Here is a 57,054-nt window from a genome sequence, read left to right as displayed (position 1 = left end):
TGGCCGATGCCGACGGTGATCCAGCAGACCGGCGGCTTTATTGCCGCGCTATCGCTGCCGCTGGCGCTGTTGTGCGCCGGCGTCAGCCTCGACCTGCGGATGATTTTTCGCTCATCCAACGTGGCGGCGCTCTCCTCATTGGCCAAGCTGCTGCTGGTGCCGGGCATGCTGACGCTGGGCGGCTGGCTGGTCGGTTTTCGCGGCGTTACGCTCGGGGTGATTTTTTTGTTTTCCGCCACGCCGACGGCGGCGGGCAGCTATGCGATGACCCGGGCAATGGGCGGCAATCCGACGCTGGCGGCCAATATTATTGGTTTGACCACCGCCGGTTCGTTCTTTGTTATCGCCCTGGGCGTCTATTTCTTGCGCTCGCTCGGGGTTATTTAGTTATACGGGAGAGAAAAGATGGAAGTCACTTGTCCGCGCTGTCATGGCGTGATGAACTGGAAAAACGACCATTGTTTTCACTGCCCGGCCTGTCGGCAGGATTATCTGCGCGAAGCCGATTGCCCTGAATGCAACCACCCGCTTCAGGTGCTGAAAGCCTGCGGCGCGGTGGATTATTTTTGCCAGCAGGGGCATGGTTTGGTTTCGAAATCGCGGGTGGTATTTTCGTTGCACAAACGGTAGGGGGAGAAATTAAAAACCATAAGTTGTGACGATATGCGCTTTTATTTTCTAGGCTTTCTTTCTGCTTTTTCGCCACTGATAGGTTATTTTAGCAATCCTTTTACTTCGACAAAAATAGACGAAAATGTAAAATGATGGTGAATTTATCAGTTTAAAAACGGAATATAGTGAAAGGATAATAATAACAGGAATGACAAGATGTGCATCCAATCCTTTCTGAATGTAGAGGGTAATATTATAGATACAGTTTGCCACTCCCAGAAATAAAGAGATGATGTAAAGTTTCTTTAATACTTCCAATCCTATATTGTGACCCCTTGGGATATAATGGATCATCATAATAAGAGGTATAATATAGTAAATAATGAGTGTGACAACGGTGAAACCGAAACGAAGCCCATAATTATTTCTATCACTGATAAATAGCTCTGATAACGTTATTGTATTTATTACGGCAACGGGCAGTAATAAAAAGATAGACAGGACTATTGTCAATGGCGTTACAGGAGGGAGCGCGTTTTTTTCCTCAAGGAAGAAATTCTCTAATTTTTTCCCTGAACGTCTGTATAACGCAGGGTTCTTATCTCTAATCTCCTTCTCAACCTCCTTTCCATGACAGATTAATTCATTAAAATTTTCACCTAATTTTATTTTCATTACTTTAATACCGGAATAGATTGAATGACACTAACAGCATAATTAGAGCTTTTCAACAAATTGCTCGGATTTCTTATGGTGCCACTTAAAGCGCTCCCAGCAAAAGCAGCGGCTCCCGTTAATGCATCATTAAGTTGTTTTTTCAATATGTTTTGAATATCTGAGCTTGGGAATCTTTTAGGGAAAATCCCCATCTTTATCGCTGTTTTTATTTGCGCATCTGTCATTCTCGGGTTTTCTATTTTTATCAGTTCGAATGTCAAACGTGCTCTGTCCTGACGTGGAATCGATTTTAGCCATTCTCTGGCCTCTGTTGAAGATACTGCTCTCATTTTACGGTACATACTTACAGTTTGTTTGATTGCTGCACCAGCACTGATGAGCGAAACAACGTCCATAATAGTGGATATGGTAATGTACCAGCCTTCTGAATCGAGCCAGGTGACATTCTGTCCCGCATTAAAAGTAATATCATAAAGACGTATTAGCCCATTACCGCACTGCATTGCAGTTGCTATAGTACCAGCATAGCCAAGTGCAATAATACCTATGCTGGTTCCTCCAGTTAAAGGAACACTCGCTGCACCACTGAACATGCTAAAAACTGCTATGGACATAGCACCACACGATAACATAGTCGAACTGACTTCCGCCGCGATAGAGGGTGACTCAATGGCTTTGCTCAGGCTTTTCTCTACCGAATATTGGCTTAATTGAGGTATTTTAGTCACAATTACATGAGTGACAATACTTTCATTATTATTTGCATATCGCTTTGAAGGCCGCACCAGATAGCGCTGGTGGCCGTCGGCATAGATAATTCCAACCTGATAAAAATCGCGGGTGCAGTCGAGAGACTGTGCAAGGGCCTGAAAATCAAAATCAGCGCCTGACTGATTACCCGTCCAGCGGGAAAAGTCATAGCTCGTCAAGCCGCGTTCGGCGAGGGAAGGGGTCAACGGCATTTTTATGCTCCTTCATATTAAATAATGCCTGCAACTCAAATTATTTAAAGTATTTCGTTATAAAACAGCTAATTACTTTCTTGAGTGTTTAATCGGTAAACCATAGCGCGGCGGATGGAATCAAGGCAATAAGAAAATTCTTATGCTGATTTCAAGGCGTTATTTGCCTTCGCGCCATAGGGAGGTGAGTTCCGACGGCGCCAGCTCTTCCGGAATCAAAAATTCTTGTTCAATATGGTGGGTGTTTTCTGCGGGAGAAAAATAGATATGAATGCGGTAATAAAATTGATCGCCGCGTCCGGGGGAGTCCGGTTTTCCGGGTTCGCGCGCCAGCGGCAACGCGTTGCGGATAGCGGCGCAAATACGTTCCCGCTCAGACTCCGGCAGGTTGGCGAGGGCGAAACGCCGTAGCCCGGCCAGCTTGGGGATCCAGGCGATACCGCCTTCACGCGCCAGCTCTACCACTGCATCGTTATTAAGTTCAGGTAATGTCTTCATTTACAGGCTTCCCGGAGCGGATACCACCCCCACTTTTTCCCAGGATTGCTTGACGATATCGGCCACGGACTGGTCGAAACGCTGCTCGGCGTGCTTCACGGTGTAGCGTGAAAACACGTCGAAATCGGCGTTCTGCGGCAGGGATTTATCACTCAGGGCGTCATACCATATCCAGCCCGCTTTTTCCCAGGAGTAGCCGCCCAGCGCGGTTGCGGCCAGATAAAATGCGCGGTTCGGTATACCGGAGTTCAGGTGCACGCCGCCGTTGTCTTCGCGGGTGTTAATGTAATTGTCCATATGCGAGGGCTGCGGGTCCGTGCCCAGCAGCAGATCGTCATACGCGGTTCCCGGATTCGACATCGAGCGCAGGCCGGTGCCGTGGATCCCTTCGGCCAGCAGCTCGGCGCCAATCGTCCAGTCCGCCTGCTCTGCGGTTTGCCCAAGGTGGAACTGTTTCACCATTGAACCAAAAACGTCGGACAGCGATTCGTTCAGGGCGCCGGACTGTCTGAAATAGATGAGATCCGCCTCGTTTTCTATCACGCCGTGCGTCAGTTCGTGCGCCACGATATCAATGGCGATGGTGAAACGATTGAATATCTTGCCGTCACCGTCGCCAAAGACCATTTGTTGGCCGTTCCAGAACGCATTCTGATAATCCTGACCGTAATGTACCGTACCTGACAGCGTTAGCCCCTGGTTATCCAGAGAGTTGCGCTGGAACGTCCGCCAGAAGAAATCATAGGTAACGCCCAGGTAGTCATAGGCCTCATCGGCGGCGATATCGCCGTTGCCGTCTTGTCCTTCCGCACGCACCAGCTTGCCGGGCAGTTGCTGCTGGTTTTCCGCATCGTGAATTTCGCGGTGTACCTGACCGGGAGAAGCCAACGGGTGGGGTTGCGGCCTGGGGTGAGTGCTTACCATCAGAGACTGGACGTGCATCAACGTCTGTTGGGCGCAGTGGCGCTGGGCCTCTGAACCATTGGCGATAATGCGGTGCAGGATGTAGGGCGGGATGACGCTGTGAATCGGTCTGGACTTCATACCTCTATCTCCTTGAGAAAGGTGGTGTTCGGCAATTCAGACGTACAGCTACATCGCTAAGTATAGTCCGGAAGCCGATGCTATGTTCGGCGTTTTTTGGCTATTGATGCGGTTCTCTTTTCCGGCACCAGCGCGGTGACCTGGCTTTCGATCCAGCCATCCTGCAGGCGGGTTTTCAAGGTTTCGCCCGGCGCAGTTTGGGCCACCTTTTTCAACACCCGCCCGCCTGAGGTGGTGGTCACGTTATAGCCCCGCGCCAGCGTCGCCAGCGGGCTGACCCCTTCCAGGTGCGAACAGGCGGCTCCCAGCCTCTGCTTATACTGGCCGAGCTGGCGTTCAAGGGCGTGCTGCAGCTGATAATGCAACTGTTGCAGACGTTGCTGCGCGCGGTGGATTTTCGGCTGCGGCTGTTGCTGAGCCAGCCGTTGCTGGAGATGCTCGCTACGGCGCGACAGCCGTTTGAGCTGCAGCTGCATCCCCTCATCCAACCTCTGGCGCAGCCTGACCAATTGGGTCTGCTGGCGCGCCAGCCGTAGCTGCGGATGCTGCTGCTGCAAACGGTGGTGCAGGCGGGTAAATTCGCGGCTGCGCTGGGCGAGATAATAATCCATCGCCATTTCCAGCCGCTGGCGCTGGGACTGTATCTGACGCAGCAGTTCGAGCTGATTGCGGCTGACCAGTTCCGCCGCCGCTGACGGCGTGGGCGCGCGCAAATCGCCGACAAAATCGGCGATGGTGACATCGGTTTCATGACCGACCGCGCTGACGATGGGAATGCGGCTGGCAAAAATGGCCCGCGCCACCCGTTCGTCGTTAAAGCTCCATAAATCTTCCAGCGAACCGCCGCCGCGCCCGACAATCAACACGTCGCATTCGTCGCGCCGGTTGGCCTGTTCAATGGCGCGCACAATCTGTTGCGGCGCGTCGTTGCCTTGCACCGCGGTCGGGTAGACCACTACCGGCAGGGAAGGATCGCGCCGCTGCAATACCTTTAAAATATCGTGCAGGGCGGCGCCGCTGGCGGAGGTGATCACCCCGACCTGTCTGGCCGGGCTTGGCAATGCCTGTTTAAATTGCTGATCGAAAAGCCCTTCTGCGGCGAGCTTCTGTTTTAATTGTTCAAACTGCTGCTGCAACAGACCGTCACCCGCCGGCTGCATGCTTTCCGCCAGCAACTGATATTCGCCGCGCGGTTCGTACAGCGTAATCGCAGCGCGAATCAGCACCTGCTGACCGTTTTGCGGGCGAAAGGTGACACGGCGGTTGCTGTTGCGGAACATGGCGCAACGCACCTGCGCACGCTCGTCTTTCAGCGTAAAGTACCAGTGGCCGGATGACGGCTGAGAAAAGTTGGAGATTTCACCGGAAAGCCAGATTTGACCCATCTCCATTTCCAGCAGTTGTCGAACCGTCTGGTTCAGGCGGCTAACGGTAAAAATCGCGGCGGAGGGAAATTGAGACATTGTGAGCCAGATCAAATTTTAAAACAGTGACTTAATTGATCGATACTACCTGCCTGCAACAGGTAATCAAGCATTTTATCAAAAAAATGCTGGAGGCAACCGGTTACGCTCTGTATAATGCCACGGCAATATTTTATCCGTTCTTCACATCCACCTTGGTGAGATATTGCCCATGTTACGTATCGCTAAAGAAGCACTGACGTTTGACGACGTTCTCCTTGTTCCCGCCCATTCCACCGTTCTGCCGAACACGGCTGATTTAACCACTCAACTGACGAAAACCATTCGCCTGAATATTCCTATGCTGTCCGCCGCGATGGATACCGTAACGGAATCCAATCTGGCGATTGCCCTGGCTCAGGAGGGCGGTCTGGGATTTATTCACAAGAATATGTCCATTGAGCGTCAGGCTGAAGAAGTCAGCCGGGTCAAAAAATACGAAAGCGGCGTGGTGATCGATCCTAAGACCGTTACTCCGACGACGACGCTGCGTCAGGTAAAAGAGCTGACCGAACGTAACGGATTTGCCGGTTACCCGGTGGTCGCCGAAGGCAATGAGCTGGTCGGTATCATCACCGGCCGTGACGTTCGCTTTGTCACCGATTTGGATCTGCCGGTCAGCGCCGTGATGACCCCCAAACCGCGCCTGGTAACGGTAAAAGACGCCGAAGCCCGCGAAGTCGTTCTGCAAAGAATGCATGAAAAACGCGTTGAGAAAGCGCTGGTGGTGGACGACCAGTTTCATCTGCTCGGCATGATCACCGTAAAAGATTTCCAGAAAGCGGAACGTAAACCCAACGCCTGCAAAGATGAGCACGGCCGTCTGCGCGTAGGGGCGGCCGTCGGCGCCGGTGACGGCAACGAAGAACGTATCGACGCGCTGGTTGCGGCGGGCGTTGATGTTTTGTTGATTGACTCTTCACACGGCCATTCCGAAGGGGTGTTGCAGCGTATCCGCGATGCCCGCGCCAAATATCCCAACCTGCCGATTATCGGCGGCAACGTGGCGACGGCCGCGGGCGCAAAAGCGCTGGCGGACGCCGGCGTCAGCGCGGTTAAAGTGGGTATCGGCCCCGGCTCTATTTGTACCACCCGTATCGTCACCGGCGTGGGCGTCCCGCAGATCACCGCAATCTCCGACGCGGTCGAAGCGCTGGAAGGCACCGGTATTCCGGTGATTGCCGACGGCGGCATCCGCTTCTCCGGCGATATCGCCAAAGCGATCGCCGCAGGGGCCGCCTGTGTGATGGTGGGCTCGATGCTGGCCGGTACCGAAGAGTCTCCCGGCGAGATCGAACTGTATCAGGGGCGCTCTTTCAAATCCTACCGCGGAATGGGGTCGCTGGGAGCGATGTCCAAAGGCTCTTCCGACCGCTACTTCCAGAGCGACAATGCGGCGGACAAACTGGTGCCGGAAGGTATCGAAGGGCGCGTGGCTTACAAAGGCCGTCTGAAAGAGATCGTCCATCAACAAATGGGGGGGCTGCGCTCCTGTATGGGCCTGACCGGATGCGGCACGATCGATGCGCTGCGTACCCAGGCCGAATTTGTGCGCATCAGCGGCGCCGGTATTCAGGAAAGCCACGTCCACGACGTTACCATTACCAAGGAATCGCCGAATTACCGCATGGGTTCATAAGGTGATTTGCAGGCTGATTTAAAGCGTTAAACCCGGTACTATTCGCCGGGTTTAATCATTATTGCTTCAATTCGTATTTTGGAACACGCCTCTTATGACAGAAAACATTCATCAACACCGCATTCTTATTCTGGATTTCGGCTCGCAATACACGCAGCTGGTTGCTCGACGCATTCGTGAATTGGGCGTTTATTGCGAACTGTGGGCATGGGATGTCACAGAAGCGCAGATCCGCGAATTTAACCCCAACGGGATTATCCTTTCCGGCGGTCCGGAAAGCACCACCGAATTTGATAGCCCGCGGGCGCCTGAGTATGTTTTCCAGGCCGGCGTGCCGGTGTTGGGCGTCTGCTACGGTATGCAGACGATGGCGATGCAGTTGGGCGGTCGCGTTGAAGGTTCCAACGAACGTGAGTTCGGCTATGCCCAGGTTGAAGTGAAAACCGACAGCGCGCTGGTGCGGGACATTCAGGATGAGATAAGCGCGGAGGGCGCGCCGCTGCTGGATGTATGGATGAGCCACGGGGATAAAGTGACGTCCATCCCCGCTGATTTTGTCACGATAGCCAGCACCGATACCTGTCCGTTCGCCATTATGGCCAACGAAGAAAAGCATTTTTACGGCGTACAGTTCCACCCGGAAGTAACGCACACCCGTCAGGGGCAGCGTCTGCTGGAACGTTTTGTGCGCGATATCTGTCAGTGCGAGGCGCTTTGGACGCCCGCCAAAATTATTGACGATGCGGTGGCGCGTATTCGCCAGCAGGTGGGGGACGATCATGTCATCCTCGGCCTGTCCGGCGGGGTCGACTCCTCGGTCACGGCGATGCTGCTGCACCGCGCCATTGGCAAACGCCTCACCTGCGTATTCGTGGATAACGGCCTGCTGCGTCTGAATGAAGCCGATCAGGTACTGGAGATGTTTGGCGACCATTTCGGCCTGAATATTGTGCATGTACCGGCAGAGGAGCGTTTCCTGAGCGCGCTGGCCGGGATTGACGACCCGGAAGTGAAGCGTAAAACCATCGGTCGCGTATTTGTCGAGGTGTTTGACGAAGAAGCCTGCAAGCAGGATCTGGTCAAATGGCTGGCGCAGGGCACCATCTACCCGGACGTTATCGAATCCGCCGCGTCGGCAACCGGCAAGGCGCATGTCATCAAATCGCACCACAACGTCGGCGGACTGCCGAAAGAGATGAAACTGGGCCTGGTGGAACCGCTGAAAGAGCTGTTCAAGGATGAAGTGCGCAAAATCGGCCTGGAACTGGGTCTGCCGTACAACATGCTGTTCCGCCATCCGTTCCCGGGGCCGGGGCTGGGCGTGCGCGTGCTGGGCGAAGTGAAAAAAGAGTACTGCGACCTGCTGCGCCGCGCGGACGCGATCTTTATTGAAGAACTGCACAAGGCCGAACTGTACGACAAAGTGAGCCAGGCCTTTACCGTCTTCCTGCCGGTGCGCTCTGTCGGCGTAATGGGCGATGGCCGTAAGTACGATTGGGTCGTTTCGTTGCGCGCGGTGGAAACCATCGACTTTATGACCGCCCACTGGGCGCACCTGCCGTACGAATTCCTCGGCCGCGTCTCCAACCGCATCATCAACGAAGTGGACGGCATCTCCCGCGTGGTTTATGACGTTTCCGGCAAGCCGCCGGCGACGATTGAGTGGGAGTGATTTAACGTCTGGCAACAGCCTGCACGTAAAAGCAGTAAAATACCTCTAAGCCCGTGTTACAGCGGGCTTTTTTGTTTTTGTGTCTGGCACTTTCTAGCAGCTGTTAGCAACGGGAAGCACGGTTTTTTCAATGGAATTTTTGATGGTACTCTCTGTTTTCGAATTGGATTTTGTAGTGAATGGCGTCCAGCCAGACGAAGGGATAAACCGGCTCCAGCAGGCGCTGTTGCCACTGTTTGAGTTCGAATGACCTTGTCCGTCACGGCGCTGATGGTGGCGGGGGGATTACCGGTTACTGTAATTCCCGCTCAAGCAACTGGACAATAAACTGATTTTTCGACACTGCATGGGAAGTTGTCGCCGCCGTCAGGCGGGCTTCCAGCCATCCCGGGTAGCGCAACGTGAATGACTTTAGCTTGTCCTCCTCCCTGAACGGCTGAATGCCCTCTTCTTGGCAGGTTTCAATGTACTCGGCGAGCGAAATTTTCCCTTCCTTCTCCAGCCCTTCGATACTGTTCGATATAAAATCACAATAGCCGGTGACGTCCAGGAACTTACCGCGAAAGGCTTTAATTTCTGCTTCGTAGGTCACAGAAGCAGGGTGGCCGTCGATCGTCATAATGTTGTTGCTTTTAATCATGTTCGACTCCTATTACATTCTCGAACCAATCACGCAGGCCGTTGACTGCGCCCTTATCCATCACGTTACCCGGATGGGGGTGGTGGGTCTGATATACGGACCCCATCAGCACAAACTTGCGTCTGGAGCCGTTCCCGTTCTTCACCTTTCCACCGAGCGCATTAATCAGGCTCACAACGTCATCCCATTTAATGCCGGGTTTTGGCGGTGTGGTCAGCACATCAGCCAGTGTTTTCCGGTGCTTTGAACTCAGTTCCTTAACCTTTATCATCATGCATCCCGCTGACGTCGCTTTATGACGTCATATTGTAGGTTGATTGTTGAGCGACGTCAATATTTGACGTCATAGGGCAGCGGGAACACTTGAACAATATTTGCGCCAAGGCATGGCAGGTGACTCTTGACTGTATCTCTATTGAGATACAAGGTGAGTGAAAAGTCACTCTAGGAGAAATCACGATGGCTGCTCAAACATCCATGCTACACATTCGTGTAGACGAAAAGCTGAAGGCTGATGCGGCCGAAACGCTCGCCAACGTCGGTTTGTCCATTTCGGATGCCGTGCGGATCTTTCTAACCCGCGTTACCAAGGAAGGCGGATTGCCGGTGGGGCTGACCGCTGACCCGGAAGCGCATGACGAATGGTTCCGCGCCAAGGTGCGCGAAGCTCTGGCCGACCCCCGACCGGGTGCGTCACATCAGCAGGTAATGGACGAGGCGCAAGCCCTGATCGACAGGAAACGTCGTGCCCGAGCTTGAATGGTCGCAACCAGCTCGCGCTGATTTGCTGGCGATTGTCGATTACATCTCGGATGACAATCCTGATGCCGCGCAACGGCTGAAAGACGATATCGAGTCTAAAGCGGCGAAGCTCGCAGAGCATCCGAGGCTCTATCGGCCTGGTCGGGTTGAGGGGACGCGGGAACAGGTGGTCCGGGCAAACTATATCCTCGTGTACATGGGACCCCTTTACTGTTTGCATTCTGCGCGTGCTGCACGCAGCGCAGAAGTGGCCGCCGGTCGAGTAGAAAGCATGGTCATCGAGACTTTGAGTAGGTGTAGTTGGGAGCAGTGTTGCAATTGCAGAGCAAGACCGATCGCGTCGCCGGAAACGCGGCCTAAGTTTTGATGGGGCTGCATCAAACGACGAACCACACATTACCCATCCCGCAGCGCCGCCATCGCCGTCTCCACCAGACCCAGCAGCGTTTCGCGCGCTGTGCCGTCCTGGGCCTGTAGCGAAATCCCCTGGATGATGGTGGAAAAATAGGTGGCCAGGCGCGCGGTGTCGGTCTGCGTTGGCAGTTCGCCGTCGGCGATTCCTCGCTCCAGTCGCTGGCGGATCAGGCGTTCGGTGCTGCGCCGCAGTTCTCGCATATGGTCGCGCAGGGGGGCGTTTTGTTCCTGGCAGTTGAATAGGCCCAGGCTGACCATGCAGCCGCCGGAGGACGGGCTGGCCAGCGCCACCTCCAGGCTGGCGAGCAGCATGCTCTTGATAGCTGCGCGTACGTCTGGCGTCTCGGCCAGCACCTTCATACTGCCGGCGCCTACCGTGGAGAGATAGAGATCGAGCGCTTCCCGGTACAGGGCTTCCTTGGAGCCGAAGGCGGCGTAGAAGCTGGGCGGGTTGATGCCCATGGCGCTCATCAGCTCGGCGAGCTGGGGGGCTTCGAAGCCTTTGGCCCAGAAGATTTCCATGGCGCGCTCAAGCGCGGCATCACGGTCGAAGCTGCGGGGGCGTCCGCGGGCCATACGGTCTCCTTTCTGTATTTTTGATTACATAATTATTGACGCTGTTCGCGTTCATGATAATACTGTAATTCAACTTACACAAATGGAGCAAGCCGATGTCCGATCATACCGACGCCCGTATCGAGACCGTTCGCGACTACTTCCGCAAGGTCGATGCCAAGGATCCTGCGCTGCTGGATCTGTTCACCGAGGATGTCGAGTTTTTCTTCCCCAAGTTCGGCGCGGCGCGCGGCAAGGCGGCGCTGCAACGCTTTGCCGAACGCATCGCCAGGGACGCGGCGCAGCTGACCCATGACATCGACGGGCTGGTCTTCACCGTGGACGGCGATCGCATCGCCGTGGAAGGACGCGAATGGGGCGTGACCGCGGACGGCCGGTCGTGGCCCGATGGAGAAATCTCGCAGGGGCGCTTCGCCAACGTGTTCGAGTTCGACGGGGCGCTAATCAAGCGGACCTTTATCTACGTTGATCCGGATATGACCAACGAGGATCGCAGGCGAGTGGCCTTGTATCGCGGCGAGCAGGCGCCCGCCGCCACGCCGCGTGAGATCGCCGCGCGCTACTTCGAGCGGGTGGCGAAGTTCTGGGCCACGCCCGACGATCCGCAGGCATTGGCGGCAATCCTCGAACTGTTCGCCGACGAGGTGGACTGGGATATCCCCGGCAACCTGGAGGCGGTGCCCTGGATCGGCCCGCGCCGCGACAGCGAGGCGGTGGGGGCGTTCTACCCTGAACTGGCCGCGCGCATTACGCCGGAGCGCTTCGAGCTGCAACGGATTCTGGCCGACGACGATACGGCGGCGGCGCTGGGCGAACTGGCCTCCCGGGTCACCGCCACCGGCCGGCTTATCGAGTCGCCGTTTGCCATCGTGCTGACGGTCCGCGATGGCAGGATTGTGCGCTACCGTATGCTGGAGGATAGCCACGCCGTGGCGGCGGCGGTAACGGGACGCAGTTAGAGCATTTCAATAGGTTGAATCGTGCCGGTGCTGCTAGGCGCCGGCGCGCAGAGCGGCTCACTCATTGTTTATCTCGTCCATATCCTTTAGCGCTTGCTCTACAAATAAATAGGCAATCCCCATGACCTGCTGTTGCCGGGATAATTGCCCGAAACCGATATTGGTCGCATTGGTTCTGACTGCGTCAGTGTGATCAAACGGATTAAAACCGGTCTGTTCCTGAATAATGCTCAACCAGGTCTCGCCAAATCCGCAGCTGCGCCCATACAGGTATATCCGGTTGATATTCAGCGTATTAAGAAAGTTATACAGGCTCAGCCCTATGGCTCGCGCGGAATTATTGACCAACGGCTTCAGATCTTCATCTCCCTGATGGTAGCGGGCAATCAGCGATTCCGTGGTCGGCGTTTTAAGTACGCCATCTTGCAGGTGGTTGTGGGAATGGCTCTTTAGCATCATGCGCGCTTTTTTCTTTAGCGCCGAGAGCGAGGCGACAGTCTCCAGACAACCATAGCGGCCGCAGGCGCAGGCGGCGCCGTCGGGATCGATAATGGTGTGGCCGATCTGACCGCTGCCGTACAGGCTGCCCCGATAGATTTGCCGATTAATCACAAAAGACGAGCCGATGCCGTAATCCACGTTAATCACGCAAAAGTCCTGATGATTGGCGTCGTTTTGCCACTTCTCGGCCAACGCCAGCATGATGCAGTCATTGTCTATCAGCAGTTCGGTGTTCAGCCGTTCCTCCAGCAGGTATTTAATTTCAATCGGCGTATCCCACGGCGCCTGCGGCATATTTTGCGACACGCCGGTGACCGGGTTGACCTGGCCGTGAATCGACAGCGCCAGGCGCAGCGGGAGCTGGCGGTGCAGATGATGATATTCCCGACACAGTTTCTCGATCTCTGCCAGCAGCGCTTCGGGGGTGGTCGCCTTGATGGCGGTGCGGCGTAAAGGCGATTGGGCGGTGATAAGTCCATCCACCAGTACGCTTTCGATCATATAGGGAGAAACATTGAGGCAAAGAATGTATCCGGCCGGCGGACGTATCTGATAGCTTCCGCCGTTCAACCCACGGGCGTGCAGGTTTTCCTGGCGATGAGATATCCGGTTTTCCGCTTCCAGCTCGGCCAGAATTTTGCTGATTGCTGGAATGGAGAGTCTGGAGAGTCGGGCCAGCGTTGATTTACTAGCTATTTTTTGCCGATACAGAATCTCCAGCAGGATGGTTTTATTGTAATGACGTATCCGATGATTATTCAGCCCGTAACAAGACACTACACTAAACTCCGTTAACTATATTGCGTGACCATTGTGCGCAATTCCCCCAATTCTGTCCATTAAACTGCCACTAACACAAATTTTAGTGTGGGCGGTTAAATTTAAGGGGATCTATGAATCAGGTTAAGGTGTGGCAAGAAACCGTTGATATTCCAACCTATGACGTCGGCCCTCAGGACGAGAATCCGATGTTTTTGGAGCATCGCGTTTATCAGGGTTCATCCGGCGCGGTTTACCCTTATGGCGTGATCGATACCATTACGGGTGAAAAGCAGTTGCGTCGCTATCAGGCGATCTATTTAGAAAACGACTATATCCGCATTATGCTGCTGCCGGAACTGGGCGGCCGAATCCAGCGGGCTTACGATAAGGTTAAACAACGGGATTTTATTTACTACAACGAGGTGGTGAAGCCCGCGCTGGTGGGGTTGGTTGGCCCATGGATTTCCGGCGGTATTGAATTTAACTGGCCGCAGCATCATCGCCCGACGACCTATATGCCGATCGATTTTCAGATCCGGCAGCATGATAGCGGCGCTCAGACCGTCTGGCTGGGAGAGATAGAACCCATGCGCGGCCTGCAGGTCATGACCGGATTTACTCTCTATCCGGAGCGCGCTTTGGTTGAAATCAGCGTTAAAATTTATAACGGCAACGATACGCCGCGCCATTTCCTGTGGTGGGCCAACCCGGCGGTGAAGGGCGGCGATGACCATCAGAGCGTCTTCCCGCCGGACGTCACCGCGGTGTTTGATCACGGCAAACGCGACGTCTCTTCTTTCCCGATCGCCCACGGCACCTACTATAAAGTGGACTACTCGGCCGGCGTCGATATCTCACGCTACAAAAATATTCCGGTGCCGACTTCTTATATGGCGGGCAAGTCGGACTATGACTTTGTCGGCGCTTATAGTCATGATGAACAGGGCGGTTTACTGCATGTGGCCGATCATCATGTTTCGCCGGGTAAAAAGCAGTGGACCTGGGGCAACGGCCAATTCGGTCAGGCCTGGGATCGCAATCTGACCGATAACAACGGCCCGTATATTGAACTGATGACCGGCGTATTCACCGATAACCAGCCGGACTTCACCTGGCTGGACGCCTACGAAGAGAAGTGTTTTGTGCAGAATTTCCTGCCTTACAATACGCTGGGCGTGGTGCAGAATGCGAATACCGCGGCGGCGCTTAAGCTGGAGCGGCACAACGGGCGACTGGTCTGGGGCGTGTATGCTATTTCTCCGCTGCCGGATACACGTTTGGTTATCCGTTCCGCGGTCGGTGGCAGCCCGTTGCTCGATCGCGTGATTACGCTTAGCCCCTGTGAAGCCGTTACCGGGAATCTGCCTGAAATCAAAGATCGCCTGACTATTATGCTGTTCGACGCTCAGGGTCGGGAGATATTGAGCTATCTGGAGCATCAGGCGGAACCTGAACCCTTACCGGATCCGGCCAGCGCGCCGCTAAAACCCTCACAGATTACCAGCGCCGATGAAGCCTACTTTATCGGCCAGCATTTGGAACAGTACAACCACGCCAGCCGTTCGGCATTCGACTACTATCAGCGCGGTCTGGCGCTGGATGCCGAAGACTACCGCTGTAATCTGGCGCTGGCGACGCTGGAATATAACCGGGCCGACTTCACCCAGGCGATTGCCTATGCCGACAGTGCGTTAAAACGGGCTCACCGGCTGAACAGCAATCCGCAGTGCGGTAAAGCCAGTTTGATTCGCGGCTGCGCCTATGAACGCCTGGGCCGGCTCGAACCGGCGTATAAGGACTTCTACCGCGCCACCTGGAGCGGCAACGCGAAAGAGGGCGGATTTTACGGTCTGGCGCGTATTTCCACCCGCCAGGAAAAATATCAGCAGGCGCTGACCTTTACGGAAAACAGCCTGATATGTAATGGCGCCAATTATCACACCATTGCGCTAAAAGCCCTGTTGCTACATAAACTGGAGCGCTCTGAACAGAGCATAAATTATATAGACGCTCGACTCGCCGCTTACCCGCTGAACTATGCGCTTTATTACCTGCGTTTTATCGCAACCGGCGCAGCGGATGACGCCGATAAATTACGTCAGGTTACCGGCGGCAGAGGGATCAATGCGTTATCTATTGCCGGTTGGCTGGTGGAGCTTGGGCAAAACGATCTGGCGTTGAACCTGTTAACGCTGCTGAACAGCCGCGAAACGCTGCCGTTGTATTTGCAGGCCAGCCTTAGCAAACATCAGCTCCCGACCGATGAGTATCAGGCTTTGCTGCAGCGGGCGCGGGCATCATTCAGCGATAGCGTGCGTTTTCCTAACACCCTGGCCGAAGTGCGCATGCTGACGGATCTCAACGACTGCGCGTTCGCCCAATATTTGCTGGGGTGTTTCTACTACAGCAAGCGCAACTACGCCAAAGCCGTGGCGCTATGGGAACGCGCGGCTGAACTGGAGCCGGATTTTGCCGCCGTATGGCGTAATTTGGGCATTTACGCGTTCAATAAACAGCAGGACGGCGATAAGGCCGAACGTTACCTGAGTCGCGCGGTCGAGCTAAGCCCGGGCGATGCCCGTCTGCTGTTTGAACTGGACTATCTGCGTAAGCTGCGCGGCGTGGCGCCGGAGCAGCGTCTGGCGGCGCTGGAACCCCTGCAATCCATCGTGCTTAAGCGCGATGACTTAACCGCCGAACTGCTGAGTCTGCTGCATATTTGCGGTAAGTCCGATGTTGCGGCGCGCATCCTGTATGAACGGCGCTTCCATCCGTGGGAAGGCGGTGAAGGCAAAATTACCGGACAATATCTGATTAATCTACAGCGCCGGGCCTTTGACTTGCTGAACGCTCAGCAGCCGGATAAGGCGAAAAGCCTCCTGCAGCAGGCGCTTCACTACCCGGAAAATCTCGGCGAAGGCCGTTTGGTCGGGCAGAGCGATAACGACCTCTTCTATTGGCTGGCGGTGTGCGCCGAGCGTTTGCATGACGGCGTAACGGCGCAGGCGCTTTATCGCCATGCGGCGCAGGGAAGCGGGCAGATCGGGGAAAGTAAGTATTACAACGATCAGCCGGTGGATTATCTGTTCTATCAGGGAATGGCGCGGATTAAGTTGCGGCAACCTCAGCAAGCGGAACAGATCTTTAGCCAAATGCTGGACTGGGCGGATAAAGCCAAAGACCAGCGGTTTGAAGCCGATTTCTTTGCCGTTTCCCTGCCGGACCTCGTGGTGCTGGACAGCGACGGACAGCACAAACACCGTCAGCATTGTTTATGGGTCGAAACGCTGGCCTATCTGGGACAAGGCAAGAAGCAACAGTTCAAAACCTCGTTACAGCAGCTATTGGCGCTGAATCCAAACCACGATAAGGCTCACCTGTTTAGCGTTTTAGGCGACGGTTTGCTGGACCGTGGCAATTCGTAAGCTCTGTCCCTATAAGGATAAAGAGATGAATAATAATACTCATTTAAATATGCCCTACGTTTGGATGATCTGTTTAGTGGCCGCCTGCGGCGGTCTGTTATTCGGATATGACTGGGTGGTTATCGGCGGCGCGAAGCCGTTCTATGAAGCCTACTTCCATATTACCGATCCGGCGTTATCCGGCTGGGCGATGAGTTCGGCGCTGGTGGGCTGCGTATTCGGGGCGCTGGTTTCCGGCGTTATCTCCGACCGCTTTGGCCGTCGCGTGCCGTTATTGCTGGCAGCGTTGATGTTCACCCTTTCCGCATGGGGAACGGCGGCGGCCAGTAGTTTCGATATGTTTATCGTCTACCGCATCGTCGGCGGTTTGGGCATCGGCCTGGCGTCCGCGCTGTCGCCGGTCTATATCGCCGAGATCAGCCCGGCGGCAAAGCGCGGACGTTTCGTCGCCGTGAACCAACTGACGATTGTGCTCGGCGTATTGGCCGCTCAGCTCATTAACCTGATGATTGCCGAACCGGTGGCCAGTCAGGCAACGCAGGCGGATATCCTTAATAGCTGGAACGGCCAGACCGGCTGGCGTTATATGTTTGGCTCCGGCATCGTTCCCGCGGTGGTATTCCTGGTATTGATGTTCGTGGTGCCCGAATCGCCGCGCTGGCTGGTGAAAGCCGGCCGCTACGATCAGGCGAAAAAAGTGCTTAAGCGTATTGGCGATGAAGCCTATGCGACGAATACGCTGGCGGAAATCCGCCGGTCGCTGGGGACGGAAAACCAGAAGGTGCCGATGTCCGCCTTACTGGAGCCGAAGGTCAGGCCGATTATCGTCATTGGCATCGTTCTGGCGGTCTTCCAGCAGTGGTGCGGCATCAACGTCATCTTTAACTATGCGCAGGAGATCTTCGCATCGGCGGGATTTGATATTAACGACACGCTGAAATCGATTGTGGCGACCGGTTTAATCAATCTGATCTTTACGCTTCTGGCCCTGCCGCTGGTGGATCGCCTGGGGCGTCGTAAGCTAATGCTGATTGGTTCGCTGGGATTGACCCTTATCTATGCCCTGATCGCCGCCGCCTATGCGCTGGGTATTCTCGGTCTGCCGGTGCTGTTGCTGGTACTTGCGGCGATTGCCATCTACGCCTTGACGCTGGCGCCGGTGACCTGGGTGCTGCTGTCGGAAATATTTCCCAACCGCGTACGCGGCATGGCGATGGCGGTGGGTACGTTTTCCCTGTGGGTCGCCTGTTTCTTGCTGACCTATACCTTCCCGCTGCTGAACGCCAGTCTGGGCGCCTCCGGGAGTTTCCTGCTGTACGGCGTTATTTGCCTGGCGGGCTTTATGTTTATCAAAGCCAAGGTGCCGGAAACGAAAGGCATTACGCTGGAAGCGCTGGAGACGCTATTGGGAGGAAATAGGGACGTTGACGCGGAGGTGAAAGCCGCGGCGAAGTAGCGTCGGCCGGCGACAAGATCGTTTGCTTGATTTTATCGCCGGTTACGCCCGCGTCTTGTTAAATCAAAAAGTTATCATTGGAGTTCGCCATTAACCCGCGATACGGAGCATAAGCCGGCATGACCGATGTTATCGAACTCAGTAATTCGTTTCTCGCCCTGCGGCTCCGATTGCAGGGCGCCGCCGTTTTAGGGCTGTACGATTGTCGGCGCGCTAGCCGCCCCTTGCTGCGTCCGGCGCCGTCGCCGGATGCTTCAGTCGGGGAATGTAGCCTGTTTCCCATGCTGCCGTTGGCCAACCGGGTTGAGGGCAACGGTTTTATGCGCGAGGGACGTCGCTATCAACTGCCTTCCAGTCCTATGGATGAGCGCTTCTTCCTGCACGGCGACGGTTGGATACGGCCCTGGACGCTGGTAGAGCAGCGGGCGTCGACGGTCTGTCTGGCGTTGGAATCGAACGTGCCGGGCCTGTACCACTATCATGCCTATCTCCACTACGGCCTGATGGAAAACGTCTTTTACGCCACGCTGCAACTAACTCATTTGGCTGAAACCCCGTTTCCTTATGGACTGGGTTTTCATCCGTTCTTTATAAAAACGCCGGCAACCGAACTACAGTTCGAGTGTGGGGGCTACTGGCCCGAACGGGAATGTCATCTGCCGGGGAAATGGCGCGCTGAACTGCCGAACGCGCTGGACTTCCAACTGCCGCGCAATCCCGGCGATATCTGGATCAATAACGCTTTCTCCGACTGGCCGGGTTCCGCCCGCCTGTACGATGATATAGAGGGCCACGGCCTGACGTTATACAGCGATGCCGAATACCTGATGGTTTATCAGCCGGAAGGTAAACAGGCCGTGCCGTTTATTTGTCTGGAGCCGCAAACCCATCCGGTCAACGCCCATAATCATCCCCAACTGCCGGGGCTGAAACTGCTGCGCCGCGGCGAGACCTGCACGATGAATATGCGCATTGTCAGCGAGGCGGGGGGGTAAAGGCGGCCGCTGTTTTTTGAACCAGCCCACGTCGAATAGCACATCGGTGCTGTGCCACTTATGCTGATGTGTTCCCTGAGATAAACGATTTGTCGCACCAGTCGTTAATGCAAAACATCTGTTGCAGAATTTAGCTACGATAGTTTAACTTTTACTCAGCGTAGGGTGAATCCACTGACAAGAGCCAGATTCCGATGATTAATTTTATGAGTCCCAGCTCCATAGATGAGGCTGCTGAGCGGCTACGCGGAGCGGTGATTCGGACTCCGACCGTGTTTTGCCCGGCATTGACGGATAAGTTACAACGAACCGTTTATCTTAAGCTCGAAAACTTGCAAATCGGTGGGTCGTTCAAGGCCCGCGGCGTGCTCAATCTGTTTTCGGCTTTGGGAAAAGATATGCTCGGGGCTAAATTCGTCGCAGTAAGTGGCGGAAATTTCGGTATCGCAATCGGGGAGGCAGCGAGGACTTTTGGGGCCGATGTCACCGTCATCATGCCGCAGAGCGCGCCATCGTCATCAATTAAAAGGATTCGCGATACCGGCAGCGTGGTGATTGTAGAAAACGATGTCAATTCTGCATTTGCCCGCGCCAGGGCGCTTGAAGAAAAAGGATATCGGGTAATAGACGACTGCCGCGATACGCTCATAGCCGAAGGGCATGGGACGCTTGGGCTTGAGTTTATTGCCGATTGTCCTTCATTGACCGATGTTATTGTTGCCGTTGGCGGCGGAGCCATGCTGGCAGGCGTGGCTACTGCATTGAAATCCATCAAACCCGAGATTAGGGTCTGGGGGGTGGAAACTGCCGGCGCCAGTTCCATGTATCAGGCTTTGCAAGCCGGAAAGCCGACTAAAATCGATATCAGTTCCATCATTTCAACGCTTGGCGTGCCAGTCATCGATGAACTGATGCTTGCCCACGCGCAGCGTTATGTTGAGGAAATCGTAGTGGTTTCTGATGACGATGCCATCAACGGTATGATTTCTTTCGGCGAAACGGCCAAACAGTGGGTTGAGCTTGCATCTGGGGCACTTTTGCCGGCCGCTGCCGCGATCTCGACGAGAATTTCCGAGAGTGCGGTTATCGGGCTCGTCGTTTGCGGGGGAAATATTTCATATCAGGAGATGAATAAATGGATTTCCTTCAGGCAGAAAGCCTGATTTTGAACGATATAGCCCTCATTCCGCCCGCCATAAATCGTTATTTTTTTCATCAGTGCTGCCAGCGCTTATAGACAAACTCAAGGCTGTATCCGTCCGGGTCGGTAACCTGTGCGGCGTAATACTCAGGGTCATAATGAAGCTGTGGACCGGGAACATGAATGGACGCGGCGCCGGCGGCGAGCGCGGCGTGATAAGCCTGGTTTACCTTCTGCCGAGAGTCCGCCGCGAACCCGATATGTACGGCGCCGGGAGCAGGTTGTCCTTTTCTCAGCCAGAAAAACATCCGCCCATCGGCGCCGAAGCCCTCCAGATCCGGATGTCCGGCGGGACCATTGGCGCCGTCGTATTTAAGACGGTCAGTAATCCCAAGCGGAGTCAGCGCCTGAGAATAGAATGCAATGGCGCGATCGATATCGCTCACCATCAGAAAGATATGGTCAAGCATGATGGTTCCCTTTTTCAGATCCTGTAACCGCCTGCGGTTATCGGAACAGTGCGCATACAGAGTTCCGGGATTGGCAGGGCAGACCTAAAGGATAGGCGCTGCCGTTTGCCGCGGCTCATGCAATCCTCTTCGAAAGTTGCCTGATTCTGCTTTTCTCTTGTTAGCCTCTGCCAGCCATGCTACTAATCGGCCATGGAAAATCAGCTGCAAGAATTGCGCGCTCTGGCTGCCGGAGCCGGGAATCAGCGTACTGAAACGGGTATCCCGCGCGTCGCGATGGTTCAGGGGGAAATCCCTGAACATCGGCTGTCCGCCGTTTATCAACCGATGATTAACCTGATCCTGACCGGATCGAAAAGCATGACGGTGGGAGACAGAACATACCGCTACAATCCGGCGACCTATTTTGTTATGTCGGTGGATTTACCGGCCGTCGGTAAAATTTATGCCGATGTGCAGACCGGCGCCCCCTATCTTGCCGTCAGCCTGACGCCGGCGCCGGAAATTATCGCCGACCTGCTGTCCGGCTTGCCGGAAGCCAGTTCCCCGTCGCTTTACAACACAGGGTTTTCCGTGGCCCCGGTAACGCCGGAATTGCTTGATGCCTGGCTGCGCCTGTTGCGTCTGATAAATAAGCCGGATGAAATCGCCGCGCTGGCTCCCGCCTATGAACGAGAAATCCTGTTCCGCGTTTTTCAGGGGCCGCTCGGCTGGATGCTGCGGGATATCGCCACGCCGGACACGCATTTGTCGCGCATTTACGCCGTGGTCAACTGGATAAAACAGAACTATATGCAGACGGTGAGGATTGAGGAACTGGCGGCGATGGCCGCGCTGAGCGTCTCGGCGTTTCATCGCCACTTTCGCGCCATTACCGCGCTCAGCCCCCTTCAGTATCAAAAACGCATCCGCTTGATGCAGGCGCGGACGAAACTGGCGACCGGGAGCGCAAATATCACCACCATCGCCCTGTCCGTCGGTTATCAAAGCCATACCCAGTTCAGCCGGGAATATGCGCGGCTGTTTGGCCTGCCGCCGTCAGTGGATCTGCGTCGAATCGCACGCAGCGGAGAGAAAAACCAGGCGCCGTCGTGAACGAAAAGATAAGGCCCGAAAGGTTTAATGCCGTAGCGCTGTTTGCACCATTGAGGGAGGCATGCTCGGCAGTTGTGAAAAGGATCTTGGCTATAGCCTCGCTATTGTTACGGCACCTCGAAAAATCAGCTTGCCCTGCGCGTGTCCAAGGCACGCATAGGACGAGAGCCCCCGCCGCTCCGGGTCACGCGCCCATCTCCATCCTCATCGTCTTTCAATGCCTGACGGCGCAGTATGAAAGCTGGACCGCTCCTCTGGGTGACCCTATAGCTGCCACCAACCTGTTTCGCCGCGGTAAGTTTGCGGTAAGCCGGTAAGCCATAACATGAATTCCTGATTTACCACGAATGTTAAGGAATCACTGTGAAACATGCTTTCAGACACCTCTGTTCCCGGGGGATCTTCCTCGTCCTGGCCTTTTGTCATTCAGCTTTATTGCATGCCGCTGCTGAACCCGTTTCCGGACTTGCGGCCAGTGATTCAGGTTTTATCTGGTTAAGCGATACGCCCAACGAGACGAAGTGGGGGCTCGGCGGCGGCGTCAGTTACCAAAAACCGCCCTATAAAGGGTATGGTTCGGAGGTGAGTCCCTTTCCCCTGGTCTATTTTGAAAATAAATGGCTAAGTTTGTACGGCAATAATCTCGACGTTAAAGTAGGCAATTGGGGTAACGTAGAGTTGGCGTTGCATGGCGAGTATGCGATGGGCGAGGGGTATGAAGAGTCTGATGCCGACATACTGGACGGCATGCAGAAACGGCGCGGTGGATTTTGGGGCGGCCCTTCGGTGGCATGGCGCACGGATTTCGGCACCCTGTATGCCAATTACCTGACGGCCGGCAATAAAGGGCAGAGAGCATTGCTCGGTTTCACCAAACAATTCGATTACGGCAAGGTGACGCTGGCTCCCTATGCCAGAGCGGCATGGTTTAACGGCAAATATGTTGAATACTACTACGGAGTAAGGGATGCAGAAGCTAGGCCGGGCCGCCGCGCCTATGAGGGGGAATCAACATACAATCTGTCCGCCGGGGTAAGGATCGGTTATACCCTCACTGAACATCAACGTTTACATCTGGATGCCGGCGTAACTCGTTTAGGAAGCGGGATTAAAGACAGTCCGTTGGTGGATAGTTCCACAGTTCCAAAGGTTACACTGGGTTACCTCTATCAATTTTGAGTTGGGTAAATCTATGCCACGCGTTGCGCTGATTGAGGATAACCGCCGTCTCGCGGAAATGGTCGGGTCGGCCTTATCAAAAGTGGGAATAGAAACGGACATTTTTGCTTCCCTGTCACAGGCAAAATATGGGTTGGTACAGGCCGGCTATGACGTGCTGATTATCGATCGGGGTTTACCTGATGGCGACGGTTTGACTTTTCTAAGAAATTATCGTGCTTCGGGGCACATGACTCCTTGCCTTATGGTGACCGCGCGCGATGCGTTACACGATCGCATCGACGGTCTGGAAAGCGGCGCCGACGACTATGTGACTAAACCGTTTGCCGTGAGTGAGCTGGTGGCGCGAGTCCGTTCTCTGCTGCGTCGTCCAACTGAAACGACCCCATTAACGTTGGCTTTCGCCAATATGACCCTGGATCCGCAGGACCAGATGCTGCGCTGTGAGAATGAAGCGGTGTTGTTGGCGCCGACGGAATTGCAAATCATGCTGGCTTTGTTAAAGGCAAGGGGACAAATTGTGCGCCATGCCGCGCTAGAGCATGCCGCGTGGGGAGTGGCGGACGCGGTGACGCCGAATGCCCTGGAGGTGGCGGTTTACCGATTGCGCAAGAAAATGGGCGGCGCCGGCATTATGGCGAAAATCGTGAATATCCGCGGAGTCGGTTTTGCCCTGCGTAGTCTGATCTGACTCTGTGCGAGATGGGATCGACAATCGTCTTGAAACGCCGCTGAATTTGTCAATCCTTGCGCAAATGCGCGGCCCATGATTATGGAACATGAAATGATGGCGCGTTGGGCACCCCAAAAAATCTTCAACGACTTTACCCGCAGCCTGTCATTCAGGTTATGGCTGGTCAGTATTGTGGTTTTGTCGGTCAGCCTGGTCGCCATCACCATGATCGTCCTTTACGTATTCAGTCAATCGCCACTTGAACTGTGGCAAATGGACGACAATCAGCGCACCGCAGAGAGCGTCGTTTCCGGACTGCAATTTGATCAAAGCGGGCAGCCGGCGGCGGTAAAACTGGATAGCCGGACGGACTGGTTATTTGATGTCGCGCCGACGGAGATAATGTATCGCGTAGTGGATGAACGCGAAAATATACTCCTCGCTTCCAACGCAGACCATGTTCTCTCCTGGGGTAATAAATCACCGAGTGATTCGGTGGGCGTTCACCAGCAGATCATGCTCAACCATCAGCTTTATGATCTCTTTACGCTGAAGTTAAGCCGCGGCGATCGTTTGTTCTATGTTCAAACCCTAACCAGCAACGCCTTCGGTGAAGTGGCGGTGGATCTTAAACTGAAGCCTATTCCGAAAATCATCGGGGTGACTATTTTGATCGCTGTTATCGGCTTTGGGCTAACGTTCCCATTTACCATAAGGTGGGTACTTCGACCGCTGAAAAGCGCTTCGCAGGCGGCGATGTCAATCACCCCCGCTAACCTGCGGACACGGTTAGACGGCAAAGATATACCAAACGAAATCAAACCATTAATCGTTGCATTCAATGACGTGCTCGAACGATTAGAAAAAGGATTTATCGCGCAGCAGGAATTTTTAGGGGCCGCCGCGCATGAGTTGAAGACCCCTCTCACTCTGTTACGAGCGCAAATAGAACTCCATCCGGATATTAACGATAAGGCGCTGTTGTTACGTGATATTGACTTTATGGCAAGGCAGGTAAGGCAACTTTTGCAATTGGCGGAATTGAGCGAATCGCAAAATTATCATTTTGCCAGGACCGACAGGCTCGCGGTCATCCAGGAAGCGATCGGCTATCTACGTCAGAAAGCAGAACGCCGCAAGGTTGAATTAACCGTCCGTGCGGCAGAGCCCTTGTCCAGGGTTGATGCGGATAAAAGCGCTTTATTTATTTTATTGAAAAATATCATTGATAACGCCATCAATGTCTCTCCGCCAAACGGTGCCGTTATTATTACCGTGACTGAAAGCGCCTTCCGCATTCAGGATAGCGGACCGGGTATTCGCCCGGACGATTTGCCTTTCCTGTTCGACCGGTTTTGGCGCGGGCCGAATGCCTCGCCCGAAGCTAGCGGGCTGGGGCTGGCTATCTGCAAAGAAATCGCCAACGCGCATCACTGGAAAATCACGCTACAAAACCTTGCCAGGGGTGTTGCGGTCATGATTCATTTGCCTCCCCACACTAAGCGAAACTGACTCAGCCCTGAATCTCGCCGGCGTTTTTGCTACCGATCGTCGGGCAACGGCCAATGCTCGATCAAGGCCAGCAGGCCGGGGAAACGTTCTTCGATATCTTCCCGGCGCAACCGGCTGCGTCGCTCCAATCCATATTGGCGTTGGCGAATCAAACCCGCTTCGCGCAGCGTTTTAAAATGATGGGTCAACGTTGATTTCGGACGATTAAAACCGAACCAGCCGCAGGGATGGTCGTAGGCGTCCGACTCCAGCATCAGTTTGCGGATGATGGTCAGGCGTAACGGATCGGCCAGTGCGGCAAACAGCGTTTCCAGCTTTAAATCCCTGACCGCGGGTTCCGGCAACGGCGTCGGCAAATCGGTGGGTTCATCTATTTTCATCAGTAAACGCTAGGGTTGGTGAATAACTACGGTACATCATAGCACTTGTACGAATTTTTTCGAACATGCTATAGTTCGAAAAAAATCGTACAGGATAAGGCTATGTCTTTTTCTCTGAATTTACTCGTCATTGCTCAGCGCGATCTGGCCCCCTCAGCGGTAAATTCTGCCGGGGAAAAGGTCACGGAGCATGAGCTCGCTCCCCGCCGTCCCGGTCATGACTTACCACGGCAAGGAGGCAGCCAATGACGGGACGTACTTCGCCGGCGCTGATGGCGAGCGCCGCATGGGTGGTCACGGCGGTATTTATATTGTCGAACTCGCCCACGCCGCTTTATGTTCACTGGCAGCAATCGCTCAATTTTTCCACCGGCACGCTGGCGGTGATATTCGCTTGCTACATTGCCGGCCTGCTGGGCACTTTACTGATAGCGGGGCAGTTATCCGATCGCTACGGGCGAAAAATGATGCTGATCCCCGGTTTGCTGGCTGCGCTGATGGCCTGCGCGCTGTTCTCCGTCGCGCAGTCGGTGACGTTTTTGGCGATAGCCCGCTTGTTGTCCGGGATTGCCGTCGGAACGGTGGTCACCGCGGGAATGGCGGCGGTCAGCGATCTGGGCGGCGCCGATCGCAGGCGGCAGGCCGCTTTGCTGGCGTCGGTGTCGATGGTGCTGGGTGCCGGTCTGGGTCCGCTGCTGGCCGGAACGATAGCGCAATGGCAAACGTCGCCCGTTATACCGATTTTTGGCGTGGAGTTCGCCGTTCTGCTCAGTGCGCTTATCATCCTGTTTTTACTGCCGCTGCGGGCCGCGCCGCGTCTGGAGCGGAAACCCTTACGACTGCGACTGCCGACGGTTCCCGCGGATAATCGCCGCCATCTGCTCTACGGCATCGGCACCTTCGGTCCGGGCATTACCGCGACGTCCTTTATGCTGGCGCTGGGGCCGTCATTGTTATCCCGCTTGCTGGATGTCAGCAGCCCGATGGTCGCGGGGGGCATGGCTTGCGCCATGTTTCTCACGGCGACGGGGGTACAGTTTATGGTGCGCCAATGGAAGGTGCGGTCGATTTTTCTGACGAGCACGCTGGCGACGATAGCCGCCATGGCGAGCCTGACCCTCGCCGTGCAGGCTTCGCTTGCCGGTGTATTAATTCTGGCCGCGCTGTTCGCCGGAGTAGGGCAGGGATTAGGGCAGTTGGGCGGGCTAACGTTAATCGGACTGCACGTCGCTGATGGGCGTCGCGCTGAAGCGAATGCGGTGCTGAATATCGGCGGATACCTGCCGGCCTGTCTGCTGCCCGTCGCCGCCGGCTACGCCATCGACCTGTTCGGATTGACCAACGGCGCGGCTCTGTTTGCGCTAATCCTGAGTCTGGCAGCCGGCGTCGGCGGTTTCTTTATCTTCAACAGCCTTAGAGACGTACCGTATCCGGCGCAAAGTAGCGATGACCCATCCTGATTACTGAAAGGGAATGGCGTTTCGCTGATGGCTTTTCTGACACTGCTGGCGTAGCGCCGTGGCGGTCTCCTCCAACTGCTGTCGCAGCCACCGTATCGCCGGATCGGCCACGCTGCGCGCCGGCCAGGCGAAAGCCACGTCGAAAGGCGCCGCGTCGACGGGAGGCTCGAATAGCCGCAAATCGTAGCTCTCGGCAAAGCTGTGGGCGATGCACTCGGGTACGGTCATAACCAGATCGGTATGGGAAACCACGGCCGGGGCCACCAGAAAGTGGGGAAAGGTCAGTACCACACGACGGCTGCGGCCCAGCGCCGCCAGCGGTTTGTCCACGACGCCCGCCACGCGTCCACGGCTTGACACTAACGCATGATCCTCGGCAAGGAAGCCATCCAGCGTGACCTCGTCTTGCCCGAGACGGGGATGCCCGGCGCGCACCAACGACAGGTAATGCTCGGTGAACAGCACCTGTGCGTGACGGTAGCCGCGCAGGCTATCGCCATCGCCGACCACCAGGTCGGCTTCTCGCGCGGCGAAACGCTCTTCGAAGTGGCGGTCGAAGGGCAGGATTTCCAGCAGCAGGCCCGGCGCGCGTTCGCGCAGGCGCCTGGCCAGCGGGGTGAGCACCACCAGCGTCGCATAATCGTTGGCGAGAATGCGCAGATGGCGCGTGCTGGTGGCGGGATCAAAAGCATCGCGCGGGGCGAAGGTGCGGGCAATCTCGTCGAGCAATTCCGCGATGCGGGGTTTGAGTTCTTCGGCCCGCGCCGTGCGCACCATGGCGTTGCCGCGCCGAACCAGCAGCGGATCGCCCAGCGCATGGCGCAGCCTCGCCAGCGCGGCGCTGGTCGCCGGCTGGCTCAGGCCCAGACGCTGCGCCGCGCCGGATACGCTGGGCTCAGCCAGCAGCGCGTCCAGCGCCTTGAGTAAATTGAGGTCGAGAGTGTTGATATTCATCCTATGGATTCCGCAAATACACCGCATCTATTTGAAGAATACGTTAGCGCGCTCCATTTTAGTAGCAGGTAATTGCGCCTGTTAACTTTTGTGAGGTTCCCATGATCGTTGCTCCGCACGCTTCCGTTAGCGATTTGTTTCAGCCGTTTTCTCTCGGTCGCATCACGCTGCCCAACCGCATCGTGATGGCGCCGATGACGCGTCAGCGCTCGCCTGATGGCATACCGGGCCAGGACGTCGCCGATTACTACCGTCGCCGCGCCGAGGGGGGCGTCGGGCTTATCATTACCGAGGGCGCCTTTATCGATCATCCCGGCGCCAATGCTTTCCCGCACGGCCCGGATTTTTTCGGTCACGCCGCCCTGGCGGGCTGGCGACGCGTGGTCGAGGGCGTACACGGCGCGGGCGGTCGTATTATTCCGCAGCTCTGGCATTGCGGGCCGGCGCGCCGGCCTGGCATGCCGCATGATCCGAGCGTTCCGGGCTACGGACCGGTGGATATTCGCGACGAGAACGGACAGCTGCTGGTGAAAGCGATGACAGAAGAGGAGGTCGCGGCCGTGGCGGCTTCCTATGCCCGCGCGGCCGCACAGGCGGAGGCGTTGGGGTTTGACGGGGTGGAAATCCATGCCGCTCATGAGTTCCTGCTCGATACCTTTCTATGGGCGGGCAGCAACACGCGGGCCGATGCCTATGGCGGATCCCTGGAGAACCGCTTGCGCTTCACTTTGCAGGTGGTTCAGGCGGTGCGACGGGCGGTCAGCGCGGATTTCCCCGTCTTGCTGCGTTTTTCGCAGTTCAAGCGTCGCGACTACCAGGCGCGGATCGCCGAGACGCCGGCGGAACTGGGGCGCATTCTGAAACCCCTTGCCGCCGCCGGCGTCGATGTCTTTCACGCCAGCACGCGGCGTTTCCGGCAACCGGCCTTTGCCGGCTCGCCGCTGGGACTGGCCGGCTGGGCGCAAAAACTCACCGGTAAGCCGGCGATTGCCGTGGGCAGCGTCGGATTGCAGGCTGATATCGGCGATGACGCCGGCGCGTCGTCGTCAACGCCGGCGGATTTGCAGGGCGTGGTCGAACGGATAAAGGCGGGCGATTTCGACCTGATCGCCGTTGGACGGGCCTTACTATCCGATCCCGACTGGGCGGCCAAGGTGCGGCAAGGACGTTTCAGCGAACTGCGGGGCTATGATGCCGCGGTTCTCGATCGGGCGTTGTTTTGAAGAGCGACACGGCACCGCGGCATCTGCGCTATTTGCTTGCTGCGGCGCAGGCCGGTAAATAAATCCCCATGATACAACTTGGCTGAATGGCGGCGAAATGTCTTAAAGCCCTTAATAAGATTAGGTGAAAAAGATATTTCCCACCTCAGTTGCCGCTCGATTATTGTCAGTGCATCCATTGGTTTCCATACGAGCAGGCATATGAGGAACGTCATCCCCATGAGATTGATCAAGCATTTCGTTTTGCTGATAACAGGCGCGTCACTATTGCTGTTGGCTTCTCTGGCATGGGCCGAAGGCCGGATTCGTATTGCTTATCAATTTGGCATTAATGAACTGATGCTGCATGTCGCTAAAGATCAACGGCTGATAGAGAAGCGTGGCGAGACGCAAGGTTTGAAAATCGACGTCGAGTGGGTGCAGCTTGCCGGCGGGGCCGCGGTCAATAATGCCTTGTTGTCCGGTGCCGTTGACGTGGGATCGGTAGGGTTGGCGCCGATGTTCACCATGTGGGATAGAACATATGGCAAACAGGGCGTTAAGGCGATAGCCTCGCTTGGTTCTATGCCAAACACTCTTTTATCGAATAATCCACAGATAAAAAGCCTGTCCGATTTCAGCGATAAAGACCGGATAGCCGTTCCGGCGGTGTTCGTGTCCCAGCAGTCCCGTACGCTGCAATACGCCGCGGCGCAATTGTACGGGGATAAGGAGTTTAAACGATTCGATCATTTAACCGTATCCTTACCGCATCCGGATGCCTCCGCCGCGCTGATAGCCGGCGGTTCGGAGATCAACGCGCATTTCGCTAACGCCCCCTTTCAGAACGAAGCGCTGAAATACCCAAATGTCCATAAGGTTGCTGATTCATATGAGATATTTGGTGGGCCGCAGACCGGCATCGTGGTGATGAGCACGCAGAAATTTCATGATGAAAATCCTAAAACCTATATGGCTTTTCTGCATGCGCTGGAGGATGCTGCGGCGATTATCAACGCCGATCGTAAAGCGGCCGCGGCGGCCTATCTGCGCGGTACCGGTTCCCGCCTGTCTCTCGCGTTGGTTGAGGACGTGGTTGAAGATCCCAGCGTGACTTTTACCGTGGTACCCGAAAACTCGTTGAAGCTGTTGCAGTTTTTACACCGGGTAGGGCAGATAAAACATAAGCCTGAATCCTGGCGTGATTACTTTTTTCCTGAAATTCACGACAGAAACGGCAGTTGATTATCGATTTAAGTGTTAACGCCATTTTTTCATACCGCTGTTTCGTCGCCACGCCATGATGAAGAGATTTGCCGCTATGCCATTCCAGGGAAATACCTGCCCGATGTATGAGCAAATCGCCGCCGTGTTGCAACGCGAAATTGCCGATGGCTGCTATAGCGAGACAGGGCGTCTCCCTTCGGAGGCAAAACTGATTGAACGTTTTGCCGTCAGCCGGGTAACCGTTCGCCAGGCGCTGGATCTGCTGGTGCAGGACGGGCTGGTGGAAAGGCACCGGGGCCGTGGTTCGTTCCTTGTTCGGCCGCGGTTGCGTCACAAGATGAATGCGTTACGGGGTTTTTACGATGAGCTGGTGCTGGCGGGGGTCGATCCTGAAACGGAAATGCTGGAGTTCGGGCCCCACATATTACCGCGGGCCTGGGTTAAAGACCTCGACTGGCCGGGCGATCGGGCGATTTTCCTGCAACGGCTGTACCGCGTTGATGATAAGCCTCTGGCATTGATCAATGCTTATCTGCATCCCATTGCCCATGTTGTCGAACGCCAACAGGCGTCAACCCATACTATTTATTCGATATTCACAGAAATTCTGCATCAACCCATTGAGTATGCCGACATCAGCATCAGTCTGACACAGGCCAGTCATGCGCACGCGACGCTGCTGGAATTGAAGCCAGGCACGCCCTTGCTGTCGATGTATCGCACCTCCGGCCTGGCCGATAACCGCATCGCTGAACGTACCCAGTTTCTTATCCGTCCGGAAGAGTACGAGTTTGTGTGGCAGGTCAGCGGGATGACCGCTTCAACGATGCGGTTGGCGCGGATTCGGCAACGTTGAAAATCGCTATTGATATTACACGGAGAGAAGCTCGTGATGGAATTAACCCTCGATGAACAGGCCATGCTGAATGGTGAAAGAGGCCCGGTTTTGCAGGATGCGCTGAAGTTGCAGCGGGCGATTGGCGAGTTCTGGGGGGCGCGGCGTTTTGTCGCCGTGTCGAATGTACATATGATGGGTGATATCGAAGTGCTGGGCGATGCCGGAAAAAACTTTCTGGAACTGGCGGCGGCGGGCGCGGCAAAAGCCGTCTGTCCGACATCCACCAATGCCCGCTGCGTGGATTTTCGTTTGGCCGACCGGTTGCGTCAGGATCCGCGCGAAGTCGCCAAAGAGACGCAGGTGATCCGCCTGCTGCGCGATATGGAAATCACAACCGTCGATACCTGTATCAATTATCAAACGATATATCAGCCCCATTTCGGGGAACATATCGCCTGGGGCGATACCGGCACAGTGATTTACGCCAACTCGGTTCTTGGCGCCCGCAGTAATTTCGAGGCCGGACCTGCCGCTCTGGCGGCGGCGCTTACCGGACGGACGGCAGAGTATGGTTTTCATCTTGATGTGCATCGCAAGGGAAACTTGCATGTGCAGATAGATTTTGCGCCGCAGGATCTGGCCGATTGGGGCGTCATCGGTAAACTGGTGGGAGAAGCGAACCAGAATTATTTCAGCGTTCCGGTCTTCACTGGCATTCAGCGCCAGATTTCATCGGATGAGCTTAAGCATCTGGGGGCGTCGCTGGCGTCGTACGGATCGATGGGCATGTACCACATCGTCGGCGTTACGCCGGAGGCCAGAACCGTTGATGAAGCATTTGGCGGCAACCGGCCGGCACAGACGATGCGCATCACCCGCCAGCATATCGAGAGCGTCTACGACAGCTATGACGGCGGCGGCCGGGCGCTGAATCTGGTGGTTTTTTCCGCTCCGCAGTTGTCCGTGCACGAGATGAAATATCTGGCCGAATTATTTCGCGGCCGACGGGTAAGGTCGGATACCCAGGTGTTTATTACCACCAGCAACGGCGTCAGAAGCCATGCGGGCCAACTCGGCTATCTGCAAACGCTGGAAGAGGCCGGAGTGCTGATTATGGAGGGCGTATGCTTTTATATCCTGCAAAATCTGCCGCAAATGCGCGAACAGAACGGCTGGCACAATATTGTCACCAACTCGGCCAAGCTGGCCAATATTATCAGGGCACATAAGTTTAATTCCATTTTGCGCTGCACCAGGGAGTGCGTCGATATTGCCACCGAGGGCGTTTGAGATGAAGCGGGTGAACGTAATTAGCGTTAATCGCGCCTATGGACGGGTTGTTGAGGGAGAAGTGCTGATTTCCGCAGAGGGGTTTAGTCCGCGTTACGACCTGGATCGCTGGAGCGGAGTGATAAGCCGGCCGGGACATGCGCTTGAAGGAATGAACATCCGTGACAAGATCCTCTTTTTCCCCAGCGCCAAGGGAGGCATTGCTGCGGGGTGGGCATTTTATGACATCAAGGCAAAGGGATTTGCGCCCAGAGCGTTGATCTTTGGCGTCACCAATCCGGTGATGGTGCAGGGTGCTATCTTTGCCGATATCACCATTACCGAAGGGTGGGATATGAATCCCGCCGCCGTGCTGACGACGGGGGACTGGGTCCGCGTCGATCCGCAAAGGCGCGCCATTACCGTTATCAATAACCGCCGGTAACGCGGGTTATCAAATAGGGGAGCGGGGTATTTGGTGATAACATCGCTCACTGAAACTGGCTGATACCGGGGCAAGGCATGGATTACAAAAAACAGGTACTGAATATACTGCACAGCACATCCGAGTCCCGGGCGGAAATGACGAAAAAGCTTGGCATCACCAAGGCATATATCACGAAAATTACCGCCTCTTTGATTCAATCGGGGTTAATTGAAGAACGTGAAATAAAGGATATTTCCTTTGGCAGGCCGCAGCAAATGCTGGCCGTCACGCCCGGCCGTTTTTTTAGCGTCAATATGATGCTGCGCCAGTCGGGATTTCAGGCCACGCTAAACGATTTTAATACCACCCGGCCGGCCCTGGCGGCCTGTTCTCGCCCATTGACGGGATTGCTCTCGCCCGCTCAATTGGGCGACATCATCATGGAGACGATCGATACGCTGACGGAACAAGCGCCGGCGGCGCGTGAAAATATTCTGACCTTTAGCCTGGCGCTGCAGGGCGGTATTGAGCAACACACGGGGCTGGTGCGCTGGTGTCCGATATTTAACGAGGAAAATATTAATCTGCAAGCGCTGCTCGAAGAGAGGATCGGCATTCAGAGCAATATTATCAATATCGCGCACTGTACAAGCTACATGCTCGAAAAGACGCGCCCCGGATCGGCGTCATGGATTGCCTTTATGCCGGGGTTCGGCAGCCTGGGATACGGCTACTGCATTAATGGTCGGCTGGGGCTGGGCGATAATGGATTTTATCCCGAGATCGTGCACTTACCCTATCCGGGGGGCATCGAGCAGGCGTTTTTCGTCGATGAGAGCAATAAGGAAGCGACCCTGCTGAAAACGGCGGATGCGTTGTATTTCGCCATCTGCTGCACCGCGCCCATCCATAATATCAAGTGCGTTATCGTTACCGGCGAACTCTTCGAAGACTATGGCGAAGAGATTATTCCGTTAACGCAACGGCTGATTATCGATAACCCGAACCGCCATATAAACACCATCCGAATTCATCATATCAAGGCCGGCTACAACTACGGTATGGTCGGCCTGGTGCAGATAAGCTCGGACGCCATAACCGACAGGATTATCACCTGACGCGCCGATGAGGATGCCGGCTTTTTATCATGCGCTTCGTGGATTGATAAGGCCGCGACGTTTACCCGTCCATCCCGCTGGCTGGTTGCCAGGTGTCATTTTCGCTAAAAAATCTTCATTTGGTATCAAAATTGAAGGTGGGATAGCGTTTTAGGTGCTTAAATGGTATCGTTTTCAAGTTGTTTTATTGTTTTAGTATCATATTCGCGGTTTGGATAAAGGATTCTTGTTATATGCAGGTTGGCTTCAAGGTGTTAGAACGTCTTTACGGCGTCGAGCTGGCACAGCCGCTGCGCGTCAAGTCGACGATTGGGGCGGTGCGCGTCCGCCGCGACGAAGACGGGCGAGTAGATAACCAATATCCGGCCAGTTACCGGCCGGCGGATGAATTTGCGGGGCATTTCGAGTTCGGGCTCAAGTACGAAGAGATCCACTTAGAGTTCTTTGCTCGCCTGTTTGCCGTCGTCGGCCCTGATCCTGTCGCGGCCTGGTGCCGACGCGAGCCTTTCGGCCAGTATGCACGCCGTGCCGGTTTCCTGTACGAGTGGCTGACGGGAGAACGGCTGGACGTGCCCGACCTGACCAACGGCAGGTATGTCGATGCCATCTCCTCGCAGGACTATCTCACCCGGGGCGAACCGCTGCGCGAGCGCCGCTGGCGGATCAATAATAATCTGCCGGGAACCGCCGCTTTCTGCCCTCTGGTTCGTCGCACCGCCGCGGTTCAGGAGGCGCTGCGTTTTGATTTCGCCGCGGCGCTGGCTGAACTCGATCGAACGTTTGGCGCCGACGTGCTGATGCGCACGGCAAGCTGGCTGACGTTCAAGGAGTCCCGCGCGAGCTTCCTGATCGAAAAAGAGGCCGACCAAACCGACCGCATCCAGCGGTTTGCGCATGTCATTGCCCAGTACAGCGGACGTATTGAAGACCCGTTGGGCAGCGACAGCCTGCGGATCTTGCAAGCCGGCATTCTGGGACGGGATGCCCTGGGATTGGGCCTGCGGCGCTCGCCTGTCTTCGTGGGGCAGGCCACCATGCGTGAAGATATTGTACATTACATCGCCCCTCACTTTGAGGACGTCGCGCGTATGCTGGAGGGGCTCAAGGTATTTGAGGTCGCGACGCGCGGAGCAGAGTCTGCGGCACGCGCTGCGGTATTGGCTTTTTCTTTTGTCTACATTCATCCGATGAGTGATGGCAACGGCCGGCTCCACCGTTTCCTGATCAACGACATCCTGGTGCGGGATGGGGCGGTACCTGACGGCGTCATTCTGCCGGTGTCGGCCACCATCACCAGTTCTATCGACTTTCGGGCGGGTTACTATCGCACGCTTGAAGTGTTTTCGCGTCCCTTTATGCGTCGCTATGCGACGGCTTACCGCTTCGGCGAGGTAGTGACCTGCGAGGATGGCACCCGCAGCAATTTCATTTTTGACGACTATAACGACGCGTGTTTCGCCTGGCGTTATCCGGATCTGACCGAGCACGTGCTTTACACCGCGCGCGTGATTGAGCACACGATCCGCCATGAGATGGCCGATGAGGCAAGGGTGCTGGCGACTTTTCGACTCGCGCAAGAGCGCCTCAAGGAAGTCATGGAGATGCCAAGTCAGGATGCTAACCGGATCATTCGCTCAATCAAGGAAAACGGCTGGCGGGTGTCCGGCAATCTGAGGACCGAGTATCCGCGCCTGGAGGACGAGCGTACGGCGCTTCGCGTCGTGAAGGCAGTGCAATCGGCGTTTGAGGATAGTGATGACTCCGGGTCCATCGGGTATTGAGCGCAGGGCGCGCTTCGCCAACGCCATTCGCCATTGTGTCAAAAGGAGTCTCCTTCATGCATTACAGCAAGTCTGGCAATAACGACCTCGATGTTTCGCCAAAGCGGCGCACACCGAGCTGGTGGAAACTGCTGGCGATCGTTCTGCTTATGCCGATAGCCGCGGTTGCCTATGTAATCTATCGGGTGGCGATGAACCCGGTACTGGGCGGCAGGCCCAACGGTGAACGTCTGGCGCGTATGCGGCAATCACCGCAGTGGCGCGATGGTCGATTTGTGAACCCGCAGCCGCAGTGGGCGGACTTTCGCAGCGCCTGGAAGCGCCTTTTGTTCGGCAAGACGAATCCCCATGGCAAGCCCGATGCGCCGGTTCCCACGGTGCGTACCGACGTCGCTATGCTGGCGACGGCGCCGGCTTCCGGGCTGCGCGTGACCTGGTTCGGCCACTCTTCCTCGTTGATCGAGATCGACGGCAGCAGGGTGCTTATTGATCCGCTATGGGGCGATCGCGCCTCGCCGTTGTCGTGGTTCGGGGCGAAGCGCTGGTATCCGCCGCTGGCGGAGCTGGAGTCATTGCGGGATATCGTCGATGTGGTGGTGATTTCCCACGAACATTTCGACCACCTGGATTACGCCGCCATCCATGCCATGCGCGCCTGGTCCACGCCGTTCGTCGTCCCGCTCGGCGTGGGCGCTCATCTATTGCGCTGGGGCATTCCTGAAGCGCGCATCCGCGAAGTGGACTGGTGGGAGTCGGTATCCATCGGCGGTCTGGACGTCGTCGCCACGCCCGCCCGGCATTCGTCGGGGCGCTTTTCTTTCGGGCCGCGGCCCTTATGGGCGGGGTTTGCGCTGATTGGCGCCCGGCATCGCGTCTGGTATTCAGGCGATACCGGCTTTCATGCCACGCTCACCGACATCGGCGAGCGGCTGGGGCCGTTTGATCTCACCCTTATTGATGCCGGTCAGTACGACGCCTTCTGGCCGGATGCGCACCAGGGACCGGAACTGGCGGTGGAGGCTCACCGGCGCGTGCGCGGCAAGGCCATGCTGCCGGTGCACTGGGCGTTGATCAAGCTGGCGGAGCATACCTGGACCGAGCCGGTCGAGCGGGTGCTTGCCGCCGCCCGCGGCCATGGGATTAGGGTGCTGACGCCCCGGCCCGGTGAAAGCATCGAACCCGCTAGCGCCGCGTCGGCCCGTTGGTGGCCGGAACTTCCGTGGCGTACCGCCGACGAAGCCCCCCTCTACGGCACCGAGGCGGGCGCGGCTTCCAGCCGCATCCGCCTCGGCGCCTGCGCGGACAATGGCCGCGAATAGATATATTCGCCGGTCGGGATTACTCCACCCGGACGTCAAAGCCGGAGAAGTATTGTTTGGCAAGCTTCTCGACGGTGCCGTCTTCTTTCACCTGCTTGATGGCGTTATCCAGCGCCTCTTTCAGCTTGGCGTCGTCTTTGCGCAGACCGAAACCGATGCCGCTGCCGAGAATGGTGGTGTCGTCAACCGGTTGGCCGATAAAGGCGAAGCCTTTGCCCTCCGGCCGGTCGAGAAAACCGGTTTGACCGGCCGCCGCCATCACCAGCGTACCGTCCAGACGACCGGCCGCCAGATCGTCATAGGCCAGATTCTGATCTTTGTAAGAGGTCACCGTGACGCCCTGTTTCTCCCAGTGCTCTTTGGCATAGATTTCCTGAATGGAACCCTGAAGCACGCCGATGGTTTTGCCTTTCAGCGCCTCCGCCGTCGGCGCCAGTCCGGCCTCCGGTTTGCCCAGCAACTGGGTGGGGATGCGGTAAATCGGGGTGGTGAAATCAATGGCTTCTTTACGCTTTTCGGTGATGTTCATCGCCGAATTGATGGCGTCGAATTTTTTGGCTTTCAGCGCCGGGATCAGCGAGTCAAATGAGGTTTCGACCCAGGAGCATTTGAAGTTGCCGGCTTTACAGATGGCATGGCCCAGATCGATATCGAATCCTTCCAGCTGGCCTTGCGCATTTTTACTTTCAAACGGCGGGTATTCGGCTTCCACGCCGAAACGCAGTTCGGTCTGCGCCATGGCGAAGGAGGAAGAGAGTAAACCAAGCGATACCATCAGCATGTTTAATTTTTTCATATCGGGAACGATCTCCGCTAATTCGATGAGTTGTGATTAAAATAGTGTCCCACAGCGTAAACACACCGCGTTAACGCCTGTTGCCCGCCACCTGGCACAGCGCTTTCGCCCCTGCCAGCAATGTCGCATCATCCTTGGAAAAAGAAAGACGAATCAGTTTGTTATCGGTGCCATCGGTATAAAACGCCGACAGCGGAATAGTCGCGACGCCCTGTTCCACGATCAGCCGTTTCACCATTTCGCCGTCGCTTTCGTCGCTGAAATGCCGGTAATCGGCCAGAATAAAGAAAGATCCGGCGGAAGGTAACAGTTTAAACGGGCCGTCGCGCAGCGCATCGACCAGCAGATCGCGCTTCTGCTGATAGAAGGCGCCGAGCGACAGGTAGGTCGCCGGGTCGGCCATATATTCCGCAAAGGCGTACTGCATCGGCGTGTCGGCGGAGAACATCAGGAACTGATGCACCTTGAGGATTTCATCCATCAGCGCGGCGGGGGCCAGACAGTAGCCCACGCGCCAGCCGGTCACGTGAAAGGTTTTGCCGAATGACGAGACAATCACGCTGCGCGCCGCCAGCGTCTGGTGGGTCGCCATGCTGTGGTGGCGCTGATTATCAAACACTACGTGCTCATATACTTCATCGGACAGGATCACGATGTCGGTGTTGCGCGTCAGGCGGTCCAACTGCGCCAGATCGTCGGCGCTCAGCACCTGTCCGCTCGGGTTGTGCGGCGTGTTGATGATGATCATCCGGGTACGGGAGTTGATGGCGGCCTGAACCTCATCCCAGTCGATGCTGAAGGCCGGAACGGACAGTTTTAGCGCCACCGGTTTGGCGCCCTGTAGCCGGACAATCGGCGCATAGCTGTCAAACGAAGGTTCAAAATAGATCACTTCATCGCCCGGATGCACCAGCGCGGAAATGGCGGAATAGAGCGCTTCGCTGGCGCTGGCGGTGATGGTGACCTCCTGATCGGCGTCGTAGCGCTGGCCGTACAGGCGTTTGACTTTCTCCGCCACCACCTCTTTGAGCGACACCAGCCCGGTCATCGCGGCATACTGGTTATGGCCCTGTTCCATGGCGCGGGTCACCCCGGCGATAAGTTCGGGCGCACAGGGAAAGCTGGGCGCGCCCTGCGATAGGTTGATGGCGTTGTGCTGGCTTGAGAGCTGACTGATAACGGTGAAAATGGTGGTACCCACATCCGGTAATTTTGAGCTGAATTGCACCGGGGTTTGAATCGGCATGTCTATCTCCGTTTTCGCCGTAATAAGTGAATAATTATTCATTTATTAGACGTTGCGGCGGCTGGCGCCACAATCGAATTGTTGTCATAATAGCCATGAGTAAAATTCATGGCTTAGCCGTTATTTCCCGCTATTCCGGCATAAATCTCAGCGGGAGCGACGGGTTGGCTACGGATTGCCATCAATTCGCAGCCGCGTTTTTCCTGACGGCCGCTAACATATTTATGTAGTCGATTTTCTTATGGCTCGTTGCTTGAGGGCAGGTTTCGATAATGAATAAACGTATTCCCCCCTTGAATGCCCTGCATGCGTTTGTGGTGACGGCCCGCCACCTCAATTTTACCCGCGCCGCGGAGGAGCTGTTCGTCACTCAGGGCGCGGTCAGCCGCCAGATAGCCACGCTGGAAGCCTGGCTGGGCGTGATGCTGTTTCAGCGCCACGCCCGCGGTCTGCGGCTGACGCCGCAGGGCAGCCGGCTGCTGCCGGAAATCAGCGAGATATTCGAGCAACTCTTCAACGTGACGGGAAAAGTCCGCGAGCGCGGCGCCGTCCGGATGAAAGCCCCCACCTGCGCCATGCGCTGGCTGCTGCCTCATCTGATGAGAATGGAGCAGGCGCGGCCGGATATTCACGTATCGCTCACCACCACTACCGAACACGACGTCGATTTTCGCGCGGAAGACTATGATGCGGCGGTGGTGTTCGCGCCGGACGGCGCGGCGCGGCGGCATGGCGTCAAGCTGTTTGACGAGGTGCTGTCGCCGGTGGCGGCGCCGCATCTGCTGCCGGCCGGGAACGACAGGCTGACGGCGGAGCAACTGACGTCGTTCACGCTGTTGCATCCCACGCAGGATCGGCGGGACTGGAAACTCTGGCTGAAAGCCCAGGGTATGGATGAGCGGGTTATGCGCCGCAATCAGCAGTTCGATACCATGGATCTGGCCATCAGCGCCGCGATCCAGGGCTTCGGGGTGGCGATGGCGGATGTCACGCTGGTGGTGGAAGATATCCGGCGACAGCGCCTGGTAAGGCCTTTCGACGAAACGGTAAAAACCGGCGCCGCTTATTATCTGGTGCATCGCCCCGATGTGCAGGCGCAATGGCTGACCGATTTTCTGGACTGTTTTACGCACTGTATTGAAACGGATTGTTGAATCTTTATCGCTGGTTGGTGTTGCATGGCAGGGGCTTTGCCGACATTGAACGTTATTTCACATCCGCCAGCCGTTAATCAATTCGCATCGCGGGGCTCCGGGTAGGCTAATAGGTATCGTTGATACGTTAACCTGCCTATATCTCGCGGATAAATTTCATTTCTCCATAAGCATTAGGCGATCTCGTTCAAAAAAACATAAAAAAGGCGGCGTACATTTTTACCATCCCTCCCTTCTTCCATTGAGTGTGAGACGTGTCATAGCATCTCGCGGCCGGATGGCAAATAATATACCCCCGTTATAAATAGGGTTTTAAGTAATCTATTAGGCTACGGCGGGGACGATCTCTAACCTGACTGGCTAATCCGATTATTATGAACAACAAATACCAATTGCATGAAATCTTTGACGTTAGCCGGTTGCAAACGTTGCAGGATAGTTTCAGCAAATCCATGATGATTGCGTTGGTGGTTGTCGACGAACAAGGCGTTCCCGTCACCAAACCCAGCGGTTTTTGCGATTTTTGCGCCCGTTCGCGGCTTAATCCCGTCCTCGCCACGCGTTGCTACGAATGTGACAACGCCGGTGGCCGGGCGGCGATGGATGCCTGTAAGCCGGTGGTTTATCGCTGTTACTGCGGTTTCGTCGAATTTGCCGTGCCAATCATGATCAATAATCACTATCTGGGCGCGTTTATCTCCGGCCAGGTGAAAGTTGAAAGCGAAAAAGAAGAGGTTATTCCCTATATTCTGGATGAAAATTGGGTGTGGCAGGAAAATCCGCTTTTGGTGAATATGCATGAAAATATGAAACGCATGCCCTACGAGCGTTTTGAATCCACCGCCTATACCTTGCTGCACGTGGCTTCTTATCTGGTCGAGCAGGCCTATACCAATAATATTCAGCGTGAATTGCACCAGAAAGATCTGGAGCTGGCTACCGAGCTGCGTAAACGGGTCGAAATTGAACGTTCCCTGCATGAGGCCGAATTCAAGGCCCTTTCCTACCAGATTAACCCGCATTTTCTGTTTAACGTGCTTAATACCATTGGTCGCCTGGCATTTCTGGAAAACGCGCAGCGAACGGAAAATATGGTGCATGATTTTTCCGATATGATGCGTTATTTATTGCGTAAAAGTAATAATGGACTGATTACCCTGCGCAATGAAATCGGCTATGTAAACAGTTACATGTCGATTCAAAAGGTGCGGATGAGCGATAGGTTCGACTATATTTTCAATATTCCTGATAAATATCTGGACGTCATTTGTCCTTTTTTGATTCTTCAGCCGCTGGTGGAAAATTTCTTTAACTATGTGGTCGAGCCCAGGGAAATAAAAAGTCATATTCTGATCAGGGCGACTGACGACGGTCGGGATGTGATTATAGAGGTAACGGATAATGGGGATGGCATTTCACCACAGGATATCGACGGTATCTTATCCGGTAATGAAAACCGCAAGAAAGGCGGGATAGGCATTAATAATATTAAAAATCGACTCCAGCTATTGTTTGGTGAAAGCTACGGTTTGGAGATATCCAGTCCACATAAGCCGAATCTGGGAACGACGATAAAATTGCGTTTCCCGATGCAGGAAGCCGGATAATAAAGGGGGAGCGCATCATGTATAACGTGGTCATTGTCGAAGATGAACATATCGAGTCTGAATCGTTGCGGCGGATTATTGCGGAGAACATTGAGAACGCCAGTATCCATGAAGCCTCCACGGGAAGAAAAGCGATTCAACTGATTGATCAACTTAATCATATCGATATGATCCTGGTTGATATCAATATTCCGCTGCCCAATGGCAAAGACGTCATCGAATATTTACGGCGTACCAATGACGACACCAAAGTGATTGTCACCACCGCAAACGATGACTTTGATATTGTGCGCAGTATGCTGGGTTTGAAAGTGGATGATTATTTACTCAAACCGGTAAAGCAGAGCATATTGACCGATGTGATCAAAAAAACGCTGCATTACGATGCGGATGACAATATTGCGACGCGTGAACTGAAACAGAAAGTATTTTCCTTGATTGATGGGGGCGACTATCCGGCATGGAATGCGCTGGTTTTTCAGACCATTGATGGAGCCTATTGGGATAAATTCGGCGATCGCCGTCAGACCGTGGTGGATTTTCTGGAACTGCTGAACCAGTATCTCAGCACGAAAACGAATACTTTTGCCGCATCGCAGGCGACGTTGAAAACGCTGATTAAAGAGGTTTCGACCCGGGGATTAATCGATTCGCTGTACTTCCGTATTTTGCAGTGCGTTGTTACCTTAAGCGGCGAGCTGTTCGAAAACGGATTTAAACATGCCGCGCATCTGACGGACTTTATTGATAGAGCAAAATTTCATATTGAAAAGAATCTGTTGCGCCACATTACGCTGGATGATATCGCCGAAAAATCGTTTGTCAGCGCCTGCTATTTAAGCCGGGCGTTTAAGAAAACGACGGGGACGGGATTTTCTACCTACGTCGCCAAGCGGAAGATCAAAATTGCCAAATCATTATTGCAGTTCAGTGACTTGCAGGTAAACACCATCGCGCTCGAACTGGGCTATCAGGACGCGAACTATTTTTGCCGCATCTTTAAAAAAGAGACGGGAATGTCGCCTTCCGATTACCGCAAAACGATGGTGGCGGAGGCATAATAGCCGTGGCGCCGGGGTAAATGCGGGATTTTGCTGGCGCCCGGGGGATAAAACAAAATAATCCATCGCGACAGCAAGAAAGTTCACCGGCCTGTGGCGTCCCGCCTTATAAAATAGGCGAAAATATCAGGCGGGAAACGGTGCAGGCGTGGATGATTATCTGTTTACTTCCGAATCGGTGGCCGAAGGGCATCCGGATAAAATCGCCGATCAGATTTCGGACGCCATACTGGATGCCATCCTGGTGCAGGATCCCTGGGCCAGAGTGGCCTGCGAATGTCTGGTTAAAACGGGCATTGCGATTGTGGCGGGCGAAATCTCGACCTCGGCCAGCGTGGATATGGAAACCATCATCCGCCAAACCATCAAACAGATCGGCTACGATCGTTCGTCCCTGGGCTACGACGGCAATACCTGCGGCGTACTGAACCTGATTGGCCGGCAGTCGCCGGATATAGCGCGCGGTATCCGGCATGATGCGCCGGACCAGTTAGGGGCCGGCGATCAAGGCATTATTTTTGGCTACGCCACGCGGGAGACGCCGGAGCTGATGCCCGCGTCGCTGGTCTATGCCCATCGGTTGATGGAGCGTCAGGCCCGGCTGCGCAAATCCCGGCATTTACCCTTCCTGCTGCCGGATGCCAAAAGCCAGGTCACGTTGCGCTACCGCAATCACCAGGTGCGGGGCGTGGATACCATCGTGATTTCCACTCAGCATCAGGCGGATGTCTCGCAGGCGACGCTGCGCGAAGCCGTCATCGAAGAAATTATCAAACCGGTTATCCCCATGCGCTGGCTGACGCCGCAAACCCGCTTTCTGGTGAACCCGGCGGGGCCGTTTGTCACCGGCGGGCCGGTGGGCGATTGCGGCTTGACCGGGCGCAAGATCATTGTCGATACCTATGGCGGCGCGGCCTGTCACGGCGGCGGGGCGTTCTCCGGCAAGGATCCTTCCAAGGTCGACCGCTCCGCGGCCTACGCCGCGCGCTATGTCGCCAAAAATATCGTCGCGGCGGGGCTGGCCGCGCGCTGTGAAGTGCAACTGGCGTGGGCGATTGGCGTCGCTCGCCCCGTGGCGACACGGATCAATACCTTCGGCACCGCAACGATAGCCGCCGAAAGGCTGTCGCAACTCGTCGACGCGCATTTCGATCTCAGCGTTTACGGCATTATTCAAATGCTGGATTTATTGGCGCCGCGTTATCGCCAGACGGCCTGCTACGGCCATTTCGGTCGGCCTCACTTTCCCTGGGAGAGGACGGATAAAGCACAGCAATTGCGTGAGATGGCTTAGCGCCTATCCCGCTGGCGCCAGCTTAATCGTTTTACCGGGAACGGCCTGGAGCCGCTGCCGGTACGCAAAAGCCGACGGCAGGGCGTTGGGAAAAACCTCCAATGCAACAATAAACAGGAATGGATTATGGCTAAGCAAAGTTTAGGTCTGATAGAAACCGTCGGCCTGACGGCGGCGATTGAAGCGGCGGATGCCGCGGTGAAGTCCGCCAACGTCAATCTGGTGGGATATGAACTCGCTAAAGGGGGCGGTATGGTTACGGTCAAGCTGGAAGGCGAGATCGGGGCGGTCAACGCCGCCATTTCCGCCGCCAGCCATGCGGCCGGTAACGTCGGGCGGGTCTACGCGCAAAAAGTGATAGCCCGTCCCGCCGATCATCTTGAGCCGTTGATTCGGTCGCCGGAAACCGTGGGGATTAGCCGCGCAGAAACCGGTACGGTTTCTGAAACGCAGAGACTAGAGGATTCGTCTCCCGCAGTCGCAGAGCCAGAGGCGCAAGCGCCAACGATCCCGGTGGTTAATCTGGATACTGGCGTTGATGATACGACATCGCCATGTGGCGATGGTTTCGCGTTGTCTGAGGCTGAAACAACTCCGTTGGCAAGCAAATCGAAGAGAACGAACGCTCCTGAATCTGCTACGCCGGAGCCGCCTCAAAAGCCAGGCCGTCAGTCAGGTGGAAAAAAATCGCCGCGTAGAGACTAATGGCGTTTACCAAGCGTGGAGTGTTTGTCGTTGCCTGACCCATATTAATGGGTCACCACTGGTTAACTCGTGGCGAGTCCGTTCAGCCACATCGACATACCACTATAGGTTTGATGTGTATCACTGGCCAATGCGCCATAATGTTCGATAAGCGTACAATATGAGAGTGTTGCCAATCCCGCAGCACGAAAGTCCTCTGCAACATAAACCGATTCAACCTGAGGTAAAAGGCTAGGGAACGCATCTGGTGCGGTTAGATTGAATGTAAGAACAAGATTGGCGGCGATACACCCTGTGGTTTTGTGACGAATATGAAGACGTACGGTATTATTTTTTTCGGTTGTCAATACAGCATCATATCTATCCGCGTCACGGTCCTGAAGCTCCGGCAGCCATGTGGCTGCTACTGAATCCGACTGTAGTTGGGCAGGCCATTTAAGGGTTTCATAATGTGATGAAATCAGTGCTGGCATCAGACGTGTGCTTGCTTATAGCGACGATAAATGGCCAGCGCCTCTTCGCCAATTTTTGAATATGCGCTTTGCGTCTTATCAATTTGATTATTAAAACGTGTTGAACCATTTTGTTCGACATTCACCACGGCAACGGGGGTGACGTACTCCCAGGGTTGGTGTTGATGCCAGGATTCATGCACAACCAGTAAGCGAGGCCGCTTCTGACGCTCCTTAAAACTCAGCACCTCAAATTCACCAGGAATGCCGGGTAATTGTAGCGTGCCAACCGGTTCTGTACGCATCAGCAATGTCGTAGTGGAATGGGAGATCAGTTCATTATTCTTCATGATTGATGACCTATCGCTGAATACAAGGGTATTCGATAAGCATATAAGACAATGCGCGAGAATAAAACCTTTCGGTTTGACGATCGCGAGATCAGCAGATATCCCTGCCTGAGCAGGGACACGAAGGGAAGGATCACAGCAACGGCAGCAGGGTGAAAAAGCCGATGGTTCCCAGCAGGTTTACCAGCGTCGTCATAATGGCGATGGTAAAGGCGGGCGGGTCGATATGCGTGTCGGCATGCACCAGGAAAAGACGGGAAAGCAGTTCCCCCAGCAGAGCGCACAGGATGCCGATAAGCGCGGCCCAGATCAGGCTGCCGGAGAGTACGGCGGTCAGCGCGGCGGGCAGGGCGATATGGTGGGAAACCGGCACCAGGGTGTTGAAATGCAGAAAGATTAGCGAAAAGGCGGCAATGCCGAAGGCCAGCAGCGCCCCGTTGCCGCCGAACGCATCGCCCAGATAGCCCGCCATCAGGCCGATACCGAGTCCCAGCACGCACAGCTGGGGGATTTGGCTGTGATAGGGCATCCAGCATTTTTCCTGCGGCGGATAGCAGCGGCGAATACCCGCTTCCGGTTTTCCCAACAGGCCGGTTTGCCCGAAAACCAGCCGCACGACGATGCCGGAAATCACCACCGTGAGGGCGACGGTATCCGTCCAGGCCAGACCGGTCGGGAAAGCGGGGATCTGGTTCAATCCCCAGGCGATAACATAGCCCAGCGCGCCAAACACGCCGCCGACCAACAACACATCGGGAGCGCCCAGGCCGCTCAGCCCGGCGGTGATGTCCCGGCCGGAGGCGAGTTTTCCTTTTTTGGCCGCATAGGCGGTGGCGGCCACGCCCGCGGCGAACCCGCCCACATGCGGACCAAAATAGCCGAAGGGAAACTGGATAAAATCGGAGGGAGCGCCGGTGATGATTTGTACGACCGCCATGGCGATCACTAATATTCCGACAAATTCAAATGCCGCCAGCGCGCCGATGGCGGCGCCGAATATTCCGCCGCCAAAGGCAATTAAAATATCAACGCTATTCATATAGCCGACCTCAATAATAGTTATACCCGTCATACTTCAAGCTGCAGATGCGTTGGCTGCGCTCTGTCACCCGAATCACTTACCTGTGTAAGCTCATCGGGATTGAATGAGAGACATCCTGTCTCTCACCGGAGGCCAGCCGTTGGCTGGTCAAATTCGTTCCCGACGAATCTGTCCTTCACTTGCCGCCTTCCTGCAACTCGAATTATTTAGGGTATAAACAGGGTATGAAATAATAAAAATAGGGCGTTGCCCCTCCTGGAATAAATATCAATTTATTTTTTTTTAATTTATATAAAACCGATTAACCGCCGACCTGGCATTGGAATCCCAGCGATTCTATTTCCTGTTTTAATCGGTTTGCTTTTTCTTGCGCGATACTTGGCGTATCGCCCATCGGATAATCCCGCCCCAACAGCGAATATTTATTTTCCCCGTAGGTGTGATAAGGCAATAAGTGAATGGTATCCACATTTTGCATCATGCGGGCAAATTCACCGATTGCACGTATCTCCTGTGAATTGTCATTGACGCCGGGAATCAGCGGAATTCTGACAATCGTTTGGGCGATAAACGATATTCTGATGAGATTCTCCAGAATCTGTTGGTTATCCACGCCAGTATTGGCGCGATGCACCGCCGGATTCAGGGCCTTAATATCGGTCAGCGCCAGATCGACATACGGAAATACGCTTTCGATAACCTCCTTGGGGGCGAGCCCCGCGGTCTCTATGGCGGTGTGCCAGCCTTTTTCCTTACAGGCTTTCAATAGCTCGCGCGTAAAGTCAGGTTGGGAAAGCGGCTCTCCGCCCGATAGCGTAATCCCGCCGCCCGAGCGGCGATAGATACTCTCCTCTTTCTGCAATTCCCTCACCACCTGGCGCACGGTGAGGCGTTCGCCTTTCATCTCCAGCGCCGCGGTCGGGCAGACCCGAGCGCAGTCCCCGCAGTTAATACAGCGCGAGCGATCGATAAAACGCGGGTTTTGCACCGCGATAGCCTGTTGCCGACAGGCGGCCAGACATTTGCCGCAATGAATGCAGTCGTTTTTTTTGTAGATTAATTCAGGTTCGGGCCGCTGCGACTCAGGATTGCTGCACCATTTGCAGGACATCGGGCAACCTTTTAAAAAAGGGATGGTGCGTATGCCGGGGCCATCGTGCAGAGAATAGCGCTGAATATTAAAAATGACGCCTTCTGTATCATACTGAACTTTATTCATAACATTACTCGTAAGAAATGCGTCAGCGAGAGCGTATCAAACGACACTGCCGTCAGGTTGCCGGGGGGCTATACGCCGGGGTGCGGGTATAGCCCCTGTCATTGCGTCCGCGGTTAGAAATGCTGTTCCGTACGACTGATAATGTCGTCCTGCACTTCTTTGGCCAGCACCACGAACTGCGCGCTGTAACCGGCGACGCGCACCACCAGATCGCGATGCTTTTCCGGATGCCGCTGGGCTTCCAGCAGGATATCGCGGTCGATGACGTTGAACTGCACGTGCATCCCTTTGCGGTCAAAGTAACCCCGCACCATGCCGCCGAAGTTACGCAGGCCCTTGTCTCCCGCCAGCGAGGCCGGCAGGAATTTCTGGTTGTACAGCGTCCCGTTGGAGGCGATGAAATGGTCCAGCTTGGCGACCGAGTTGGCGGCGGCGGTCGGCCCCTGGGTATCTTTCCCCTGACGCGGCGAAACGCCGTCGGCCAGCGGTTCTTTGGCCAGGCGACCGTCAGGCAGCGCGCTGACGTCTTTACCGAACAGCACGTTGGCGGATACCGGGTAGATGCCGGCCTGGAACTGGCCGCCGCGCGGGTTGGTATATTTCTCCACCTCCCGGCAGTAGATCAGCGCGCACTGGCGCGCGACCAGATCCACATCGTCGATGTCGTTGCCGAAGCAGGGAGTGCTTTCCAGAATGCGGCGGATCTCCTGATAGCGCTCGTTGCCGTTCGGGCTGTCGGCCGGCTTGATACCGGACGTGAGCTGACGGTAAACCTCGTTTTTGATTGCCGCCGGATCCAGTTCGCCGTTCTGTTCGATCACCCGTTTCACCACGGCGTAGATATCCTGCTCATCGGGCGATGACGTCGCCGCGGCGGCGCGAGCGCCCACCGGGTAGCCGAAGTTGGCGTCCAGCGCGCTCTTCAGCTCTTGCTGGGTGATTTTGCGCTCTTCAAACACCTGCTTCTGGATGGCGTAGACCGAGTCGCCGGTGTCGGCGACGCCGAAGGCCTGCGGGCCGGTGAAGTTATAAATGGCGCCGCCGTCCTGTAACGATTTGCCGCGCCCGATACAGTCGTCCACCAGCGCGGACAGGAACGGCAGCGGGCAGCGTTCGGCGTGGGCGATATCCACGCTGTTGCAGGCTTCCACCAGCTGATGAACGAAATACGCCATCTGCGTCTGAAAGGCGGTATAAAAGTCCTCCATGCCGGTGAACTGGGTAAATTCACCCGTGACCGGGCCCAGTTGCTTACCGCCGGCTTTACCGTTGTTCAAGGTGATTTCCAGCACCTTGGCGACGTTGAAGAAGGCGGCGTCGTGCCAGCCTTCGGTACGGTGCGGCGCCTGAGGTTCAACGCAGCCGATAATGCAGTAATCGCGCGCGTCGCGCAGGGAGACGCCGCGGTTTTGCAGCGCCGGGATAATCACTTCGTCGTTGTACATCGCCGGCACGCCCAGACCGAGGCGCACCAGTTCACAGGCGCGATAGAGGAACTCGTCCGGGGAGCCCTGCCATACGCGAATGGAGAAAGACGGCTGCGGCAAACGGACGTGCGCCGATGCTTCCATACACATGTAGCTCAGTTCATTGGTGGCGTCGCGGCCGTCTTCCGTCTGACCGCCGACGCACAGGTTCTGAAACACGGCGTAGCCGGCGAACGCCTGCGCGGAGACTTCGTCGCGGGTTTTGTTGATGTCGTTAAGCTTGATCCAGCAGCAGTCGATCAGCTCCTGGGCGAATTCGTTGCCGATCCCCTGGTCGGCGGCGTAGTACGGATACATATACTGGTCGAAACGTCCCGGCGAGATGGAGTGGCCGCTGGATTCGATTTGCAGCATGCTTTGCAGGAACCAGAAGGTCTGGCAGGCTTCCCAGAAGGTCGTCGCGCCGTGCTCCGGAACGCGGGTACAGTTCTGGGAGATTTGCAGCAGTTCCTGCTTCCGCGTCGGATTGCTTTCCTGCTGCGCCAGCTGCGCGGCATGTTCCGCATAGCGATGCGCGTAGCGGATAGCGGCGTTGTAGCTGATAAGGATGGCCTGATAGAACTGCTCTTTTTTAATATAATCCACATCGAGACGGTTCAGGTTTCCCTGCGCGCGGTTCACTTCGTCGATGATGCCGCGAAAGCCGATGCGCAAAATCTTGCCGTAATCGACGCAGACGTGGCCCACGCCGCCGTAGAAATAGTTACCGACGGTGAAAACGCCGTTCGCTATGCTGTCTTTGGTGTTTTCGGACATATAGGAGGCGGCCAGGGCGCTGGTGGTACGGCCCGGCCAGTATTTGAAGGCCTCATGCAGGGCGTTGGCGGTATCTTTCGGAATGATAAACGGGTCGGCCACGCGGGATTCCATGGTGTCGAACTCTTTTTCCACCCATTCATACGAGAATTCCGGGCAGATTTCCGTTGAGCGCGGATTAATGGTGACGGCGCCGACGATTAATTCATCCGGGCGGATGGTGACCGGTAAATGGTCGAATATTTTCTCGACGACTTTCGCGCGGCGCATAATCGCCGGCAGACCCTCGGTTTCTTTATAAGCCTCGGTGGCTAATACGGCGCGCTCTGATTCGACATAGGGCCTGGCGTTCAAAATGCTATTTTTCAGTCTGACTACACGCTCTGTCGGATTTAAAAAACCTTTCTCTAACATATCCATGACTCCTGAATTTTAAATTTTTATCGGGTAGGCGATACGGACGCATTCATGACTTGCCGCCAATCAGGGTAATAAAATGACGCAGCAGTTCCGGGTGTCCCATCCAGCTTGTCGCCGTGACGAGATTGTCATCCACGACGGCCTCTTCGGCGCCGACGCTGCGATAAATACCGCCGGCAAGTTCAATTTCCGGTTTTACGGTAAAATAGGCGGTCAGCGTTTTTCCTTTGACGACGCCCGCGGCAACCAGTATTTGCGGACCGTGGCAGATAGCGGCAATCGGCAATGAAAAATTCATGGCGTATTGAACAAGATTCAACACGGATTTATTCAGCCGTAAATATTCCGGCGCTCGTCCGCCGGTAATATAAAAGCCGCAGTAATCCTGCAGGCGAATATCCTCGAAAGAGGCGGTCAGTCTGAATAAATGGCCGGGCTTTTCGGTGTATGTCTGGTCGCCTTCAAAATCATGAATGGCCGTTTTGATAAATTCCCCGGCTCTTTTCCCTGGGCAAACCGCATCGACCCGGAAACCCAATACGCTTAATGCCTGCCACGGCACCATGACTTCATAATCTTCAGAAAAATCGCCTGTCAGCAGTAATATTTTCTTCATAGGTCAATTCTCAGAATTTATTGTCGTCATCTTCGATGAACCGCATGGCTTCATTGACCGCTGAAACCTCGCCGAAAATGGCCAGGGTGGTAATGTGCTGCGGGCAGCTACCGTATATTTCCGCAACCACGACATTGGCGTTTTTACAAGCCGCATCGGCGTAGAAATAGAGATCCGGCACCGGCAGCATGATAAGAGCAATGGCGTCAATGCGTATCAGATCGAGCCTGGCTCGAAATTCGCCGTGCATTCTGCGTTTCAGCATGGCCAGAATGTCGGGCGTCGGCGCATTAATGATTCGTTTTTTCATAAGACAGCAACCCTGAGCCCGTGCGCCGGCTAGCGGATATTAAGGGATTCAACCATCACGCAGCGGCGTTGCCGGGTAAACGATCGGGCCGACGTCAGCCCTTCCCCGGTCGGTCCGGCGATGGTGAACGTAACATGCCCTTCGCCGCCGACCCCGATACCTGCGTAAGACGGTCCGTTTTTGACAAAGATGGTGGTTTGGATCAGCTTCGCCATCCTGGTCAGTTTTTCGACGTTGGTGGAGTGCATGATGGCGGTATGACGGTTGCCGTTCTCGACCTTGACGGCCAGATCGATAGCGTCGTCCACATTATCCACTCTGACCAGCGGCAGCACCGGCATCATCAGTTCATGCAGCACGAAGGGGTGGTCTTTTTCCGTTTCAATCAAAATCACCTTGATCTCCGGTTCAGCGGAAATGCCCAGCTGTTGCAGGATGAAACGGGCGTCTTTGCCTACCAATGCGCTATTCGGCCCGCTGCCTTTCTCGTTCATCGCCAACGATTGCAGGCGCTGAATCAACGGCTTGTCGCTCAGCAGATAAGCGCCGCTTTTCTTCATGCAGTGGATCAGATAATCCGCCACCTGATTGACGACGATCACCTCCTTTTCCGCCACGCAGGGCAGGTTATTGTCGAAGGCGCAACCCTTGATGATGTCGCGGGCGGCTTTTTCAATATCCGCCGTTTCATCCACCACCGCAGGAGGGTTGCCCGCGCCCGCGCCAATCGCTTTCTTGCCGGAGGACATCACGATTTTGACCAGCGCGGGGCCGCCGGTGGCGACCAGCATATTGATGCGAGGATCGCTAATCAGCGCGTGGGTGTTATCGATAGAGGGATTGGCGATGGTGACCACCAGATTGGCGGGCGCCCCCAGCTGAGCCAGCCTGTTGTTGATCAGGGTTACCGTGTGCAGCGATACCCGACGGGAACGCGGATGCGGGCTGAACACCACGGTGTTGCCGGCCGCCAGCATGCCGATGGCGTTATTGATGATGGTTTCCGTCGGATTGGTGGTCGGGGTAATGGCTCCAATCACGCCAAACGCCGAATGCTCGATCAGCGTCAGGCCGCCGTCGCCGCTGCACGCGCTGGTGGGCAGATCCTGCAATCCCGGCGTTTTCAGGGCGGCAATGCGGTTTTTGATGCGTTTATCGTTATAGTTGCCCATGCCGGTCTCTTCCACCGCCATCCGGGAAAGGGTGTCCAGCACGTCGTCCTGCAGAAAAACCTCGCGCAGGCCGTTGATAAAGGTCTCCCGGTCCTGCATGGAACAGTGGCGATATTGCACCTGCGCCAGCGCGGCGGCGGCAATGGCGTCGTCCATGCCGTTAAAGATACCGGCGTCGGAAACGCCGATGTCCGCACCGACCGCCGGAGTGGCGGATAAGGCCGCCGGTACGCCCGGTTTTTGCTGCGCCAGCACCTGCGCCACAATATCATCCAGCCGCGTCAGGCCGGACGGCTTCGGTTCGCCGGCGACCGGGCGTTCGTCAGGCGCGGGAGCGGTTGCGCCATATTTTCTCAGGATGGTGGAAACAGCCTGAGCGATTTCAAGATCGTTCATCTTTCAGTTCCTTACCTCATATCGTACTGCGCTCACGGTGCCCGCAGGGATCAGATATAGGGCGTGGTGGTCGATTTGATTTCCGCCGGGTCCAACGTGGCAAGCAGCTGCAGGCCGACATCACGCGCGGCGATCACCGCCTGGCGCACCGCGCCGGAATCCCCGGCGAAGGTGAAAATCACCTCGTTGCTGAAGCTGGTTCCCTTGCTCGGGCTGGCATAACCAATCGGCTCCACCACCGCGGCTTTGGAAGCCGCATCGGCGAGCACCACGCCAATGGCGGCGGGAGAGGCGCAGGTCATCCCGAAGGATTTACCGACCGGCGCGCCGAAGGCCTTGTTCAGCGCATAGCTGGCGCGCGCGGTGTACTGGAATTCCAGATGACCGGCGGGCGAACCGTAGACGTCACCCATGGTGCGGTCGATTTCGGACAGCGCGACCTCCACCGCCCGGCGCACGTCGGAGACGTCTTGCGCGCCAAAAATGATCAGGCAGCCGTGTCCGCCGCCGCCCTCGGTATCGCGCGCCAGTTCGATAATCAGGATTTCGCTGTTGGTGGCCTTGACGGCTTCATCGGCGGCGAAAATATGCGGCCCCGCGCCAGTGCGGGCGCCGAGAATACCGATGGAACGAAACTTTTTATCGATATTCATCAATTCATGCAGCTGGTGATCGACGTTGGCGATCACCAGGCCGATGGTATGCCCCAGCGCCGTACCGACAAATTCCGTGAGGCCGCATCCGGCAACGGCGGCGAGCGCCGGCGTGCGGTTGGGCGCGTCGGTCGGCTTTTTCATCACTTCAGATATAATCTGTTCGACAAGATTATCTCTCATGGGAATGACCCTCTCGGTTTAGCGGTTAACCCAGCGCTTTCGGCAGGATTTTTTCCACTTCGGTGTGGGGACGCGGGATCACATGCACGGAAACCAGCTCGCCTACCTTGGTCGCCGCGGCGGAGCCCGCATCGGTTGCCGCCTTGACGGCGCCGACGTCGCCGCGAACCATCACGGTCACCAGACCGGAACCGATTTTTTCGTAACCCACCAGCGTCACGTTAGCGGATTTCACCATGGTGTCCGCGGCTTCGATGGCGGAGACCAGACCTTTTGTTTCAACCAGACCCAACGCTTCTTGTTGCATATCAACCTCGATAGTTTTAATAACGATGAATAAACCCGGCGGTATTGTCGTAATGGCGGTAATACCCGGTAATAAATAATTTCATTGCCCTGGAATATTATGAATTTCGCCGCAAAATGTTTTGCCCGGCAGCGAGACTTTTTTGTTTTCCTGGCGGTTGGGGAGACAATAAAATCCACGCCGTGGTAAAAAATATTTCATTTCATGACGCGCGTTTTTAAATCGGTCATTTCTCGGGGGAAATAAATATCCACCACCAGATATATTTGTTATTCGGATCACATTTAATCGCGTTTAATAAATCAACGGCGCTATACCAGCCGGGCAATTTCCGCCGCATCTCTGGCGATCATTTTTTCTTCGTTGGTGGGGATTACCGCAATGGTGGGTGAGCCCGCGGCGGAAATCACCCCGCTGCGTCCGCCGACCAGCGCGGCATTTTGCCGTTTATCCAGTTTTAACCCCAGCACCGACAGACGTTCGACGGTTAACTCTCTGATCAGGGCGGAGTTTTCGCCAATACCGCCGGTAAAGACCACCGCGTCGAGTCGGGAAAGGGAGACCAGATGCGCCCCCAGATGGCGCGCCAGCCGATGCACCATAACGTCAATAGCCAGACCGGCCCGTTCGTTGCCGTTTTCACGCGCCTCCTGCAATACCCGGCAGTCGCTGGAGATGCCGGAAATGCCGTACAGGCCAGAGGCGTTATTCACCGTCTGGTAGATGGTCTCAATGGACTGCCGGGTACATTTGGCGATGTAGGCGGCGGCGCCGAAATCCAGATCGCCGCTGCGCGTGCCCATCACCAGCCCTTCCAGCGGCGTCATTCCCATCGAGGTATCCACGCTGCGGCCGTTTTTAATCGCGCAGACGGATGAACCGTTGCCGAGATGCGCGACCAGAATGCCGTGATTGTCCGGCGGCAGATCCAGCATGGATAAGGTTTCACCCGCGATATAACGGTGCGATGTGCCGTGGAAACCGTAGCGTCTGACCTGGTATTTACGCTGGTATTCGTAAGGGATCGCGTAGGTATAGGCCGCCGGCGCCAGCGTTTGGTGGAAGGCGGTATCAAAGACCGCAACCTGCGCCAGCGCGGGTAAAAGTTCCATGGCGGCTTCAATACCCGTCAGGTTCGCCGGATTATGCAACGGCGCCAGCGGCGACAACGCCTTTATTTTTTCCATCACCTGCGGCGTAATTAATACGGAGTGTTTAAAGTCGCTGCCGCCGTGCGCCACCCGATGGCCGATGACGGCAAGATTATCGATCAGCTTTTTTTCTGTTAATGTTTTAAATAACACGTTTAGCGCCTCGCGATGATTGGCCTCCTGCAGTGAAATAACCGATTTATTTCCGTCATTATCTTTAAAAGTAATCACGGCATTATCTAATCCCAACCGCTCCGCCAGGCCGAAAAGAATAGGCTTTTCCCCGTTAACCGCAATAACGGAAAATTTTAATGATGATGAACCACAATTAATAACCAGAACCAGGGAAGATAAGGACATAGGTAGTCCCCCCATAATGAGAAAATAAAATGGCAACGGTGACGTGCGGTGTATTTCGCTATCCCCCTCGACGGGGATGTCGGCCGCCAATACATTACGTTAGCGAAAATCGTTTGTGACCGAACTCATGCAGGACGCGCCGGGCGATGGCGATATCTTCCGCCACCGTGCCGCCGCTGATGCCGATCCCGCCCAGCAGCAGGCCGTTGCGCCGGCAGGGAAAACCGCCGCCGATGGCGCACAGATTGGGCTGATGCGGTAAACCATAGAGATCGCCGCCGGGTTGAATCAGCGCCGCCAGTTCGTGCGTCGGCCGCCGTAACGCCACCGCGGTATAGGCTTTTTGATAGGCCAGCGTATGACTGATCAGCAGCGCGTTATCCATGCTGAAAAAGTAACGCTGCCGGCCATGGGCATCGACCAGACTGAACGCAATCGGCAGCGACATGGCCTGTGCGCTATCGTGCGCCAGCCGTGCCAGCAGGGCGATCGCCTCCAGGCCGAGTGAACGTTGGGAAAGCGGCGATTGCAACTCGTCGATCGCCCGATCGATCCGCCTCTCCAGCGCGGCGTCAGGATGCATCAACCCGCCGTTCATTTTCCTTACTCCTCGCCGCGTTTCGTGGCATCGACGATGCCGACAATCGCGGCGTCAATGACCGAATGTTCTTTACTGTCGGTCATGCGCGCCGAGCTTCCCGTCGAGACGATCACTATTTCGCCATTACCCGCGCCCAGCGTATCCACGGCGACCTGGGACCGTCCGGTCGGCGTCAGATGCTCGTCCAGACGAGAAACAATAAGCAGCTTCATGCCGTTCAAAGAGGAGTGTTTGGTGGTGGAGACCACCGTTCCCGTCACTGTTGCCAGATACATGCAGCCTCCTGCGGATGGGTTATCAGGGTGATTTTTCTATTGGCGATTTCATCGCGGGCCGCGGGGGTAATCAGTACGTCCGCGTCCACATACAGAGCCTGCCGGGCATCATGCAGCCTCACCTCCCGTTGCGTAATCAGACGCTTGCCGCCGCCGGGGCGGGGCAGGTCGGCCGGATGAGAAAAGGGGCGGTTTAGCGTGGCGCCTGCGCTGGCCCGCGGGGTGATAAAATGGATGCCGATGCGCTGCAGCGTATCGACGTAGCGGCGCAACTGCGCCAGATACGCCGCCGGTAATACGCTCGCCTGCCGTGCGGGGTCGCACTCGCGGTTAAGCGT

56 protein-coding genes and 2 pseudogenes (2 of these 58 running past the window's edge) are annotated in these 57,054 nt (G+C 55.7%); 29 read left to right on the top strand and 29 right to left on the bottom strand.

All coding sequences use genetic code 11. From position 1 onward, the window contains the following. Together MFP24_RS20535 and MFP24_RS20530 are read left to right on the top strand one after the other, a co-directional pair. On the top strand, positions 1-387 hold the final stretch of the coding sequence (locus MFP24_RS20535) for an AEC family transporter (RefSeq protein WP_249232121.1). The gene continues 573 nt to the left of window position 1, outside the view; only the last 387 of its 960 coding nucleotides appear in the window; its start codon lies beyond the left edge, outside the window; its stop codon occupies positions 385-387. 18 nt (positions 388-405) lie between these two features. Continuing rightward, positions 406-630 (top strand): zinc ribbon domain-containing protein, encoded by a 225-nt coding sequence (locus MFP24_RS20530; protein WP_249232120.1) that lies wholly within the window; start codon positions 406-408, stop codon positions 628-630. 48 nt (positions 631-678) lie between these two features. Here MFP24_RS20530 and MFP24_RS20525 read toward each other — a convergent pair whose 3' ends face one another. From MFP24_RS20525 to xseA, 5 genes are all read right to left on the bottom strand, one after another. Next, positions 679-1,287, bottom strand: a complete 609-nt coding sequence (locus tag MFP24_RS20525; protein ID WP_249232119.1) for a hypothetical protein — start codon at positions 1,285-1,287, stop codon at positions 679-681. Then, positions 1,287-2,252: an Ssp4 family T6SS effector gene (gene ssp4 / locus MFP24_RS20520; protein ID WP_249232118.1), complete on the bottom strand. Its 966-nt coding sequence runs from the start codon at positions 2,250-2,252 to the stop codon at positions 1,287-1,289. The genes MFP24_RS20525 and ssp4 overlap by 1 nt, the downstream gene beginning before the upstream one ends. Positions 2,253-2,411: 159 nt before the next feature. Then, the gene (locus tag MFP24_RS20515) at positions 2,412-2,750 is read right to left on the bottom strand and encodes a protealysin inhibitor emfourin (protein ID WP_249232117.1); all 339 of its coding nucleotides are present in this window, start codon (positions 2,748-2,750) and stop codon (positions 2,412-2,414) included. Beyond that, complete coding sequence (locus MFP24_RS20510; RefSeq protein ID WP_249232116.1) at positions 2,751-3,794, bottom strand: M4 family metallopeptidase; 1,044 nt, start codon at positions 3,792-3,794, stop codon at positions 2,751-2,753. It abuts the gene before it with no gap. A gap of 80 nt (positions 3,795-3,874) precedes the next feature. Then, positions 3,875-5,257, bottom strand: coding sequence for an exodeoxyribonuclease VII large subunit (xseA, locus tag MFP24_RS20505; protein WP_249232115.1), 1,383 nt, complete (start codon positions 5,255-5,257; stop codon positions 3,875-3,877). A gap of 172 nt (positions 5,258-5,429) precedes the next feature. Between xseA and guaB the strand changes: the two genes are divergently transcribed. Beyond that, the gene (guaB, locus tag MFP24_RS20500) at positions 5,430-6,896 is read left to right on the top strand and encodes an IMP dehydrogenase (protein ID WP_136164887.1); all 1,467 of its coding nucleotides are present in this window, start codon (positions 5,430-5,432) and stop codon (positions 6,894-6,896) included. A gap of 94 nt (positions 6,897-6,990) precedes the next feature. Further along, positions 6,991-8,568 (top strand): glutamine-hydrolyzing GMP synthase, encoded by a 1,578-nt coding sequence (guaA, locus tag MFP24_RS20495; RefSeq protein WP_249232114.1) that lies wholly within the window; start codon positions 6,991-6,993, stop codon positions 8,566-8,568. 151 nt (positions 8,569-8,719) lie between these two features. Here the strand turns inward: guaA and MFP24_RS20490 are convergent. The 3 genes and pseudogenes from MFP24_RS20490 to MFP24_RS20480 all read right to left on the bottom strand — a co-directional run. Continuing rightward, positions 8,720-8,846 (bottom strand): annotated as a pseudogene (locus MFP24_RS20490) (transposase); the annotation flags it as partial. A 14-nt stretch (positions 8,847-8,860) separates the two neighbouring features. Further along, a complete protein-coding gene (locus tag MFP24_RS20485) occupies positions 8,861-9,208 on the bottom strand; it encodes a type II toxin-antitoxin system HicB family antitoxin (RefSeq protein ID WP_249232113.1) in 348 nt (115 codons plus the stop codon). Continuing rightward, complete coding sequence (locus MFP24_RS20480; protein ID WP_249232112.1) at positions 9,201-9,479, bottom strand: type II toxin-antitoxin system HicA family toxin; 279 nt, start codon at positions 9,477-9,479, stop codon at positions 9,201-9,203. The genes MFP24_RS20485 and MFP24_RS20480 overlap by 8 nt, the downstream gene beginning before the upstream one ends. Positions 9,480-9,667: 188 nt before the next feature. Here MFP24_RS20480 and MFP24_RS20475 point away from each other — a divergent pair, with 188 nt between their 5' ends. Beyond that, positions 9,668-9,967 (top strand): type II toxin-antitoxin system RelB/DinJ family antitoxin, encoded by a 300-nt coding sequence (locus MFP24_RS20475; RefSeq protein WP_249232111.1) that lies wholly within the window; start codon positions 9,668-9,670, stop codon positions 9,965-9,967. Continuing rightward, a complete protein-coding gene (locus tag MFP24_RS20470; protein ID WP_249232110.1) occupies positions 9,954-10,337 on the top strand; it encodes a type II toxin-antitoxin system RelE/ParE family toxin in 384 nt (127 codons plus the stop codon). Before MFP24_RS20475 ends, MFP24_RS20470 begins: the two co-directional genes overlap by 14 nt. A gap of 29 nt (positions 10,338-10,366) precedes the next feature. On the opposite strand, the gene MFP24_RS20465 is transcribed toward MFP24_RS20470, so the two are convergent. Further along, positions 10,367-10,960, bottom strand: a complete 594-nt coding sequence (locus MFP24_RS20465) for a TetR/AcrR family transcriptional regulator (protein ID WP_249232109.1) — start codon at positions 10,958-10,960, stop codon at positions 10,367-10,369. A 95-nt stretch (positions 10,961-11,055) separates the two neighbouring features. On the opposite strand from MFP24_RS20465, the gene MFP24_RS20460 reads away from it, so the two are divergent. After that, positions 11,056-11,919 carry a nuclear transport factor 2 family protein gene (locus MFP24_RS20460; RefSeq protein ID WP_249232108.1) on the top strand — a complete coding sequence of 288 codons (864 nt, stop codon included), beginning with the start codon at positions 11,056-11,058 and terminating at the stop codon, positions 11,917-11,919. Between the two features lie 57 nt (positions 11,920-11,976). Here the strand turns inward: MFP24_RS20460 and MFP24_RS20455 are convergent, their stop codons facing one another. Further along, the gene (locus tag MFP24_RS20455) at positions 11,977-13,197 is read right to left on the bottom strand and encodes an ROK family protein (RefSeq protein ID WP_249232107.1); all 1,221 of its coding nucleotides are present in this window, start codon (positions 13,195-13,197) and stop codon (positions 11,977-11,979) included. Positions 13,198-13,313: 116 nt separating this feature from the next. Here MFP24_RS20455 and MFP24_RS20450 point away from each other — a divergent pair, with 116 nt between their 5' ends. The 4 genes from MFP24_RS20450 to MFP24_RS20435 all read left to right on the top strand — a co-directional run bounded on the left by MFP24_RS20450 (position 13,314) and on the right by MFP24_RS20435 (position 20,221). Further along, positions 13,314-16,607: a DUF5107 domain-containing protein gene (locus MFP24_RS20450; protein ID WP_249232106.1), complete on the top strand. Its 3,294-nt coding sequence runs from the start codon at positions 13,314-13,316 to the stop codon at positions 16,605-16,607. A 25-nt stretch (positions 16,608-16,632) separates the two neighbouring features. Continuing rightward, positions 16,633-18,063, top strand: a complete 1,431-nt coding sequence (locus MFP24_RS20445; protein WP_249232105.1) for a sugar porter family MFS transporter — start codon at positions 16,633-16,635, stop codon at positions 18,061-18,063. A 119-nt stretch (positions 18,064-18,182) separates the two neighbouring features. Continuing rightward, positions 18,183-19,058 carry an aldose 1-epimerase gene (locus tag MFP24_RS20440; RefSeq protein ID WP_249232104.1) on the top strand — a complete coding sequence of 292 codons (876 nt, stop codon included), beginning with the start codon at positions 18,183-18,185 and terminating at the stop codon, positions 19,056-19,058. A 194-nt stretch (positions 19,059-19,252) separates the two neighbouring features. Then, positions 19,253-20,221: a threonine ammonia-lyase gene (locus MFP24_RS20435; RefSeq protein WP_249232103.1), complete on the top strand. Its 969-nt coding sequence runs from the start codon at positions 19,253-19,255 to the stop codon at positions 20,219-20,221. A gap of 52 nt (positions 20,222-20,273) precedes the next feature. On the opposite strand, the gene MFP24_RS20430 is transcribed toward MFP24_RS20435, so the two are convergent. Further along, positions 20,274-20,669, bottom strand: a complete 396-nt coding sequence (locus MFP24_RS20430; RefSeq protein ID WP_249232102.1) for a VOC family protein — start codon at positions 20,667-20,669, stop codon at positions 20,274-20,276. A gap of 192 nt (positions 20,670-20,861) precedes the next feature. On the opposite strand from MFP24_RS20430, the gene MFP24_RS20425 reads away from it, so the two are divergent. From MFP24_RS20425 to MFP24_RS20410, 4 genes are all read left to right on the top strand, one after another. Next, the gene (locus MFP24_RS20425; RefSeq protein ID WP_249232101.1) at positions 20,862-21,764 is read left to right on the top strand and encodes an AraC family transcriptional regulator; all 903 of its coding nucleotides are present in this window, start codon (positions 20,862-20,864) and stop codon (positions 21,762-21,764) included. 363 nt (positions 21,765-22,127) lie between these two features. Then, a complete protein-coding gene (locus MFP24_RS20420; RefSeq protein ID WP_249232100.1) occupies positions 22,128-22,943 on the top strand; it encodes a MipA/OmpV family protein in 816 nt (271 codons plus the stop codon). A gap of 13 nt (positions 22,944-22,956) precedes the next feature. Beyond that, a complete protein-coding gene (locus MFP24_RS20415) occupies positions 22,957-23,634 on the top strand; it encodes a response regulator transcription factor (protein WP_249232099.1) in 678 nt (225 codons plus the stop codon). 75 nt (positions 23,635-23,709) lie between these two features. Then, on the top strand, positions 23,710-25,128 hold the full coding sequence (locus tag MFP24_RS20410) for a sensor histidine kinase (protein WP_249232098.1): 1,419 nt from the start codon (positions 23,710-23,712) through the stop codon (positions 25,126-25,128). A gap of 29 nt (positions 25,129-25,157) precedes the next feature. Here the strand turns inward: MFP24_RS20410 and MFP24_RS20405 are convergent, their stop codons facing one another. Further along, complete coding sequence (locus tag MFP24_RS20405; protein ID WP_249232097.1) at positions 25,158-25,508, bottom strand: ArsR/SmtB family transcription factor; 351 nt, start codon at positions 25,506-25,508, stop codon at positions 25,158-25,160. A 245-nt stretch (positions 25,509-25,753) separates the two neighbouring features. Between MFP24_RS20405 and MFP24_RS20400 the strand changes: the two genes are divergently transcribed. After that, positions 25,754-26,968 carry an MFS transporter gene (locus MFP24_RS20400; RefSeq protein WP_249232096.1) on the top strand — a complete coding sequence of 405 codons (1,215 nt, stop codon included), beginning with the start codon at positions 25,754-25,756 and terminating at the stop codon, positions 26,966-26,968. Here the strand turns inward: MFP24_RS20400 and MFP24_RS20395 are convergent, their stop codons facing one another. Then, positions 26,969-27,922, bottom strand: a complete 954-nt coding sequence (locus tag MFP24_RS20395; protein ID WP_249232095.1) for a LysR family transcriptional regulator — start codon at positions 27,920-27,922, stop codon at positions 26,969-26,971. Positions 27,923-28,023: 101 nt separating this feature from the next. Between MFP24_RS20395 and MFP24_RS20390 the strand changes: the two genes are divergently transcribed. The 8 genes from MFP24_RS20390 (at position 28,024) to MFP24_RS20355 (ending at position 37,103) form a co-directional block, all read left to right on the top strand. Beyond that, positions 28,024-29,145, top strand: a complete 1,122-nt coding sequence (locus MFP24_RS20390) for an NADH:flavin oxidoreductase (protein WP_249232094.1) — start codon at positions 28,024-28,026, stop codon at positions 29,143-29,145. A gap of 201 nt (positions 29,146-29,346) precedes the next feature. Further along, positions 29,347-30,369 carry an ABC transporter substrate-binding protein gene (locus tag MFP24_RS20385; RefSeq protein ID WP_407062038.1) on the top strand — a complete coding sequence of 341 codons (1,023 nt, stop codon included), beginning with the start codon at positions 29,347-29,349 and terminating at the stop codon, positions 30,367-30,369. Between the two features lie 76 nt (positions 30,370-30,445). Further along, on the top strand, positions 30,446-31,207 hold the full coding sequence (locus MFP24_RS20380; protein WP_249232093.1) for a GntR family transcriptional regulator: 762 nt from the start codon (positions 30,446-30,448) through the stop codon (positions 31,205-31,207). 36 nt (positions 31,208-31,243) lie between these two features. After that, a complete protein-coding gene (locus MFP24_RS20375; protein ID WP_249232183.1) occupies positions 31,244-32,479 on the top strand; it encodes an aconitase X in 1,236 nt (411 codons plus the stop codon). 1 nt (position 32,480) lies between these two features. Then, on the top strand, positions 32,481-32,903 hold the full coding sequence (locus MFP24_RS20370; protein WP_249232092.1) for an aconitase X swivel domain-containing protein: 423 nt from the start codon (positions 32,481-32,483) through the stop codon (positions 32,901-32,903). Positions 32,904-32,980: 77 nt separating this feature from the next. Beyond that, positions 32,981-34,003, top strand: a complete 1,023-nt coding sequence (locus MFP24_RS20365) for an ROK family protein (protein WP_249232091.1) — start codon at positions 32,981-32,983, stop codon at positions 34,001-34,003. Between the two features lie 233 nt (positions 34,004-34,236). Then, positions 34,237-35,784, top strand: a complete 1,548-nt coding sequence (locus tag MFP24_RS20360; RefSeq protein WP_249232090.1) for a Fic family protein — start codon at positions 34,237-34,239, stop codon at positions 35,782-35,784. Between the two features lie 56 nt (positions 35,785-35,840). Beyond that, positions 35,841-37,103: an MBL fold metallo-hydrolase gene (locus MFP24_RS20355; protein WP_249232089.1), complete on the top strand. Its 1,263-nt coding sequence runs from the start codon at positions 35,841-35,843 to the stop codon at positions 37,101-37,103. 19 nt (positions 37,104-37,122) lie between these two features. On the opposite strand, the gene MFP24_RS20350 is transcribed toward MFP24_RS20355, so the two are convergent. Together MFP24_RS20350 and MFP24_RS20345 are read right to left on the bottom strand one after the other, a co-directional pair. Next, positions 37,123-37,899 carry an ABC transporter substrate-binding protein gene (locus tag MFP24_RS20350; RefSeq protein ID WP_249232088.1) on the bottom strand — a complete coding sequence of 259 codons (777 nt, stop codon included), beginning with the start codon at positions 37,897-37,899 and terminating at the stop codon, positions 37,123-37,125. 70 nt (positions 37,900-37,969) lie between these two features. Beyond that, on the bottom strand, positions 37,970-39,145 hold the full coding sequence (locus MFP24_RS20345) for a pyridoxal phosphate-dependent aminotransferase (protein ID WP_249232087.1): 1,176 nt from the start codon (positions 39,143-39,145) through the stop codon (positions 37,970-37,972). 272 nt (positions 39,146-39,417) lie between these two features. On the opposite strand from MFP24_RS20345, the gene MFP24_RS20340 reads away from it, so the two are divergent. The 5 genes and pseudogenes from MFP24_RS20340 to MFP24_RS20320 all read left to right on the top strand — a co-directional run. Continuing rightward, positions 39,418-40,299 (top strand): LysR substrate-binding domain-containing protein, encoded by an 882-nt coding sequence (locus MFP24_RS20340; protein WP_249232086.1) that lies wholly within the window; start codon positions 39,418-39,420, stop codon positions 40,297-40,299. 374 nt (positions 40,300-40,673) lie between these two features. Continuing rightward, positions 40,674-41,906, top strand: coding sequence for a sensor histidine kinase (locus MFP24_RS20335; RefSeq protein ID WP_249232085.1), 1,233 nt, complete (start codon positions 40,674-40,676; stop codon positions 41,904-41,906). 17 nt (positions 41,907-41,923) lie between these two features. Further along, a complete protein-coding gene (locus tag MFP24_RS20330; protein ID WP_249232084.1) occupies positions 41,924-42,967 on the top strand; it encodes a response regulator transcription factor in 1,044 nt (347 codons plus the stop codon). Between the two features lie 148 nt (positions 42,968-43,115). Beyond that, positions 43,116-44,261 carry a methionine adenosyltransferase gene (metK, locus tag MFP24_RS20325; RefSeq protein WP_249232083.1) on the top strand — a complete coding sequence of 382 codons (1,146 nt, stop codon included), beginning with the start codon at positions 43,116-43,118 and terminating at the stop codon, positions 44,259-44,261. A gap of 126 nt (positions 44,262-44,387) precedes the next feature. Further along, positions 44,388-44,654: pseudogene (locus MFP24_RS20320) on the top strand (BMC domain-containing protein); the annotation flags it as partial. A gap of 374 nt (positions 44,655-45,028) precedes the next feature. Here MFP24_RS20320 and MFP24_RS20315 read toward each other — a convergent pair. The 14 genes from MFP24_RS20315 to MFP24_RS20250 form a co-directional block, all read right to left on the bottom strand. Further along, the gene (locus MFP24_RS20315) at positions 45,029-45,439 is read right to left on the bottom strand and encodes a hypothetical protein (RefSeq protein WP_249232082.1); all 411 of its coding nucleotides are present in this window, start codon (positions 45,437-45,439) and stop codon (positions 45,029-45,031) included. Then, complete coding sequence (locus tag MFP24_RS20310) at positions 45,439-45,768, bottom strand: hypothetical protein (protein WP_249232081.1); 330 nt, start codon at positions 45,766-45,768, stop codon at positions 45,439-45,441. The genes MFP24_RS20315 and MFP24_RS20310 overlap by 1 nt, the downstream gene beginning before the upstream one ends. Positions 45,769-45,901: 133 nt before the next feature. Then, a complete protein-coding gene (locus tag MFP24_RS20305; protein WP_283163576.1) occupies positions 45,902-46,840 on the bottom strand; it encodes a DUF7973 family transport facilitator in 939 nt (312 codons plus the stop codon). Between the two features lie 271 nt (positions 46,841-47,111). Beyond that, complete coding sequence (locus MFP24_RS20300) at positions 47,112-48,029, bottom strand: glycyl-radical enzyme activating protein (RefSeq protein WP_249232080.1); 918 nt, start codon at positions 48,027-48,029, stop codon at positions 47,112-47,114. Between the two features lie 113 nt (positions 48,030-48,142). Further along, on the bottom strand, positions 48,143-50,686 hold the full coding sequence (gene grpM / locus MFP24_RS20295; RefSeq protein ID WP_249232079.1) for a glycyl radical diol dehydratase GrpM: 2,544 nt from the start codon (positions 50,684-50,686) through the stop codon (positions 48,143-48,145). A gap of 52 nt (positions 50,687-50,738) precedes the next feature. Continuing rightward, positions 50,739-51,308 (bottom strand): DJ-1/PfpI family protein, encoded by a 570-nt coding sequence (locus tag MFP24_RS20290; RefSeq protein ID WP_249232078.1) that lies wholly within the window; start codon positions 51,306-51,308, stop codon positions 50,739-50,741. A 10-nt stretch (positions 51,309-51,318) separates the two neighbouring features. Continuing rightward, positions 51,319-51,618, bottom strand: coding sequence for a BMC domain-containing protein (locus MFP24_RS20285; protein WP_249232077.1), 300 nt, complete (start codon positions 51,616-51,618; stop codon positions 51,319-51,321). 29 nt (positions 51,619-51,647) lie between these two features. After that, a complete protein-coding gene (locus MFP24_RS20280) occupies positions 51,648-53,186 on the bottom strand; it encodes an aldehyde dehydrogenase family protein (RefSeq protein ID WP_249232076.1) in 1,539 nt (512 codons plus the stop codon). 50 nt (positions 53,187-53,236) lie between these two features. After that, complete coding sequence (pduB, locus tag MFP24_RS20275) at positions 53,237-54,022, bottom strand: propanediol utilization microcompartment protein PduB (protein WP_249232075.1); 786 nt, start codon at positions 54,020-54,022, stop codon at positions 53,237-53,239. A gap of 25 nt (positions 54,023-54,047) precedes the next feature. Continuing rightward, positions 54,048-54,329, bottom strand: a complete 282-nt coding sequence (grpH, locus tag MFP24_RS20270; RefSeq protein WP_249232074.1) for a propanediol utilization system shell hexameric protein GrpH — start codon at positions 54,327-54,329, stop codon at positions 54,048-54,050. Positions 54,330-54,640: 311 nt separating this feature from the next. Continuing rightward, entirely contained in the window at positions 54,641-55,840 is a 1,200-nt protein-coding gene (tdcD, locus tag MFP24_RS20265) for a propionate kinase (protein WP_249232073.1), read from the bottom strand. 94 nt (positions 55,841-55,934) lie between these two features. After that, positions 55,935-56,438, bottom strand: coding sequence for a GlcG/HbpS family heme-binding protein (locus MFP24_RS20260; RefSeq protein ID WP_283164125.1), 504 nt, complete (start codon positions 56,436-56,438; stop codon positions 55,935-55,937). A gap of 5 nt (positions 56,439-56,443) precedes the next feature. Next, on the bottom strand, positions 56,444-56,716 hold the full coding sequence (locus MFP24_RS20255; protein WP_249232072.1) for a EutN/CcmL family microcompartment protein: 273 nt from the start codon (positions 56,714-56,716) through the stop codon (positions 56,444-56,446). After that, a protein-coding gene (locus MFP24_RS20250; RefSeq protein ID WP_249232071.1) for a flavoprotein crosses the window boundary here: on the bottom strand, positions 56,698-57,054 show its 3' portion. The gene runs 435 nt beyond the window's last position; only the last 357 of its 792 coding nucleotides appear in the window; the start codon falls outside the window, past its right edge; it ends in the stop codon at positions 56,698-56,700. Before MFP24_RS20250 ends, MFP24_RS20255 begins: the two co-directional genes overlap by 19 nt.

The organism is Brenneria tiliae, assembly GCF_023347575.1.
In the GTDB taxonomy this organism is placed as follows: domain Bacteria; phylum Pseudomonadota; class Gammaproteobacteria; order Enterobacterales; family Enterobacteriaceae; genus Brenneria; species Brenneria corticis.
This window is presented reverse-complemented; position numbering and strand designations above follow the sequence as displayed.

Bases quoted from the DNA above. Each gene is read 5' to 3' on its own strand.
- MFP24_RS20445 (WP_249232105.1), top strand. From the start codon at position 16,633: ATGAATAATAATACTCATTTAAATATGCCCTACGTTTGGATGATCTGT.
- MFP24_RS20440 (WP_249232104.1), top strand. From the start codon at position 18,183: ATGACCGATGTTATCGAACTCAGTAATTCGTTTCTCGCCCTGCGGCTC.
- MFP24_RS20305 (WP_283163576.1), bottom strand. From the start codon at position 46,840: ATGACGGGTATAACTATTATTGAGGTCGGCTATATGAATAGCGTTGAT.
- MFP24_RS20290 (WP_249232078.1), bottom strand. From the start codon at position 51,308: ATGAAGAAAATATTACTGCTGACAGGCGATTTTTCTGAAGATTATGAA.
- MFP24_RS20335 (WP_249232085.1), top strand. From the start codon at position 40,674: ATGAACAACAAATACCAATTGCATGAAATCTTTGACGTTAGCCGGTTG.
- MFP24_RS20345 (WP_249232087.1), bottom strand. From the start codon at position 39,145: ATGCCGATTCAAACCCCGGTGCAATTCAGCTCAAAATTACCGGATGTG.
- MFP24_RS20530 (WP_249232120.1), top strand. From the start codon at position 406: ATGGAAGTCACTTGTCCGCGCTGTCATGGCGTGATGAACTGGAAAAAC.
- MFP24_RS20355 (WP_249232089.1), top strand. From the start codon at position 35,841: ATGCATTACAGCAAGTCTGGCAATAACGACCTCGATGTTTCGCCAAAG.
- MFP24_RS20400 (WP_249232096.1), top strand. From the start codon at position 25,754: ATGACGGGACGTACTTCGCCGGCGCTGATGGCGAGCGCCGCATGGGTG.
- MFP24_RS20405 (WP_249232097.1), bottom strand. From the start codon at position 25,508: ATGAAAATAGATGAACCCACCGATTTGCCGACGCCGTTGCCGGAACCC.
- MFP24_RS20350 (WP_249232088.1), bottom strand. From the start codon at position 37,899: ATGAAAAAATTAAACATGCTGATGGTATCGCTTGGTTTACTCTCTTCC.
- MFP24_RS20385 (WP_407062038.1), top strand. From the start codon at position 29,347: ATGAGGAACGTCATCCCCATGAGATTGATCAAGCATTTCGTTTTGCTG.
- MFP24_RS20285 (WP_249232077.1), bottom strand. From the start codon at position 51,618: ATGAAAAAACGAATCATTAATGCGCCGACGCCCGACATTCTGGCCATG.
- MFP24_RS20460 (WP_249232108.1), top strand. From the start codon at position 11,056: ATGTCCGATCATACCGACGCCCGTATCGAGACCGTTCGCGACTACTTC.
- xseA (WP_249232115.1), bottom strand. From the start codon at position 5,257: ATGTCTCAATTTCCCTCCGCCGCGATTTTTACCGTTAGCCGCCTGAAC.
- MFP24_RS20375 (WP_249232183.1), top strand. From the start codon at position 31,244: ATGGAATTAACCCTCGATGAACAGGCCATGCTGAATGGTGAAAGAGGC.
- MFP24_RS20475 (WP_249232111.1), top strand. From the start codon at position 9,668: ATGGCTGCTCAAACATCCATGCTACACATTCGTGTAGACGAAAAGCTG.
- MFP24_RS20255 (WP_249232072.1), bottom strand. From the start codon at position 56,716: ATGTATCTGGCAACAGTGACGGGAACGGTGGTCTCCACCACCAAACAC.
- MFP24_RS20300 (WP_249232080.1), bottom strand. From the start codon at position 48,029: ATGAATAAAGTTCAGTATGATACAGAAGGCGTCATTTTTAATATTCAG.
- MFP24_RS20260 (WP_283164125.1), bottom strand. From the start codon at position 56,438: ATGAACGGCGGGTTGATGCATCCTGACGCCGCGCTGGAGAGGCGGATC.
- MFP24_RS20525 (WP_249232119.1), bottom strand. From the start codon at position 1,287: ATGAAAATAAAATTAGGTGAAAATTTTAATGAATTAATCTGTCATGGA.
- MFP24_RS20340 (WP_249232086.1), top strand. From the start codon at position 39,418: ATGAATAAACGTATTCCCCCCTTGAATGCCCTGCATGCGTTTGTGGTG.
- MFP24_RS20330 (WP_249232084.1), top strand. From the start codon at position 41,924: ATGTATAACGTGGTCATTGTCGAAGATGAACATATCGAGTCTGAATCG.
- MFP24_RS20465 (WP_249232109.1), bottom strand. From the start codon at position 10,960: ATGGCCCGCGGACGCCCCCGCAGCTTCGACCGTGATGCCGCGCTTGAG.
- MFP24_RS20315 (WP_249232082.1), bottom strand. From the start codon at position 45,439: ATGCCAGCACTGATTTCATCACATTATGAAACCCTTAAATGGCCTGCC.
- tdcD (WP_249232073.1), bottom strand. From the start codon at position 55,840: ATGTCCTTATCTTCCCTGGTTCTGGTTATTAATTGTGGTTCATCATCA.
- MFP24_RS20450 (WP_249232106.1), top strand. From the start codon at position 13,314: ATGAATCAGGTTAAGGTGTGGCAAGAAACCGTTGATATTCCAACCTAT.
- grpH (WP_249232074.1), bottom strand. From the start codon at position 54,329: ATGCAACAAGAAGCGTTGGGTCTGGTTGAAACAAAAGGTCTGGTCTCC.
- MFP24_RS20510 (WP_249232116.1), bottom strand. From the start codon at position 3,794: ATGAAGTCCAGACCGATTCACAGCGTCATCCCGCCCTACATCCTGCAC.
- MFP24_RS20515 (WP_249232117.1), bottom strand. From the start codon at position 2,750: ATGAAGACATTACCTGAACTTAATAACGATGCAGTGGTAGAGCTGGCG.
- guaA (WP_249232114.1), top strand. From the start codon at position 6,991: ATGACAGAAAACATTCATCAACACCGCATTCTTATTCTGGATTTCGGC.
- MFP24_RS20360 (WP_249232090.1), top strand. From the start codon at position 34,237: ATGCAGGTTGGCTTCAAGGTGTTAGAACGTCTTTACGGCGTCGAGCTG.
- MFP24_RS20435 (WP_249232103.1), top strand. From the start codon at position 19,253: ATGATTAATTTTATGAGTCCCAGCTCCATAGATGAGGCTGCTGAGCGG.
- MFP24_RS20370 (WP_249232092.1), top strand. From the start codon at position 32,481: ATGAAGCGGGTGAACGTAATTAGCGTTAATCGCGCCTATGGACGGGTT.
- MFP24_RS20415 (WP_249232099.1), top strand. From the start codon at position 22,957: ATGCCACGCGTTGCGCTGATTGAGGATAACCGCCGTCTCGCGGAAATG.
- MFP24_RS20310 (WP_249232081.1), bottom strand. From the start codon at position 45,768: ATGAAGAATAATGAACTGATCTCCCATTCCACTACGACATTGCTGATG.
- ssp4 (WP_249232118.1), bottom strand. From the start codon at position 2,252: ATGCCGTTGACCCCTTCCCTCGCCGAACGCGGCTTGACGAGCTATGAC.
- MFP24_RS20425 (WP_249232101.1), top strand. From the start codon at position 20,862: ATGGAAAATCAGCTGCAAGAATTGCGCGCTCTGGCTGCCGGAGCCGGG.
- MFP24_RS20485 (WP_249232113.1), bottom strand. From the start codon at position 9,208: ATGATTAAAAGCAACAACATTATGACGATCGACGGCCACCCTGCTTCT.
- MFP24_RS20395 (WP_249232095.1), bottom strand. From the start codon at position 27,922: ATGAATATCAACACTCTCGACCTCAATTTACTCAAGGCGCTGGACGCG.
- MFP24_RS20280 (WP_249232076.1), bottom strand. From the start codon at position 53,186: ATGAACGATCTTGAAATCGCTCAGGCTGTTTCCACCATCCTGAGAAAA.
- MFP24_RS20390 (WP_249232094.1), top strand. From the start codon at position 28,024: ATGATCGTTGCTCCGCACGCTTCCGTTAGCGATTTGTTTCAGCCGTTT.
- pduB (WP_249232075.1), bottom strand. From the start codon at position 54,022: ATGAGAGATAATCTTGTCGAACAGATTATATCTGAAGTGATGAAAAAG.
- guaB (WP_136164887.1), top strand. From the start codon at position 5,430: ATGTTACGTATCGCTAAAGAAGCACTGACGTTTGACGACGTTCTCCTT.
- MFP24_RS20380 (WP_249232093.1), top strand. From the start codon at position 30,446: ATGCCATTCCAGGGAAATACCTGCCCGATGTATGAGCAAATCGCCGCC.
- MFP24_RS20365 (WP_249232091.1), top strand. From the start codon at position 32,981: ATGGATTACAAAAAACAGGTACTGAATATACTGCACAGCACATCCGAG.
- MFP24_RS20410 (WP_249232098.1), top strand. From the start codon at position 23,710: ATGATTATGGAACATGAAATGATGGCGCGTTGGGCACCCCAAAAAATC.
- MFP24_RS20480 (WP_249232112.1), bottom strand. From the start codon at position 9,479: ATGATAAAGGTTAAGGAACTGAGTTCAAAGCACCGGAAAACACTGGCT.
- grpM (WP_249232079.1), bottom strand. From the start codon at position 50,686: ATGTTAGAGAAAGGTTTTTTAAATCCGACAGAGCGTGTAGTCAGACTG.
- MFP24_RS20430 (WP_249232102.1), bottom strand. From the start codon at position 20,669: ATGCTTGACCATATCTTTCTGATGGTGAGCGATATCGATCGCGCCATT.